Origin of the sequence: Streptomyces azureus, from assembly GCF_001270025.1 — a bacterium.
Lineage (GTDB): Bacteria > Actinomycetota > Actinomycetes > Streptomycetales > Streptomycetaceae > Streptomyces > Streptomyces azureus.
Genome location: NZ_DF968292.1, coordinates 1 through 50,730, shown reverse-complemented (window position 1 = coordinate 50,730; position 50,730 = coordinate 1). Strand labels below are relative to the sequence as shown.

The 50,730-nt window shown below is 72.3% G+C and carries 48 protein-coding genes; 23 read left to right on the top strand and 25 right to left on the bottom strand.

Features of this window, described 5'->3' with window-relative positions; all coding sequences use genetic code 11:
- The 6 genes from AOQ53_RS19380 to xylB form a co-directional block, all read right to left on the bottom strand.
- Positions 1 to 836 (bottom strand): phosphodiester glycosidase family protein (locus tag AOQ53_RS19380; protein WP_236711730.1); only part of this gene is annotated, 836 nt, incomplete at its 3' end.
- Positions 837 to 963: 127 nt separating this feature from the next.
- Positions 964 to 2,136: a bifunctional class I SAM-dependent methyltransferase/NUDIX hydrolase gene (locus AOQ53_RS47725; RefSeq protein WP_059418981.1), complete on the bottom strand. Its 1,173-nt coding sequence runs from the start codon at positions 2,134 to 2,136 to the stop codon at positions 964 to 966.
- A gap of 3 nt (positions 2,137 to 2,139) precedes the next feature.
- Positions 2,140 to 2,535, bottom strand: coding sequence for a luciferase domain-containing protein (locus AOQ53_RS19370; protein WP_059418980.1), 396 nt, complete (start codon positions 2,533 to 2,535; stop codon positions 2,140 to 2,142).
- Between the two features lie 105 nt (positions 2,536 to 2,640).
- Complete coding sequence (locus AOQ53_RS19365) at positions 2,641 to 3,243, bottom strand: N-acetylmuramoyl-L-alanine amidase (RefSeq protein ID WP_059418979.1); 603 nt, start codon at positions 3,241 to 3,243, stop codon at positions 2,641 to 2,643.
- Between the two features lie 248 nt (positions 3,244 to 3,491).
- Positions 3,492 to 4,700 (bottom strand): ROK family transcriptional regulator, encoded by a 1,209-nt coding sequence (locus tag AOQ53_RS19360; protein ID WP_059418978.1) that lies wholly within the window; start codon positions 4,698 to 4,700, stop codon positions 3,492 to 3,494.
- Positions 4,701 to 4,715: 15 nt separating this feature from the next.
- Positions 4,716 to 6,161 carry a xylulokinase gene (gene xylB / locus AOQ53_RS19355; RefSeq protein WP_059418977.1) on the bottom strand — a complete coding sequence of 482 codons (1,446 nt, stop codon included), beginning with the start codon at positions 6,159 to 6,161 and terminating at the stop codon, positions 4,716 to 4,718.
- Positions 6,162 to 6,275: 114 nt separating this feature from the next.
- Here xylB and xylA point away from each other — a divergent pair, with 114 nt between their 5' ends.
- A complete protein-coding gene (xylA, locus tag AOQ53_RS19350) occupies positions 6,276 to 7,442 on the top strand; it encodes a xylose isomerase (protein ID WP_059418975.1) in 1,167 nt (388 codons plus the stop codon).
- Positions 7,443 to 7,648: 206 nt separating this feature from the next.
- Complete coding sequence (locus tag AOQ53_RS19345; protein WP_059418988.1) at positions 7,649 to 7,987, top strand: hypothetical protein; 339 nt, start codon at positions 7,649 to 7,651, stop codon at positions 7,985 to 7,987.
- Here AOQ53_RS19345 and AOQ53_RS19340 read toward each other — a convergent pair.
- Entirely contained in the window at positions 7,976 to 9,259 is a 1,284-nt protein-coding gene (locus AOQ53_RS19340; protein ID WP_059418974.1) for an SWIM zinc finger family protein, read from the bottom strand. The genes AOQ53_RS19345 and AOQ53_RS19340 overlap by 12 nt on opposite strands.
- A complete protein-coding gene (locus AOQ53_RS19335; protein ID WP_236711729.1) occupies positions 9,256 to 12,051 on the bottom strand; it encodes a DEAD/DEAH box helicase in 2,796 nt (931 codons plus the stop codon). The genes AOQ53_RS19340 and AOQ53_RS19335 overlap by 4 nt, the downstream gene beginning before the upstream one ends.
- Positions 12,052 to 12,341: 290 nt before the next feature.
- Between AOQ53_RS19335 and AOQ53_RS19330 the strand changes: the two genes are divergently transcribed.
- A complete protein-coding gene (locus AOQ53_RS19330) occupies positions 12,342 to 12,524 on the top strand; it encodes a hypothetical protein (protein ID WP_059418973.1) in 183 nt (60 codons plus the stop codon).
- A gap of 36 nt (positions 12,525 to 12,560) precedes the next feature.
- Here AOQ53_RS19330 and AOQ53_RS19325 read toward each other — a convergent pair whose 3' ends face one another.
- Both AOQ53_RS19325 and AOQ53_RS19320 read right to left on the bottom strand, forming a co-directional pair.
- Entirely contained in the window at positions 12,561 to 13,418 is an 858-nt protein-coding gene (locus AOQ53_RS19325) for a hypothetical protein (protein ID WP_059418972.1), read from the bottom strand.
- Positions 13,419 to 13,551: 133 nt separating this feature from the next.
- Positions 13,552 to 13,848: a hypothetical protein gene (locus AOQ53_RS19320; protein WP_059418970.1), complete on the bottom strand. Its 297-nt coding sequence runs from the start codon at positions 13,846 to 13,848 to the stop codon at positions 13,552 to 13,554.
- A gap of 98 nt (positions 13,849 to 13,946) precedes the next feature.
- Between AOQ53_RS19320 and AOQ53_RS19315 the strand changes: the two genes are divergently transcribed.
- On the top strand, positions 13,947 to 14,849 hold the full coding sequence (locus tag AOQ53_RS19315; protein ID WP_059418969.1) for an oxygenase MpaB family protein: 903 nt from the start codon (positions 13,947 to 13,949) through the stop codon (positions 14,847 to 14,849).
- Between the two features lie 48 nt (positions 14,850 to 14,897).
- On the opposite strand, the gene AOQ53_RS19310 is transcribed toward AOQ53_RS19315, so the two are convergent.
- A complete protein-coding gene (locus AOQ53_RS19310) occupies positions 14,898 to 15,497 on the bottom strand; it encodes a class I SAM-dependent methyltransferase (RefSeq protein ID WP_059418986.1) in 600 nt (199 codons plus the stop codon).
- A 152-nt stretch (positions 15,498 to 15,649) separates the two neighbouring features.
- Between AOQ53_RS19310 and AOQ53_RS19305 the strand changes: the two genes are divergently transcribed.
- From AOQ53_RS19305 to AOQ53_RS19285, 6 genes are all read left to right on the top strand, one after another.
- Positions 15,650 to 16,423 carry an MHYT domain-containing protein gene (locus AOQ53_RS19305; protein WP_059418967.1) on the top strand — a complete coding sequence of 258 codons (774 nt, stop codon included), beginning with the start codon at positions 15,650 to 15,652 and terminating at the stop codon, positions 16,421 to 16,423.
- 46 nt (positions 16,424 to 16,469) lie between these two features.
- Entirely contained in the window at positions 16,470 to 16,625 is a 156-nt protein-coding gene (locus AOQ53_RS44720; RefSeq protein WP_167745737.1) for a hypothetical protein, read from the top strand.
- A 43-nt stretch (positions 16,626 to 16,668) separates the two neighbouring features.
- Positions 16,669 to 19,215 (top strand): sensor histidine kinase, encoded by a 2,547-nt coding sequence (locus AOQ53_RS19300; RefSeq protein WP_059418965.1) that lies wholly within the window; start codon positions 16,669 to 16,671, stop codon positions 19,213 to 19,215.
- Positions 19,212 to 19,649, top strand: a complete 438-nt coding sequence (locus tag AOQ53_RS19295) for a roadblock/LC7 domain-containing protein (RefSeq protein ID WP_020277336.1) — start codon at positions 19,212 to 19,214, stop codon at positions 19,647 to 19,649. Before AOQ53_RS19300 ends, AOQ53_RS19295 begins: the two co-directional genes overlap by 4 nt.
- Positions 19,650 to 19,671: 22 nt before the next feature.
- Positions 19,672 to 20,082, top strand: coding sequence for a DUF742 domain-containing protein (locus tag AOQ53_RS19290; protein ID WP_059418964.1), 411 nt, complete (start codon positions 19,672 to 19,674; stop codon positions 20,080 to 20,082).
- Between the two features lie 63 nt (positions 20,083 to 20,145).
- Entirely contained in the window at positions 20,146 to 20,751 is a 606-nt protein-coding gene (locus AOQ53_RS19285) for a GTP-binding protein (protein WP_059418962.1), read from the top strand.
- A gap of 16 nt (positions 20,752 to 20,767) precedes the next feature.
- Here AOQ53_RS19285 and AOQ53_RS19280 read toward each other — a convergent pair whose 3' ends face one another.
- The gene (locus AOQ53_RS19280; protein WP_059418961.1) at positions 20,768 to 21,205 is read right to left on the bottom strand and encodes a PPOX class F420-dependent oxidoreductase; all 438 of its coding nucleotides are present in this window, start codon (positions 21,203 to 21,205) and stop codon (positions 20,768 to 20,770) included.
- A gap of 95 nt (positions 21,206 to 21,300) precedes the next feature.
- Between AOQ53_RS19280 and AOQ53_RS19275 the strand changes: the two genes are divergently transcribed.
- The 4 genes from AOQ53_RS19275 to AOQ53_RS19260 all read left to right on the top strand — a co-directional run bounded on the left by AOQ53_RS19275 (position 21,301) and on the right by AOQ53_RS19260 (position 24,085).
- Positions 21,301 to 21,714: a roadblock/LC7 domain-containing protein gene (locus tag AOQ53_RS19275; protein WP_059418960.1), complete on the top strand. Its 414-nt coding sequence runs from the start codon at positions 21,301 to 21,303 to the stop codon at positions 21,712 to 21,714.
- A gap of 125 nt (positions 21,715 to 21,839) precedes the next feature.
- Positions 21,840 to 22,775: a DUF6397 family protein gene (locus AOQ53_RS19270; RefSeq protein ID WP_059418959.1), complete on the top strand. Its 936-nt coding sequence runs from the start codon at positions 21,840 to 21,842 to the stop codon at positions 22,773 to 22,775.
- A gap of 142 nt (positions 22,776 to 22,917) precedes the next feature.
- The gene (locus AOQ53_RS19265) at positions 22,918 to 23,289 is read left to right on the top strand and encodes a VOC family protein (protein ID WP_059418957.1); all 372 of its coding nucleotides are present in this window, start codon (positions 22,918 to 22,920) and stop codon (positions 23,287 to 23,289) included.
- A 10-nt stretch (positions 23,290 to 23,299) separates the two neighbouring features.
- Complete coding sequence (locus tag AOQ53_RS19260) at positions 23,300 to 24,085, top strand: Fpg/Nei family DNA glycosylase (RefSeq protein ID WP_059418955.1); 786 nt, start codon at positions 23,300 to 23,302, stop codon at positions 24,083 to 24,085.
- A gap of 158 nt (positions 24,086 to 24,243) precedes the next feature.
- On the opposite strand, the gene AOQ53_RS19255 is transcribed toward AOQ53_RS19260, so the two are convergent.
- The 3 genes from AOQ53_RS19255 to AOQ53_RS19245 form a co-directional block, all read right to left on the bottom strand.
- On the bottom strand, positions 24,244 to 25,140 hold the full coding sequence (locus tag AOQ53_RS19255; protein ID WP_059418984.1) for a DMT family transporter: 897 nt from the start codon (positions 25,138 to 25,140) through the stop codon (positions 24,244 to 24,246).
- Between the two features lie 127 nt (positions 25,141 to 25,267).
- A complete protein-coding gene (locus AOQ53_RS19250; protein ID WP_059418953.1) occupies positions 25,268 to 26,140 on the bottom strand; it encodes an acyl-CoA thioesterase in 873 nt (290 codons plus the stop codon).
- Between the two features lie 37 nt (positions 26,141 to 26,177).
- Positions 26,178 to 28,691, bottom strand: coding sequence for a DEAD/DEAH box helicase (locus tag AOQ53_RS19245; RefSeq protein WP_059418951.1), 2,514 nt, complete (start codon positions 28,689 to 28,691; stop codon positions 26,178 to 26,180).
- A 144-nt stretch (positions 28,692 to 28,835) separates the two neighbouring features.
- On the opposite strand from AOQ53_RS19245, the gene AOQ53_RS19240 reads away from it, so the two are divergent.
- Positions 28,836 to 29,630 carry a metal-dependent hydrolase gene (locus AOQ53_RS19240; protein ID WP_059418949.1) on the top strand — a complete coding sequence of 265 codons (795 nt, stop codon included), beginning with the start codon at positions 28,836 to 28,838 and terminating at the stop codon, positions 29,628 to 29,630.
- A gap of 26 nt (positions 29,631 to 29,656) precedes the next feature.
- Here AOQ53_RS19240 and AOQ53_RS19235 read toward each other — a convergent pair whose 3' ends face one another.
- The 4 genes from AOQ53_RS19235 to AOQ53_RS19220 form a co-directional block, all read right to left on the bottom strand.
- Positions 29,657 to 29,902, bottom strand: a complete 246-nt coding sequence (locus tag AOQ53_RS19235) for a type B 50S ribosomal protein L31 (RefSeq protein WP_059418946.1) — start codon at positions 29,900 to 29,902, stop codon at positions 29,657 to 29,659.
- Positions 29,903 to 29,937: 35 nt separating this feature from the next.
- On the bottom strand, positions 29,938 to 30,408 hold the full coding sequence (locus tag AOQ53_RS19230) for a DUF5709 domain-containing protein (RefSeq protein ID WP_059418943.1): 471 nt from the start codon (positions 30,406 to 30,408) through the stop codon (positions 29,938 to 29,940).
- Positions 30,409 to 30,685: 277 nt separating this feature from the next.
- Positions 30,686 to 32,467 (bottom strand): ABC transporter ATP-binding protein, encoded by a 1,782-nt coding sequence (locus AOQ53_RS19225; RefSeq protein ID WP_059418941.1) that lies wholly within the window; start codon positions 32,465 to 32,467, stop codon positions 30,686 to 30,688.
- Positions 32,464 to 34,269, bottom strand: a complete 1,806-nt coding sequence (locus tag AOQ53_RS19220) for an ABC transporter transmembrane domain-containing protein (RefSeq protein WP_059418939.1) — start codon at positions 34,267 to 34,269, stop codon at positions 32,464 to 32,466. Before AOQ53_RS19220 ends, AOQ53_RS19225 begins: the two co-directional genes overlap by 4 nt.
- A gap of 199 nt (positions 34,270 to 34,468) precedes the next feature.
- On the opposite strand from AOQ53_RS19220, the gene AOQ53_RS19215 reads away from it, so the two are divergent.
- Both AOQ53_RS19215 and AOQ53_RS19210 read left to right on the top strand, forming a co-directional pair.
- A complete protein-coding gene (locus tag AOQ53_RS19215; RefSeq protein ID WP_174523316.1) occupies positions 34,469 to 36,076 on the top strand; it encodes a peptide-N4-asparagine amidase in 1,608 nt (535 codons plus the stop codon).
- A gap of 175 nt (positions 36,077 to 36,251) precedes the next feature.
- A complete protein-coding gene (locus AOQ53_RS19210; protein ID WP_059418937.1) occupies positions 36,252 to 37,631 on the top strand; it encodes a cation:dicarboxylate symporter family transporter in 1,380 nt (459 codons plus the stop codon).
- A gap of 69 nt (positions 37,632 to 37,700) precedes the next feature.
- Here the strand turns inward: AOQ53_RS19210 and AOQ53_RS19205 are convergent, their stop codons facing one another.
- Positions 37,701 to 38,078, bottom strand: a complete 378-nt coding sequence (locus tag AOQ53_RS19205; protein ID WP_059418936.1) for a VOC family protein — start codon at positions 38,076 to 38,078, stop codon at positions 37,701 to 37,703.
- A gap of 122 nt (positions 38,079 to 38,200) precedes the next feature.
- Entirely contained in the window at positions 38,201 to 38,650 is a 450-nt protein-coding gene (locus AOQ53_RS19200) for a MarR family winged helix-turn-helix transcriptional regulator (protein ID WP_059418935.1), read from the bottom strand.
- Between the two features lie 105 nt (positions 38,651 to 38,755).
- Here AOQ53_RS19200 and AOQ53_RS19195 point away from each other — a divergent pair, with 105 nt between their 5' ends.
- Both AOQ53_RS19195 and mltG read left to right on the top strand, forming a co-directional pair.
- Entirely contained in the window at positions 38,756 to 40,558 is a 1,803-nt protein-coding gene (locus AOQ53_RS19195) for an ABC transporter ATP-binding protein (protein ID WP_059418933.1), read from the top strand.
- 43 nt (positions 40,559 to 40,601) lie between these two features.
- Complete coding sequence (gene mltG / locus AOQ53_RS19190; protein ID WP_059418931.1) at positions 40,602 to 41,447, top strand: endolytic transglycosylase MltG; 846 nt, start codon at positions 40,602 to 40,604, stop codon at positions 41,445 to 41,447.
- Between the two features lie 141 nt (positions 41,448 to 41,588).
- Here the strand turns inward: mltG and AOQ53_RS19185 are convergent, their stop codons facing one another.
- On the bottom strand, positions 41,589 to 42,665 hold the full coding sequence (locus tag AOQ53_RS19185; protein ID WP_059418929.1) for an NAD(P)-binding domain-containing protein: 1,077 nt from the start codon (positions 42,663 to 42,665) through the stop codon (positions 41,589 to 41,591).
- A 274-nt stretch (positions 42,666 to 42,939) separates the two neighbouring features.
- Between AOQ53_RS19185 and AOQ53_RS19180 the strand changes: the two genes are divergently transcribed.
- Positions 42,940 to 43,254, top strand: a complete 315-nt coding sequence (locus tag AOQ53_RS19180; protein ID WP_236711728.1) for a hypothetical protein — start codon at positions 42,940 to 42,942, stop codon at positions 43,252 to 43,254.
- 74 nt (positions 43,255 to 43,328) lie between these two features.
- Here the strand turns inward: AOQ53_RS19180 and AOQ53_RS19175 are convergent, their stop codons facing one another.
- The 3 genes from AOQ53_RS19175 to AOQ53_RS19165 form a co-directional block, all read right to left on the bottom strand.
- Positions 43,329 to 44,354 (bottom strand): ABC transporter substrate-binding protein, encoded by a 1,026-nt coding sequence (locus tag AOQ53_RS19175; protein ID WP_059418924.1) that lies wholly within the window; start codon positions 44,352 to 44,354, stop codon positions 43,329 to 43,331.
- A 62-nt stretch (positions 44,355 to 44,416) separates the two neighbouring features.
- Positions 44,417 to 45,157 (bottom strand): ABC transporter ATP-binding protein, encoded by a 741-nt coding sequence (locus AOQ53_RS19170; RefSeq protein WP_059418922.1) that lies wholly within the window; start codon positions 45,155 to 45,157, stop codon positions 44,417 to 44,419.
- Positions 45,130 to 45,999: an ABC transporter permease gene (locus tag AOQ53_RS19165; RefSeq protein WP_059418920.1), complete on the bottom strand. Its 870-nt coding sequence runs from the start codon at positions 45,997 to 45,999 to the stop codon at positions 45,130 to 45,132. Before AOQ53_RS19165 ends, AOQ53_RS19170 begins: the two co-directional genes overlap by 28 nt.
- A 336-nt stretch (positions 46,000 to 46,335) precedes the next feature.
- On the opposite strand from AOQ53_RS19165, the gene AOQ53_RS19160 reads away from it, so the two are divergent.
- The 3 genes from AOQ53_RS19160 to AOQ53_RS19150 all read left to right on the top strand — a co-directional run.
- Entirely contained in the window at positions 46,336 to 46,758 is a 423-nt protein-coding gene (locus AOQ53_RS19160; protein WP_059418918.1) for a YjbQ family protein, read from the top strand.
- A 145-nt stretch (positions 46,759 to 46,903) separates the two neighbouring features.
- Positions 46,904 to 49,885, top strand: coding sequence for a SpoIIE family protein phosphatase (locus tag AOQ53_RS19155; RefSeq protein ID WP_059418917.1), 2,982 nt, complete (start codon positions 46,904 to 46,906; stop codon positions 49,883 to 49,885).
- A gap of 67 nt (positions 49,886 to 49,952) precedes the next feature.
- A partial coding sequence (locus tag AOQ53_RS19150; protein ID WP_148640353.1) for an ATP-binding cassette domain-containing protein occupies positions 49,953 to 50,730 on the top strand: 778 nt, incomplete at its 3' end.

Here is a 50,730-nt window from a genome sequence, read left to right as displayed (position 1 = left end):
TCGCCGGTGGCCAACTTCCGCAGCTGCCGGGCCCCGGCCTCCCGGCCGACCAGCACGGTCGTCCCCGCGGCGATGGGACCGCTGCCGGGCGTGTCAGCGGCCGACACGACCTTGCCGTCGCGGATCGTCACCTCGTAGGTATCCGTGCTGCAGGGCGCGGTCCGGTCCGTGTCCGTGCCGCACGTGGCGCGCACGCGGGAAACGCTGCCCCAGTCGGAGGTGAACGCACCGACCGAACCCACCGGCAACGCGTACTGGTTGAGCCCGCCCAGCGGCACCTGTGCCTCGGCCGTACGGACCGAGCCGTCCAGGGTCAGCCGGTCCAGTCGCGCCACTCCGTCGGTGCCGACGCCGAACACGTCCTCGGTGGTCGTGCCGGGCGGCAGCGCGGGCCCGAAACGCTGGCCGTTCGGGACGGCCGCCTTGAGTGTCCGCCCGGCCGCGATCGCCGGACCCACGCTCGCGCCGGTCGCCTCGACCCCCGGGTGCTGCGCCTCGGTGATGTTGAAGAAGTCGCCGTTGACACCGGCGACGGCCCCTTGGGCGTCGGCCATCCGCGAGACCTGCGCCCGCCAGGCCACCGCCCCGGGATACAGCAGATCGACCCGTACCCGCGGATGGCCCAGGTCCACCTTCAGCACGTGCGCGTGGGTCACCCCCTTGGCCGCCTTGATGTCGAACTCCTCGTACGTGACACCCGGCGCGACCCGTACGCCCTTCTGGACGGCGCCGGCCGGTGCCGCCCCCGCCAGGGCCGCACCGGCCAGCGCGCCGAACGCCGTGAGAAACGTCAGTACCGCTCTGCCTGCTCCCCGTCGCCTGCGACGACCTGTCACCGTGCCCCCTGATGCCTCGTCAACTATCTGGATCCTCAGGGGCAGTGCACCAGACCACGAGGGCCGGCAGGGTGGCTGAGCGCCAACTACGCGGGAACGGCTGAAAAAACGCACCCCTCTGGTTGCTTCAGCTGTCGCCCGTTCCGGTGTCGTACGGCGTGAAGTGAGCGGGGGCGTGGTCGATCGGCAGACCCGGCCGCCAGGCGGTGAGGGCCTGCGCGCTGCACACGAACAGCTCCTCCGGCAGCCGGTCCAGGGCGAACCAGCGCCAGCGGCCCACGCTCTCCCCGGGCTGGTCCGACGGCTCTCCCCGCCAGGCGGTGACCCGGGCGGCCACCGTCACCCGTACGACACCGCCCGCGTCGTCGAGGAGCGTCCCCAGCAGCCGGACGTCCTCCGGCCGGGCGTCGAGCCCCGTCTCCTCGCCGAGTTCGCGCACGACCGCCTCCCGCAACGACTCCCCGGGCTCCACCGTCCCGCCGGGCAGCTCCCACGTCCCGTGCCGGTGCCGGCCCAGGAGCAGTCCGCGGGGCCCGTGCAGGACGGCGCCGACCCCGAGCGTGGCGTGGGCCACCGGCGGCTTGGCGGTGCGCGGCCGGGAGGAGACACGGACGGGCCGTGTCACCCGGAAGAGCCGGTACGACGCGTGGTTGCCGTCCTGCGGCGTGTCGAGGACGTCGACCTGGTCCACGCGCAGACCGTGCTCGGCGAGCAGGGCCGTCCAGAGCTCCGGGGCGAGGACCCACATCTGCACGGTGACGTCCTCGCCGCCGGCCAGCCGCAGGGCCTCCGGCCGGGCGACGGCCTCGTCCGACGGTCCGTCACCGTGCGAGTTGGTGTGCAGCACGGTGAAGCAGAGCCTGCCGCCCGGCCTGAGCGCCGCGGCCAGGGCGGGCAGCAGCCGGTGCGGGTCGATGTACGGCACCGCGTTGACCGAGTAGATGACGTCGTACGGCTCCGCCGAGCGCAGATGCTCCACCGCGTCGGCCAGGACCAGCCGCAGCCCGGGCAGGGAGCCGTAGCGGGCGCGCGCACGTTCGTACTGCCCGGCCGATGAGTCGACCGCGTCCACCAGCGCGCCGTGAGCACGGACCAGATGGGCGGCGTGCCGGGCCGGACCGCACCCGAGGTCCAGCACGCGCCGGCCCGTCAGCTTCCCGAGCACTTCGATCCCCGGCCCCGCGCCCTCGAACCCCCAGTCGATCCGTACCGCCTCGGGCAACACCGTCCCACGCCGCAGGTGGTGTGCTCCGTACGCACGCCAGGCCTCCGCGTTGACTGCCTCCGGTCGGGTCACCAAGGGTCAGCCGCCCGCCACGGCGTCGCGCGGAAGGACCGCGACACGGTGGAAGTTGCACCCGGCGAGCTCCGGCTCCTCGCCGGTGGGCCGGGTCTGGTGGGCCTTGAGGGCGATGCTCACCAGGCTCAGCAGCAGGTCGATGTCCGCCTCGCAGTCGAGGTGGACCGTCACCCAGCACGATCCGGGAACCAGGTGGATCGCGCTCGAACCGGCGAGGTCGTAGTGGAAGCGCTGGATGGCCCGGCGGGTGAGGTGGAGGTCCACGTCCCGTGTCGAGTGGAAGTGGACGATCTCGTCACGGACGGAACGGAGCGCCCGTCCGGTACCGCAACTCGCCGGGCCCGCCATCAGGTCGGGCCAGGCCTGCAGACGCTCCAGGGCGCGCTGGGCCAGAGTCATGGTCCCATCGTTGCGTGCTTACCGTGCCGCAACCAGAGGTTGAGCGTTTTGTAACCGGGACGTGAGGTGGGGGCAGGGGGGTAAGGGCGGGGAAGTGCGCCGTTTTCAGGCGTACTTGTCGACCAGTCTCATGTAGCGCTTCCAGTCCCAGTGGCGGCCCGGATCGGTGTGGTCGCTGCCCGGTACCTCGTGGTGGCCGATGATGTGCGCCCGGTTCCTGGGGATGTCGTACCTCGCGCAGATCGCCGCGGTGAGCCGGGCCGAACGCTCGTACATGGCGTCGGTGAAGTACTTGGGCTGGTCCACCCAGCCCTCGTGCTCGATGCCGATGCTGCGGGTGTTGTAGTCCCAGTTCCCCGCGTGCCACGCGATGTCGGCCTCGCGCACGCACTGCGCCACGCGCCCGTCGGACGAGCGCACCACGTAGTGCGCGGACACCTTCTGCCCGGGGTTCCGGAAGACGGACAGGGTGCCGGAGTAGGTCGTCTGCGCGACGTGGATGACCACGTAGTGCAGCGGATGGGCGCGGGGGCGGTTCGACGGCGTGTAGTTGCTGCGGCTCGCCGGGTGCCACGCGGCTCCGGGATGGTCGACTGCCTGGGGCCGGGCGGCGGCCCGTGCGTCGGGGAACAGGACGTACGGGACGGCGGTGAGGGCGGCGCCCATGAGGAGGCCTCGCCTGCTGGGGAAGGGGGTTGTCCGTTCCATGAGTGGTGCCTTCCGGGCTCGACGGCGGGTGTCACTTGCTCAACTGCTCGGAGCGGCGGCCGTTGTGGTCGCGGCCCGCGTCGATCAAGTTACGGCGCCTGCCGGTCGGCCCGAAGGAAGCGATGCTTTCTGGTGGAGGGGCGCAAAGATGTGGACAACTCGCTCACCCGGCCGGGTGATTGACGGTCTTCGTGCGTCGGCCTTAGTCGCGTGCCGCTCATGCTCCGCCCGTAGGTCGGGGCTCGTCCTCAGGCCCGCTCGGCAACGGTGGCCGGATCGTCCAGCACCGCCCGTACGACCGAGTGCGCGGCCCCCAGCAGCGGACCCTGAGGACCCAGCCGGGACACGGACACGGGACAGGCCGGACCCGCCGTACGGCGCGCCAACTCGTCCCGCAACGACGGCAGCAGCCACGGCGCCAGCCCGGACAGCTCCCCGCCCAGCACCACGCTCTCCGGGTCGAGCAGGTTGACCGCCCCGGTCAGGGCGACTCCGAGTGCGGTGCCCGCGTCGCGCAGGGCACGGCGTACGTCCTCGTCGCCCTCGGCCGCGCGCCCCGCCAGCAGCCCGACCCGGTCCTCGTCCGGCTCCAGACCGGCCGCGCGCAGCACCGCCTCCTCGCCGGCGTACTGCTCCAGGCACCCGCGCCCGCCGCATGCGCACTCCGGCCCGTCCGGCTGGACCGGCACGTGCCCCAACTCGCCCGCGAAACCGCGGGTTCCGCGCAGCAGTCCGCCGTCCACCACGACCGCCGCACCGATGCCGATCTCCGCCGACACATGGAGGAAGTCGCGCGGCGTACCCTCGCCGAGCCAGAGTTCGGCGAGCGCGCCGAAGTTGGCCTCGTTGTCCACGGTCAGCGGGAGGTCCGCCGGAAGAAAGTCACCGAGGTCCGTGTCGTGCCAGTCGAGGTTCGGGGCGCGTACGACGGTCCGGGCGTCGCGCGCCACCAGACCGGGCACGGCCACGGCGAGACCGGCCGGCCACAGGCCCTCGCCCTCCGCCTCCGCGACGACCCGGCGAATGAGTTCGGCCAGCTCGGCGAGCACGGGCTCGGGGGAGCGGCCGCGGTTCGCGCCCTGGCGTATCGCCCGCGACCGGGTCACGCCGCGCAGGTCCACGGCACAGACCGCGAGATGGTCGACACCGACCTCCGCGCCGATCCCCGCCGGTCCGCGTCCGCTCAGCGCGAGCGCGGAGCCGGGGCGGCCCACCCGGCCGGGCCGTTCGGGCCCCAGTTCCTCCAGGAGCCCCGAGCGGATGAGTTCGTCGACCAGGGTCGACACCGCCGCCCGGGTCAGGCCGATCCGTGAGGCGACGGCGGCCCGGGACAGCGGCCCCTCGGCACGGACGGCGTGCAGGACACGGGCGAGGTTGCGGCGGCGCATGCCCTGCTGGGTGTCCGGCAGGGCACGTCCCGGCCCGGCCGGACGGGCCTCGTGCAGCGGTGCGGTCATGCCTGACGCCAGTCCTCAGTGGGTGTCCGTGGGCCGCTCCAGCAGCGGAGCCGCGTCGGAGAGTACCCCGGCGATCCTGGCCAGCGTCTCCTCGTCCCGCTCGACGGCGTCGAGCACCGGCCCGGCCGCCGTGTTCCATCGCCGGGCGACCGCCGCCGGGTCCTCCCCGGTCAGCACCCCGGCCGCCTGCGCGGCGGCGCCGAGCGCCACCAGCTCCTTGGCCTCCGGTACCTGCACGGGACGCCCCGACAGCCGCCGTACGGTCTGCTGCCAGGCCGCGCCCCGGGCACCGCCGCCGATCAGCAGCAGGGGCGCCGACGGATCCGCGTCCTGGTCCAGGACCAGGTCGAGCGCGCCGAGCAGGGAGTGGACGGCACCGTCGTAGGCGGCCTGGAGCAGCTGGCCGGGGGTCGTGTCGTGGCGCAGGCCGTGCAGCAGGCCGGAGGCGTTCGGCAGGTTCGGGGTGCGCTCGCCGTCCAGGAAGGGCAGCAGCGTCACGGCCGTGCCGGGCTCGACGGCCTCGCGGTCCAGGCCCAGCAGCGTCGCGACGCGGTCCACGGCGAGCGTGCAGTTCAGGGTGCAGGCCAGCGGCAGCCAGTCACCGCGGGCGTCGGCGAAACCGGCCACCGTGCCGCTCGGGTCGGCGGGCCGCCGCCGCGACACCGCGTACACCGTGCCCGAAGTGCCGAGGCTCATCACCGGCATCCCCGGACGCAGCCCCAGGCCCAGCGCCGCGGCGGCGTTGTCGCCGGTGCCGGGCGCGACCAGCGTGCCCTTGGAGAACGGCAGATCGTGGCTGTCGCGCACCGTGCCCGCCACCTCGCCGGGCCGGACCACACGGGGCAGCAGGGCCGGGTCGAGCCCTACGTGCGCCAGGATCTCCTCGTCGTACGCCTCCGTCCCGGACGCCCACCAGCCCGTCCCGGAGGCGTCGCCGCGGTCGGTCGTGCCCTGCCCGGTGAGCCGCTCGGTGAGGTAGTCGTGGGGGAGGCGCACGGCCTTCGTGGCGCGCGCCGCCTCCGGCTCGTGCTCGGCCAGCCAGGCCCACTTGGTGACTGTGAAGGAGGCTGCGGGGACACTGCCGGTGCGTTCGGCCCAGAACTTCGCGCCGCCCAGTTCCTCGGTCAGCCGGCGCGCCTGCGGCGCCGAGCGCACGTCGTTCCACAGGAGCGCCGGGCGCACCGGCTCGCCCCGCTCGTCCAGCGTGACCAGGCCGTGCTGTTGTCCGCCGACCGACACCGCGGCGGCCTCGTGTGCCGCCTCGCCGCACTGGCGCAGGGCCTCGCACAACGCGTCCCACCACTGGCGCGGATCGCTCTCGCGTCCGGCCCCCGAGGAGACGGTGTGCGGCGCCTGGCCGGTGGCGACGACCCGGCCGGTGGCCGCGTCGACGACCAGCGCCTTCGTGGACTGGGTGGACGAGTCCACGCCGACGACGAGCGGACCCTCGGCTGCTGACATCGGGTTTCTCCCTCATTTCGTCCCGAGACACCTTGTCTCTTCCCAGAGCGGTGCTCGCATACTAATTTGTAAATCGGCATGACGAAATAGCCTCAGCGAGCAAGGAGCCGCGGCATGAGCTACCAGCCCACCCCCGAGGACAGGTTCACCTTCGGACTGTGGACCGTCGGCTGGCAGGGACGGGATCCCTTCGGCGACGCCACGCGGCGTGCCCTCGACCCGGTCGAGACGGTGCAGCGACTGGCCGAGCTCGGCGCCCACGGCGTCACCTTCCACGATGACGACCTGATCCCGTTCGGCTCGAGCGACACCGAGCGCGAGGCCCACATCAAGCGCTTCCGGCAGGCGCTGGACGCCACGGGCATGAAGGTCCCGATGGCCACCACCAACCTCTTCACACACCCGGTCTTCAAGGACGGCGCGTTCACCGCCAACGACCGCGACGTGCGCCGTTACGCCCTGCGCAAGACCATCCGCAACATCGACCTCGCCGTCGAGCTCGGCGCCCAGGTGTACGTGGCCTGGGGCGGCCGGGAGGGTGCCGAGTCGGGCGCCGCCAAGGACGTCCGCGTGGCCCTGGACCGGATGAAGGAGGCCTTCGACCTGCTCGGCGAGTACGTCACCTCCCAGGGCTACGACCTGCGCTTCGCGATCGAGCCGAAGCCGAACGAGCCGCGCGGCGACATCCTGCTGCCGACCGTCGGCCACGCCCTGGCGTTCATCGAGCGCCTGGAGCGGCCGGAGCTGTACGGCGTCAACCCCGAGGTCGGGCACGAGCAGATGGCCGGGCTGAACTTCCCGCACGGCATCGCGCAGGCCCTGTGGGCGGGCAAGCTGTTCCACATCGACCTCAACGGCCAGTCCGGCATCAAGTACGACCAGGACCTGCGCTTCGGCGCCGGCGACCTGCGGGCCGCGTTCTGGCTGGTCGACCTGCTGGAGTCGGCCGGCTACACCGGCCCGCGGCACTTCGACTTCAAGCCGCCGCGGACCGAGGACCTCGACGGGGTGTGGGCCTCGGCCGCCGGCTGCATGCGCAACTACCTCATCCTCAAGGAGCGCGCCGCCGCCTTCCGCGCCGACCCGGAGGTCCAGGAGGCCCTGAGCGCCGCCCGCCTGGACGAACTGGCCCAGCCCACCGCCGCGGACGGTCTCCAGGCCCTGCTCGCGGACCGGTCGGCCTTCGAGGCCTTCGACGTCGAGGCGGCCGCCGCCCGCGGCATGGCCTTCGAGCGTCTGGACCAACTGGCGATGGACCACCTGCTGGGGGCGCGCGGCTGAGCGCACGCGCGCGTGCGGGACGTCGGCCGGTCACGGGGGTGTGTGACCGGCCGACGGGTCCGCAGCTCCGGAATCACGGTCCGCAACGCTCCCGAATCACGGTCACGGTCCGTAACGCTCCGGAATCATGCGATCCACGCCATGAGCCCGTATCAGCTTCCGTGCGGTTCTCCCCCCTCGAGCGGTGCGCGACGATTCTGGTCGGTATGGCCATGCCGCCCGTACCGCCTCATCCGCCCGGGCCTCCCCGGCGCCGGAATCCACTGCTCATCCTGCTCGCCGTGCTCGTGGCCGTCACGGCCGTGTCCCTGGTGGTGCTGATGGCCAGGGGAAGCGACGACTCTCCGGACGGGGAGCCGCCCGCCGGGAGCACGAGCAGCACCCCCGCTCCGTCCTTCGGCATCCCCACGGAGCTGCCCACCGAGTTGCCCAGCAAGCTGCCGACCCGGCTGCCCCCGGGCTTTCCGAGCCAGTTGCCGAGCGATCTGCCGAGTGGGCTCGAATCGCTCCTGCCGTCCCTGGACACCGGCGAGTTACTGCCCTGAACCCAGAGCGGTCTCGTCACCGGTGGCGAGCTCCGCCGACGTCAGTGCCGTCGCCGGATCCTGTGCGGCGCCTCCCGCGGGCAGCCAGCGGCCGCGCTCCCTGTGGTACGGCCACCACCGGCCGTCCCGGCCGAGACGCAGCTGGACCGGTGCGCCGACGACCGTCCAGCGGTTGCCCCGCGCCCGCAGCTCCGGCCGCTCGTCAGCGTCCCAGGCCGACTCCAGGGCGGCACGCGCGCGTGCGAGCGTCTCGCCCTCCACCTTCCACTCCTCGTCGAGCACGGACAACGCGGCCGTACCGCCGTGGCGCCATGCGCGGACCGCCGCTGCCAGCCCCTCCCGGCCGCGTCCCGACCCTTCGGCAAGACGGTCCGCCACCTCCCGCCCGGGCTCGCCCGCGGCCAGCCGTACGGCGTCTTCCGAGACGGACAAGTCCGTTCCGGCAACGTGCCCTTCGGCCGGGCCCCGGAGTGCCCCCGCGAGCAGGCGGTGGGCCTGTACGGCGGTCCGGGCGGCCAGGAACTCCAGCGCGGCCGGGTCGATGCCCGGAGCGGGCGGGGTCTCGGTGTCCAGGGACGGCGGCACGCCCGGCTCGGCCGGGAGTTCGGGCAGGGGAGGCAGCGGAGGCAGGATGTCGCCGGCCGCGTACGCCTCGGCCGCGTCCACGCCCTCCTGGCCGGAACGCTCCGCGGCGGACGCGCCGCTGCGCGACTGGAGGTCGTTCAGCAGGGTGGCTTCGTCGCGTCCCCGCATCAGGAGCAGGACGAACGGGTCCTGGTCCAGCAGTCGCGCCACCTGGTAGCAGAGCGCCGCCGTGTGCCCGCAGTGGTCCCAGGCTCCGCAACCGCACTCCGGCTCCAGATCGCCCATGCCCGGCAGCAGTTCGACGCCCGCGGCCGCCGCGTCCTCGACCAGATGCGGCGGCATCTCGCGGTCCAGCAGCGCCGCCACGTGACCGGCCCGCTCCGCGGCCATGTCCAGGAAGCGGTCCCACTGTCCGGGCGACAGCTCCTCCAGCAGGACGTCGGCCCGGTGCGCCGTGCGGTCGCGGTCCTGGACGACGGCCGTGAGCCGCCCCGGGCGCACCGACACCGCGCCGACCGCTCCTGCGCGCGCGAGCCGGCGGCCCGTCTTGAGCTGCGCCGAGTCCAGTGCCGTGTCCTCCAGGGCCTTCAGCCAGGCCTGGCCCCACCAGGTCTGTGCGAAGCCCCGCCCGCGCGCGGGCGGCAGCGCGGCGAACGTGCGCTCCGTGTCACCGTCGTACCGAGTCATCGCAGACCCCCTCGCAGTTCGACCAGATCCGCCAGTTCCGCGTCCGTCAGCTCCGTGAGGGCGGCCTCGCCGGAGCCCAGGACCGCGTCCGCCAGCTCCCGCTTGCGGGCCAGCAGCTCGGCGATGCGGTCCTCGATGGTTCCCTCGGCGATGATCCGGTGCACCTGCACGGGCCGGGTCTGGCCGATGCGGTACGCGCGGTCGGTCGCCTGGGCCTCGACGGCCGGGTTCCACCAGCGGTCGTAGTGCACGACGTGCTCGGCCCGGGTGAGGTTCAGGCCGGTGCCCGCCGCCTTCAACGACAGCAGGAACACGGGCACTTCGCCGTCCTGGAAGCGCCGCACCATGGCCTCGCGCTGGGCGACGGGCGTCCCGCCGTGCAGGAACTGCGAGGGCGTGCCGCGGGCGGCCAGGTGCCGTTCGAGGAGGCGGGCCATCTGCACGTACTGCGTGAAGACCAGCACGCCCGCCTCCTCGGCGAGAATCGTGTCGAGCAGTTCGTCCAGCAGCTCCAGCTTCCCCGAGCGCCCGGCGATCACCGGCCGCTCCTCCTTGAGGTACTGCGCCGGGTGGTTGCAGACCTGCTTCAGACCGGTCAGCAGCTTCACGATCAGTCCGCGCCGCGCCATGCTGTCGGCGCCGGAGATCTCCGCGAGTGCCTCGCGCACCACGGCCTCGTACAGGCCTGCCTGCTCCTGGGTGAGCGACACGGCGTGATCGGTCTCCGTCTTCGGCGGCAGCTCGGGCGCGATCCCCGGATCCGACTTGCGGCGGCGCAGCAGGAACGGCCGTACGAGCCGGGCCAGCCGGTCCGCGGCGCCCGGGTCCTGACCGCCCTCGACGACCTCCGCGTACCGCCTGCGGAAGGTGCCGAGCCGGCCCAGCAGCCCCGGGGTGGTCCAGTCGAGGATCGCCCACAGCTCCGACAGGTTGTTCTCCACCGGGGTGCCGGTGAGCGCCACGCGCGCGCGTGCGCCGATGGAACGCAGTTCCCGCGCGGTCGAGGAGTGCGGGTTCTTCACGTGCTGGGCCTCGTCCGTCACGAGCATGCCCCACGGCACCTCGGCGAGCCGGGGAGCGTCCAGCCGCATGGTGCCGTACGTGGTGAGCACGAACTCCCCGTCGGCCAGGCCGTCGAGGCCGCGCCGCGCGCCGTGGAAGCGCCGCACGGGTGTGCCGGGCGCGAACCGCTCGATCTCCCGCTGCCAGTTGCCCATCAGGGACGTCGGGCAGACCACCAGGGTGGGCCCGGCGGACCGGGCGTCGGTCTGACGGTGCAGGTGCAGGGCGATCAGTGTGATCGTCTTGCCGAGCCCCATGTCGTCGGCGAGGCAGCAGCCGAGGCCCAGCGAGGTCATACCGGCGAGCCAGTTCAGGCCCCGCCGCTGGTAGTCCCGCAGGGTGGCCGCGAGGGCGGCCGGCTGCTCCACCGGCTGTTGCGCCTCGGGGTCCGCGAGCCGCTCCCGCAGGGCCGCCAGCCACCCGGTGGGCCGCACCTCGACCCGGCGGCCGTCCACCTCCGCCCAGCCCGTCAGGGCCGCGCCCAGCGCGTCCACCGGTGTCACCTTGTGATCCTGCCGGGAGCGGGCCAGGCGTACCTCCTGAGGGTCGATCAGGACCCACTGGTCGCGCAGCCGCACCACAGGGCGCTTGGCCTCGGCGAGCCGGTCCAGCTCTTCGCGGCTCAGCCGCCGGTCGCCCAGCGCGAACGACCAGTCGAAGGCGAGCAGCGCGTCGGCGGACAGGAACGACGGCATGGCGGCGAAGGCCTTGCCGGAGTCCGGCTCGTCGTCGGAAGGCCCCACCTCCGCGCGCGTGGTGAACTCGCGGGTCAGTCCCTTCGGCCAGTGCACGTCGACTCCAGCCGCCGCCAGAGCCCGAGTGCCCGCGCCGAGCAGTTCTGTGACCTCCTCGTCGGCGAGCTCGACCGCGTCCGGCACGGTCGCCGACAGCAGGGGCGTGAGCGAGGTCCAGGCCCGGGCCGCGCGGCGCAGGGCGAGCAGGGCGTCCATCCGCGCGCGCGGGCCGAAGGCTTCGCCCCCGGCCCAGACGTCCGCGGCGTCCGCCACGAGAGCGGGATCGCTCACGCTGTGCACCTGGAGCACGGCCCGGAACGTCACGTCCGCGTCGTCGGCCGCCGCGTCCGCCAGTCCGTCCGCCTCGATCCGCAACGACAGCCGCACCCCCGCGTCGTGGCCCGCGGCGATGTCGGCGGCCCACGCGCGCTGCTCGGGCAACCGCACCGGCTCGGGCGACGCGTACGCGGGGCCGCCGGTGACCAGCGGCGCGGCGGGGGAGCGGGGCAGGGTGTCGGCGACCGCGTCGAGGAACGCGCGCAGGAGCTGCTCCGGGTCGGGCAGCCGCAGCGACCCGGAGCCCGCCAGTGGCACGGCGTGCGCCTCGGGCGGCATGGCGGCGGCGAGGCGGCGTACGGCCTCGACGTCCTGGGCGCGCAGCGGGCCCGCGCGCCAGGCGTCGTGGTCGCCGGGGGACAGCCCCGGCAGCAGGAGCCCGCGCGCCACGAGGTGCAGGGCGTGGGTGGCCGCCGCGCCCCAGAACACGGTGGACCGGTGCCCCTGCGCCCCGGTACGCGCGCGCATGAGGACCGGCAGGGCGGTGCCCACCGGTACCAGGACGGCGGGCACGCTCTGCGGCTCGACTCGGTCGACGGTGGGCACGACGACGGTCAGGTCCGTGACGGACGCCGTCGTCGCCGTCACCGGAGGGGTCTCGCCGTCCGGCCGCCAGAAGGCGACGCTGCCCGTCCGGGCCGGGCCGCCGGGCAGGAACACGGCGCAGCAGTGGGCCGGTTCGGAGAAGTCGGAGGAGGGTGCCGGGGGAGTCGGATGCTCGGCTATGGCTGATTCCTCAAATTTGACTAGCGGAGTACGAGTCGACGAGGGTACAGCATTTCCCGCAACCTCTGGGTATGACTTGGCTGTGAGCTGGGCCACTATAGAGGTCTCAGGGATGCGTAGGGGGCGCGCCTCAGGGATGTCTCAGGGTCGCGGTCAGGAACTGCCGCAAGCGCGGGCCCGTTTTCGAGACAGAGAGCGGCAGTGGCCGCGAAGGAGGCGACATCATGTCCAAGAACACCAAGATCGCCGCAGGTGGTGTGGCAGTCGGGCTCATCCTGTTGATCTGGCTGCCCTGGTGGGCATCGCTCCTGATCATCCTGGGAGTCCCGGCCGCCGCGTATCTCACGCTGGACCCCTCCCAGCGGCGCAGGCTGCGCCGCGCCACCCGCAAGGAGCTGGGCCGTTGACGCGCTGATGGCCGGTGCGGCCGAAGCGGCACCGGCTCAGTTCGGCCGTACGGCCATCTTGTCGAGGGCTTCGAGGAGACCCGGCAGCTCCGGCCCACGGCCCACCGGCAGGATCTCGCCGGGTTCCTCGTCCAGCAGCACGAAGGCGATGTCGTCGGTCCTGGCCACGAGCGACCAGCCGGGGCCGTCGGCCCGCAGGGTCCGCGCGTCACCCGGCGCGAACGACGACCGGACCCGGCCCAGCGGCGGCGGCGAGTCGATGTACGTGCGGGCCTCTGCGAGGACACGCCGGATGCCGCTGTGGCCCTGCTGCCCCTTCTCCCCGCCTCCACCCGGACGGCCGGCCTCAGCGCCTCCGTCGCCCGGGGCCGCCGAGGACCCCGGCGCCGGGAAGGCCGAGTCGTCGACCTGTTCCCGCCACATCGCCCACTGAAGCGCGATCTCGTCAGCGCCCAGGCGCCGCTGGGCCGGACCCCAGACGGTGGTGTCCGGCGGGGTCAGCGGGGGCCGGTCGTCGGCCTCCGGACCGGGATCGTGCGGCGCGGGCACTCCGGGCGCCGCGACGGCGACCGCGAGAGGCCAGCCGGGCAGGGCCGCGACGACCGTGCGCTCGTCGGGCGACAGCTCGTACTCCATCCCGCAGTCCCAGGACGCGATCGCGACGGCCACCAGGGAGACGTCGTCGATGACCACGGTCCACCGGGCGCCGTCGCCGTCCTGGCCGAGCACCAGCCCGTACCCGTCGGCGAGCGGCGCGAGGCCGAGCGCCGCGCACGCCTGCGGATAGTCGTCGCCCAGCACGCTCGGGAACTGCGCCGGCGTCAGCAGCACCGCCGTGAGCACGTAGAGCGCGTCATCCGCGGCGGCGACGGTGTCCTCATCCGTCCCGGCCATCCCAGCCTCCCCATCGGTTCGTCCACCGGCGCGCACCCTAGTGCGCGCGGAAGCCGCTTGTCACGGCCTCGCGTGCGCCAGGAGCTGCCCTTTTCCGGCGGACGGGGCGAATCGGCCGTCCGGGCAGGGCGCGTCACTCCGCCGGCAGCCCCAGCAGCTCACGGGCCACGGTCCGGGGCGATTCGCCGCGTTCCCGTGCGAGCGCGATGACGGCCCGGCCGGCCAGTTCGTTCACCCCGAACGACAGCGCCTCGGGCGAGACCCAGCCGGCCGCCTCGTCGGCCCGCTCCTGGTCGTCCTCAGCGCTCGCAGTGACGTAGGCCGCGGCCGCCTCGAAAAGATTGTGTGGACGTTTGCCCTCGCCGGCCTCCGTCTCCGTGCGCAACGCATGAGCGACTCTGCCTCCGGCCTTCCGGACCTTGCCCCACATCCTGACCACCTTCCCCCTGTGCGGATGTCCCGCCTGCCGGTCATCTCGCCGACTCCAACGTAAAGTTGGATCTCCGGTGACAGAAGGGGGACGGCACTGTGAAGCGCTTCGCACGGCTGGAACAGATACGGCGGATGGACCCGCACCGGGAGGCCACGGAGATCTACCGGCTGAGCGCCGCGTACGAGTTCCCCTGGGACTTCACCCGCGCCCTGGAGCTGGCCCTGTACCGCACGTACGCCGTCCCGAGCATCGGCCGGCTGCTCGCCGAGACGGCGGAGCTCACGGAGCGGACACAGAAGCGCTACGACGACACGTCGCTGCTCTTGGACGCCGTGGTCGAGCACGGCTTCGGCAGCGACCAGGGCAAGACCGCGATCCGCCGCATCAACCAGATGCACCGCAGCTACGACATCAGCAACGACGACATGCGCTACGTGCTCTGTACGTTCGTCGTGGTGCCCAAACGGTGGATCGACGCCTACGCGTGGCGCAGGATGTCGCGCCACGAGATCGTGGCCAGTGTCGTCCACTACCGCACGCTGGGCCGGCACATGGGCATCAAGGACATCCCCGAGACCTACGAGGAGTTCGAGAGCTGCCTCGACGGCTACGAGGCGGCCCACTTCGCCTGGGACGAGGAGGCCCGGCGGGTCTCGGACGCCACGCTCGACCTGATGTCCTCCTGGTACCCGCGCCCGCTCGCGCCGCTGCTGCGCACCACGACCCTCGCGCTGCTCGACGACTCGCTGCTGCGTGCCTTCCGCTACACCCCGCCGAGCGCCGCGACGCGCGCGTGGGTGCGTCGCGCGGTACGCCTGCGGGGCCGCGCCGTCCGTCTGCTGCCGCCCCGGCGCGCCCCGCACTTCGCCCGCCAGAACTGGGAGATCAAGGGCTACCCGTACGGCTACCGGCTCGACGACCTGGGCACGCGCCCGGTCCCGGGCGTCGGGGGCTGCCCCGTGCGGCACGTGGCGGCGTCGGACGCCGAGGCCGGGTGACGCGGCCGGCTGAGGGAGCCGGGTGACGCGGCGGGGTGACGAGGCAGCTCAGTCCTCGCGGACGGCGAGCGCCAGGAAGCGGGAGTCCTCGTCGACGTACGACGCCATGCGCCACCCCGAACCGGCCAGCAGCGGCCTGAGGTTGGGCTCGGCGCGCAGGTCGTCCGGGGTGAGCGGGCGGCCGTGGCGCGCGGCCAGGGCCGCCCTGCCGATCGGGTGGAACAGCGCCAGCACACCACCGGGACGCACCACGCGCGCCAGCTCCCGCAGATTCTCGGCCGGACTCGGCAGATGCGAGATCAGGCCCGCCCCGAACACGGCGTCCAGCGAGTGCGAGCGCAGCGGCAGCGCGGCAACGTCCGTGAGCAGCAACGCCCCGTCACGGTCCCGTCCGGCTCGCACGGCCTCCCGCAGCATGGCCGGGGTCAGATCGGCCCCGAGTACCACTCCCGAGGACCCCACGGCGGCACGCAGCGGCGGCAGGGCGCGTCCGGTGCCGCACCCCGCGTCGAGGACGCGGTCGCCCGGGCGCAGTCCGAGCTCGGCGACCGCGGCAGCGTAGGCCGGACCGTCATCGGGGAACCGGCTGTCCCAGTCGGCGGCGCGGGCGGTGAAGAACTCCTGGACACGCGTCTGGTCGTCGCTCATGTACGGCATGATTCCTCACCGGCACGGATGACGCCTCAGTGCACACGTTCGAGCGTGACCCGATCGATCCGGTACATCCTTGCGTCATACTCCAACACCTTTCGAAATGCGCCCCCTTCGGGCGCCCCTGCCGGGTCTAGCGTCCCGGGGTCATGGGACACCTGGACCACGCCGCCCTGGGGTGGCTGACCCCCGTGCTGTCGTACGTGATGGCCTGCATCGGCGCCGCCCTCGGGCTGCGCTGCACCGTCCGCGCGCTCGCCGCCACCGGGCGCTCGCGCCGCAACTGGCTCGTCACCGCCGCCTCGGCGATCGGCACCGGCATCTGGACCATGCACTTCGTGGCCATGCTCGGTTTCAGCGTCGCCGGCACCGATATCCGCTACGACGTGCCGCTCACTTTGCTGAGCCTGCTCGTCGCCATGGTCGTCGTCTGCGCCGGCGTCTTCGCCGTCGGCTACAGCCGGGACCGCGGCAGGGCCCTGCTGGTCGGCGGGCTCACCACCGGTCTCGGCGTGGCCAGCATGCACTACCTGGGCATGGCGGCCGTCCGCCTGCACGGCGACGTGACCTACGACCCGGTGCTCGTCGGGCTCTCCGTCCTGATCGCCGTCGTCGCCGCGACGGCGGCTCTGTGGGCGGCGCTCAACATCAAGTCGCCCGTCGCGGTCACCATCGCCTCCCTGATCATGGGCGCGGCCGTCAGCAGCATGCACTACACCGGGATGTTCGCGGTGAGCGTGCGCGTGACGCCCACCGGGGAGGCACTGCCCGGGGCCACGGCGATGCAGTTCATCTTCCCCCTCGCCGTCGGCCTCGGGTCCTACCTCTTTCTGACCTCCGCCTTCGTCGCGCTGTCGCCGACGGCAGGGGAGCGTGAGGCGTCCGCGTCGGCCCAGCGGCCGGTCGAGAGCATCGCCCGTTAGCCGCGACCGAGGCCCGGCGGGGCGGGCGACAGGCCCTCCGGACGGCATGCCCCATGGTCTGGACGACATGGCCCGCGGCCCGGACGACATGGCCCGCGGCCCGGACGGCACGCCCCGCGGTCCGAACGGCAAGCCGCACGGTCCGAACGGCAAGCCCCACGGTCTGGACGGCAGCCGTCGAAGCCCGGACGGCACGCCCTGAAGCCGGGGTGACACGCCCCGAACCACCCCCGAGCGAGGAGTCCATGCGTACACCCCGTAGGCCCCCCACAGCCGGCGCCGAGGCGCCGCCCCCGCCCGTGCGCGGTCGCCGCGCGCACGCCGGACCACCGGCCGACGAGGGCTCCGAGGCGCCCTCGGGGGCCGCACCGGACGGAGTGCCCACGCGTGCGGAGCGCTGGCACATACGCCCCCGTACCGTGCGCGCCAAGATCGTCTGCCTGCTGATGGTGCCGGTCGTCTCCCTCCTGGCCCTGTGGGCCCACGCCACTGTCACCACCGCCCAGGACGTCTCCCGGCTGCGGCAGGTCCAGCGTGTGGACGCCATGGTCCGCGCCCCCGTCTCCGCCTCGGTCGCCGCCCTCCAGGCCGAACGAGCCGCCGCCGTACGCCGCGCCACCGACCCCTCCGCCGCGGGGACCGACGAACTCGACGAACTCGCCCGGCGCACCGACCGGGCCGTCGCGAAACTGCGGCTCGGCGAGAACAGCACCGTCGCCGACAGCGAGGAACTGCCCGCCGGAGTCGCCCGCCGGCTGGAGGCGTTCGTCACCGGTGCCGGGCAACTGCGTCCGCTGCGGACCGACCTGCGGGACCGGCGCGCGGGCTGGGCCGAGACGTACGACCGCTACACCCGGACCATCTCCGAGGCTCTCGGCGTCGGTGGTGCCCTCACCGGCATCCAGGACGCCGACCTCGGCTCCGACGCGCGCGTGCTGCTCGAATTCTCCCGGGCCGGCGAGGCGTTGGCCCGGGAGGACGCGCTTCTGGCGAGTGCCCGCCTGTCCGGGACGCTGACCGGGGAGCGGCTCCGGCTCTTCACCGGCGCCGTCGACCTGCGCCGCACCCTGACCGAGTCGGCCGTCACCGACCTGCGCGGCACCGAACGCTCCGCGTGGGACGCCCTCGCCGACAGCAGTGCCTACGCCGGGCTGGGCGACGCCGAGGACGGGATCCTCGCCGGCGGACCGGGCGCCAAGGCGATCGAGGCGGTACCCGGGAGCACCTGGAACACCGCCCACGCGCGCGTGCAGAACGGCATGCGCACGATCGAGGAGGACGCCGCACGAGGCGTCGCGGAGCGAGCCGACCCGTTCACCCGGGGACTGCTCACCCCGGCCGGCGCAGCCGTCCTGCTCGGCCTCGCCGCCGTCGCCGCCTCGCTCGTCATCTCCGTGCGCATCGGCCGCGGTCTCGTGGTGGAGCTCGTGAGCCTGCGCAACAGCGCCCTGGAGATCGCCCGGCGCAAACTCCCCGAGGCCATGCAGAGACTGCGCGCGGGCGAGGAGATCGACATCCGCGCCGAGGCACCGCCGGGTCCGTCCGCCGAGGACGAGACCGGACAGGTCGCCGAGGCCCTCGGCACGGTCCACCGGGCCGCGCTGCGGGCCGCCGTCGAGCGCGCCGAACTCGCCAGCGGCATCTCCGGCGTCTTCGTCAACCTCGCCCGCCGCAGCCAGATTCTCGTCCACCGGCAACTGAGCCTCCTCGACAGCATGGAACGCCGCTCCGACGACCCGAACGAACTGAGCGACCTCTTCCGCCTCGACCACCTCACCACCCGCATGCGGCGCCACGCGGAGAGCCTGATCATCCTCTCCGGAGCGGCCCCCGGCCGTGCCTGGCGCAGGCCCGTCTCCCTGACCGACGTGGTCCGCGCGGCCGTCTCCGAAGTGGAGGACTACGCGCGCGTGGAGGTACGGCAACTCCCCGAGGCGGCCGTCGTCGGCGCGGCCGTGGCCGACCTCACGCACCTCCTCGCCGAGATCATCGAGAACGCCGCCCAGTTCTCGCCGCCCCACACGCGTGTGCGCGTCACCGGCGAACCCGTCGGCAACGGCTACGCCGTCGAGGTCGAGGACCGCGGCCTCGGCATGGGCAAGGAGACCCTCGCCGAGGCCAACCGCCGCATCGAGCAGTCCGAGGCGCTCGACCTGTTCGACAGCGACCGGCTCGGTCTGTTCGTGGTCAGCAGGCTCGCCGCCCGGCACGGCATCAAGGTCCACCTGAGGACCTCGCCGTACGGCGGCACCACCGCGGTCGTCCTGGTGCCCACCGCCCTGCTGCACACCGGGGCGGCGGAACGGTCCCGCGGTGAAGCGGAACGGTCCCGCGGTGAAGCGGTGCACGCGCGCCAGCCCGCGGAACGCGCCCACGCGCGCGTGCCCGACGACATCCCGCATCAGGACAACGTCCCCGATGCCGTCCCGGCACCGGCCGACCGGCGCGCCCTGGTGGCTCCCGTCCCGGCCGTCGCGGAGACCACGAGCCACACCCCACCCCCAGGAGTCGCGACCTTGCGACTGCACCGGCCCCAGGAGCAGCCCGAAGGCTCCGACGACCTCCCGCGTCGCGTGCGGCAGGCCAGCCTCGCACCCCAACTGCGCGAGGGGCGCCCCGAGGAGCCCCCGCTCTCGCCCGCACCCCGGGATGACGAACGCACCCCCGAGCTCGTCCGGGACCGCATGACGGCGTACCGCGACGGCTGGACGCGCGGCGGCGGCCGGCGACCCGGCCGCGGAACCACCCCCGGCCCGACGGGCAGTGACAGCTTCGAAGGAGACCTCGCATGATCCAGGACCCGAGCACGCATTCCGCCCGGAGCTCCGGCGAACTCGACTGGCTGCTGGACGATCTGGTGCTCCGCGTGAGCGAGATACGGCACGCCGTGGTGCTGTCCAACGACGGCCTGGCCGTGGGCGCCTCGACCGACCTCCGCCGCGAGGACGCCGAGCACCTCGCCGCGGTCGCCTCGGGCTTCCACAGCCTCGCCAAGGGAGCCGGACGGCACTTCGGTGCCGGCGGTGTCCGCCAGACCATGGTGGAGATGGACGAGGGCTTCCTGTTCGTGGCCGCAGCGGGCGACGGATCATGCCTCGCCCTCCTCACCGCCGTGACCGCCGACATCGGCCTCGTGGCGTACGAGATGGCGCGTCTGGTCAAACGCGTCGGAGAGCACCTCGGCACGGCGCCCCGCGTCGGCGCCCGGCCACCCGCCGCCGGATGAACCGAGAGGGCGGTCCGCGCAGATGACCGAGGACATGACGGGCACCCCGCCCGAGCAGGGCAGCCAGTGGTACGACCACGAGGCCGGCCCGCTCGTCCGCCCCTACGCCATGACGGGCGGACGCACCCGGCCCGGGCCAACCGGCGTGCGGTTCGACCTGATCGCCCTGGTCACGCTGGACCCTGCCGCACCCGGCGTGGTCGACGTCCCGCTCGGTCCGGAACACCGGGCCCTCCTCGACCTGTGCCGTACGGAGACCCAGTCGGTCGCCGAACTCGCCGCGGGCGCGGACCTGCTCGTGGGCGTCGTCAGGGTCCTCCTCAGCGACCTCCTGGAACTCGGCTGCGTCACCGTCAGCCGCCCCGTGCCGCCGGCACAGCTGCCCGACGAGCGCATCCTGCGCGAGGTGATCGCAGGACTGAGGGCGCTGTAGATGCCGACACACCGCCCACGTACTCACCTCATCCCTTGCCGGCACTCCCGAGAGAAGTGATCAATGGTTTCCGAGCACTCCGACGCCACCGGCGGCGAGGCCTCCGCACTGGCGTTGAAGATACTGGTCGCCGGCGGGTTCGGCGTGGGCAAGACCACCCTGGTCGGCGCCGTCAGCGAGATCCGGCCGCTGCGCACGGAGGAACTGCTCAGCGAAGCCGGCCAGTTGGTGGACGACACCGACGGTGTGGACCACAAGACCACCACGACCGTCGCCATGGACTTCGGACGCATCACCATCCGCTCCGGCCTCTCCCTGTACCTGTTCGGCACGCCGGGCCAGGACCGGTTCTGGTTCCTGTGGGACGAGTTGTCACAAGGGGCGCTCGGCGCGGTGGTCCTCGCGGACACCCGCCGCCTGGAGGACTGCTTCCCCGCGGTCGACTACTTCGAGCACCGGCGCATCCCGTTCGTGGTGGCCGTCAACTGCTTCGCGGGCGCACGGCGGCACGGCGCCCCGGATGTCTCACGCGCCCTCGACCTCGACCGCGGGACGCCCGTGGTGCTGTGCGACGCCCGGGACCGCGACTCGGGGAAGGAGGTGCTGATCCGGCTCGTCGAGTACGCCGGGCGGATGCACACCGCCCGGCTTCTCGACTCGGTCGGCTGAGGCGGGTTCCTCTCCGTCAGTCCGCGACGTCCCGCTCCGCCAGGACCCTGTCGATGGTGACCCGAACCAGGAGTTCGCCCGGGACGCCGTTGCGGGCGCCGAACTTCTCGGCGCGCTCCTCGCCCATGTACCGGGCCCCGATGCGGGTGGCCCAGTGCCGTATCTCGTCGAGGTCCTCCGAGACGCGGGCGCGGCCCCGCACCACCACGAAGGAGTAGGGCGGCCGGTCGTCGTCCACACACAGGGCGACCCGGCCGTCACGGATCAGATTGCGCCCCTTCACGCTGTCCTTGCCGGTGTTGAACACCAGCTCGTCGCCGTCCAGGACGAACCAGATCGGGGTCACGTGCGGGCCCCCGTCGGCCCGTACCGTGGAGAGCTTTCCGGTGCGGGTCCCGTAGGAAACGAACTGCCGCCATTGCGCGTCGGTCATCTTCTCTGCCGTGGCTCCCATCCTCCTTGCCCCGACAGCGGTCGTGGGGAAGGCTGGCGTGGAGATCCTCCGGCCAGGAGGAGAATCGCACGGGGAGAAAACGGGGAGATCGGAACATGGCGCAGAACCAGGGACTGGACTGGCTGCTGGACGACCTGACCGAGCGCGTCCACCAGGTGCGGCACGCACTGGTCCTGTCCAACGACGGTCTGGTGACAGGGGCGAGTACCGGGCTGCGCCGCGAGGATGCGGAGCACCTCGCGGCCGTGTCGTCCGGACTGCACAGCCTGGCCAAGGGCTCGGGACGGCACTTCGGCGCGGGCAGCGTACGCCAGACGATGATCGAGTTCGACGACGCGGTGCTCTTCGTCACCGCGGCCGGCACGGGCAGTTGTCTGTGCGTCCTCAGCGGCGCGGAGGCCGACATCGGCCAGATCGCCTACGAGATGACACTTCTGGTCAACCGGGTCGGCGAGCACCTCGACGTGGATGAACGCCAGCCCGAACGGAAACCGGAAACTGGCGTCTGACCTGCACATTCGTCACCCCCGCGGAGTTATCCACAGGCTCGCCACGACGTGCGCCGAAGCGGCTACGGTTTTTTCACGGCGACCGCACACGGCGTGAGCCGCCGACTCCACGGGGGAGACCGACCATGTCAGGCACCATCGCGAAAACCGACTGCCTCACCTGCGCCCCGAGCCGGGCCGCCCGCGAACTCGACCTCAGGCGGCGTGAGTTCGACCTGGCGGTGAATCTCGGACTCATCCGGACCGTCCCCGACGAAGGAGGCGGAGGCCGGCGGGTAGCCCGCGCCGAGATCGACCGGCTGCGCGCCGATGACGGCTTTCCGGACACACTGCGCGAGCGCGTCGCGACCGCAGGAACCAGCGAGGGCGCCAAGCTCATGGACGTGACTCCCGCCAGGTTCACGAGCCTCGCGCGCTTCGGCCTGCTTGTCCCCGTGCGCTTCTATCTCAACCGCTACCGCACCGTCGTATGGCTCTATCTGGCCGAGGAACTACGGCAGTTCGCGGCCGAGGAGAGCAACGCCCGGCTGCTGACCGGCCGCGCGCCCGCGCAGGTTCGGGAAGGGCTGAAGGCTGGGCTGGACCGGCGTCCCCGCAACTGGCGGGGCCGGCACATCGGGTTCCTGCTGCGGCAGGCGGGAGACGACCCGTGGGCGCACGCGGCGGCCGTCGCCTGCCTCCTCGACCCGGCCGACGTGGCGGAGGTCGTCGAGGACCCGTACGAGCGCGCCCACCTGAACCGCTGCCGCCCCCGGCTCCCGGCGCACGGCGCGTCCGCATCGCCCGCCGCCGACCGGGCCCAGGAGCTCATGACGGCGAGCGAGCCGGACGAAGTGGCCTGGTTCCGTGCGGATCTCGCCCACACGGTGGAAGCGGCCCGAAGGCGACACCCGGCACCACGCCCGGCCCCGGGACCGGCCTCAGGGCAGGTACCGGCTCCGACCTCAGCGCCGGAGCCTGTCGCAGCTCCGGCGGAAGTCCGGTCCGTGCCCCCGGACCACACGCCTTCCCACGGCCTCCTGGGCTGGCTGCGCCGCAGAGGCCGGCGGCCTGCCGGGTGACCCCGGCGCCCCCTGCCCGGCGCCTCCTGCCGGGTGCCCCCTGCCGGGGCGGAGGGCGCGCCCCGCTGTCCGCCCGATAAGCGATGAGTTTCCGGATGCGCCCCGGTCCCATCTGTGAGGAGACTATGTCCGGGAGGCGATCATGTTCGGTACGACGAAGGCGTACAGCGGGTTCTCCGTGAACGACATCGAGGCGGCCAGGAAGTTCTACGGCGACACGCTGGGACTCCGCGTCTCGGAAGAGCACGGCATGCTGATCCTGCACATCGCGGGCGGCCGGGACATCCTGGTCTACCCGAAGGAGGACCACACCCCGGCGACCTACACCATCCTCAACTTCCCCGTCGACGACATCGAGGCGGCGGTCGACGAGCTGAGCAGAAGGGGGGTGCGTTTCGAGCGCTACGACCACCTCAAGGCGGACGACAAGGGCATCTTCCGCGGGGGCGGCCCGCTGATCGCGTGGTTCACCGACCCGGCGGGGAACGTGCTGTCCGTCCTCCAGGAATCCTGACCCCTCCATCATGCCCGAGCTGCCTGATGTCGAGGGCTTCCGGCAGGTGCTCGAGTCCTGTGCGAGGGGACGGGTCGTGCGGCATGTCGAGGTGCGGGACGCGGGCGTCCTGCACGGAGTCGGGGTTCGGGGCCTGCGTGACGCGCTGGAGGGCCGGCGGTTCGGAACCCCGGACCGGCACGGCAAGTGGCTGCTCGCCCGCACCGGCGGCCCCACCCTGGTGCTGCACTTCGGCATGACCGGCCGGCTGGTCTGCGGTCGTCCAGACGATGCCGTCGAGGCCCCCGACCGGGTGCTGTTCACCCTGAGCGGGAACCGTCAGCTGCGCTTCCGGGACCAGCGCAAGCTCCAGGGCCTGTGGCTGGCCCACGACGACTCCGACCTCGACCGGCTGCTCGGTCGGCAGGGCCCCGACGCGATGGCGGTGGACCGCGCGGAGTTCGAGGCCGTGCTCTCGTCGCGCCGAGGTCACCTGAAGACCGCGCTCACCGACCAGTCCGTCCTGGCCGGCCTCGGCAATCTGCTCGCCGACGAGATCCTGTGGCGTGCCCGGCTGCCCCCCGGCCGCCCGGCGCGTGAGCTCACCCAGGACGACCGCCGTCGCCTGTACACCGAGATGCGCAGAACCCTGCGGTCCGCCGTCAGCGCCGGCTGCGTGCCGCCGCGGGACTCCTGGCTCACCGGACATCGTGACGACCCCGATCCCAGGTGCCCGCGCTGCGGCAGCGGTCTGCGCCGGTCCCGGATGGCGGGCCGTGGCACGGTGTGGTGCCCGCGATGCCAGCCGGAAGGGTGATCCGTCCGCCCAGGGCCGGTCGGTCGCCGGGCGTCAGGGCTCAGCCAGGGCTGGCCTGGACCGGACAGTCGCCGGGGGCCAGTCAGTCGGCGACCTCCTGCGACCTCAGGGCGGTCCCGGCACTCAGGGCACTCCCGGATCGCAGGGCACCCCGGCTCTCATGGCACTCCCGCCGTCCGGCGTTCCTCGTCCGGCGCCATGAGCGACTGCGTGAACGGAATCCGCGACAGGGCGAGCACCCCTGCGGCGATCAGCGCGACACCGGACAGCTGGGGCAGCAGCCACCACCCGGTGCGGACCGTCTCCTCGTAGAGGGTGATACCGAGGGCGAGGCTCACCATCGCGTCGCCGAGGGTGAGCGCGGGCTGTGAGGCGACCAGGGGACCGGCCTGCATCGCGTTCTCCAGCAGGAACAGCGCGCACACGCCGGTCGCGGCGAACGCGTAGGTCTGCCAGGCGGTGAGGAATGACACGAGTCCTTGCCCGTCGAGGATGTGGATGGCGGCCTTCATCAACGCCGCGGTGACCGCGTAGCTGATCGCAGTCGCGGCACCCAGACACGCCGCCCGGGCCCGGCCCTCCGGGCGCCGCAGGGCGGCGACGGCGAGGCCGGCGACCGCCCCGGCGCACACGGCGAGCGCGGGGATCCAGCGGTTCAGCTCCACATGGGTGCGATTGCCGGTCGGGGACGCGGCGGCGAGCGCGACCGCCAGCCCGGCCACCACCACCGTCACGGCCAGCCAGCCCGTGCGCGGCAGATGCCGGTGCATCAGCAGCGACGCGACGACGAGGGTCAGCGGCAGCTCCAGCACGAACAGCGGCTGCACGATCGTCAGCGGACCGGTCGCCAGCGCCAGCGCCTGGCACACGGCGGCGCCGATCACCGCGAGGATGCCGGCCAGCCAGACGGGCCGGCGCAGCAGGTCGGCGATCAGCCCGGCCCTGAACCCCTGGGAGCGCGGCACGGTGAGCGCCGCCTTGCGCTGCAACACCGTCGCGACGGCGTTGCTGAGGGCCGCGCAGACCGCGAAGACGACGGGGAGCACGGTGTGCAGCGTGGCCACCTCCCGGATCAGCGGGCATGTGACGCCGGCAGAGTGCCTCCTCCTGCCATGGTCGCCGGAACGGGGCATGGGCGCGATCGGAGCCCCGAACAGCGGCCCCGACCTGCATATGACCAGGTCAGTCCAGCTTGCGGAAGAGCCCCTCCTGCACGACCGACACGACCAGCCGGCCCTCACGGTCGTAGATCCGGCCCCGGGCCAGACCGCGGCCGCCGACCGCGATGGGCGACTCCTGGTCGTACAGCAGCCAGTCGTCGGCCCGGAACGGGCGGTGGAACCACATGGCGTGGTCCAGTGACGCCATGTCGAAGCCCCGCGGGCCCCACAGCGGCTCGACCGGGATACGGACGGCGTCCAGGAGGGTCATGTCGCTGGCGTAGGTGAGGGCGCAGGTGTGCACGAGCGGGTCGTCACCGAGCGGCCCGACCGCGCGCATCCACACGGCGCTGCGCGGCTCGGCGTCCGCGACCTCCTCGGTGGTCCACCGCAGCCGGTCCACGTAGCGGATGTCGAAGGGCTGGCGGCGGGCCATCCGCTCCAACTGCTCGGGCAGTGCGCCAAGATGCTCCCGGATCTCGTCCGTGACCGTGGGCAGTGACTCCGGGTCCGGGACCTTGCGGGCCGGCGGCAGCTGGTGCTCGAAGCTGCCCTCCTCCGGCTTGTGGAAGGAGGCGGTGAGATTGAAGATCGTACGGCCCTGCTGCACGGCCGTGACCCGGCGGGTCGTGAACGACCGCCCGTCGCGCACCCGCTCGACCTGGTAGACGATCGGCACGCCCGGGATGCCCGGGCGCAGGAAGTAAGCGTGCAGCGAGTGCACGGGCCGGTCGCCGTCCGTGGTGCGGCCGGCGGCGACCAGGGCCTGGCCCGCCACCTGGCCGCCGAAGACTCGCTGGAGGGACTCCTGCGGGCTGCGGCCACGGAAGATGTTGACCTCGATCTGCTCCAGATCGAGCAGGTCGACCAGTCTCTCGGCCGGGTTCGTCGTCATGGGTGGGATTCTCCTGTGCTCGCTGCTGCCGGGCCGTTCACAGCTGGCCGACGTCGGTGACCCGGACGACCGCTCGGCCCTCCGCGTCCGAGGCGGTCAGGTCGACCTCCGCGCTGATGCCCCAGTCGTGGTCGCCGTTCGGGTCGTGGAAGATCTGCCGGACCCGCCACAGGGCGTTCTCCGGCTCCTCCTCGATGAGCAGCAGCTTGGGGCCGCGGGCGTCGGGGCCGGTGCCGAGGTCGTCGTACTCGTCCCAGTACTTGTCCATCGCCTCGCCCCACGCGTCGGCGTCCCAGCCGGACTCCGCGTCCATCTCGCCCAGTTCCCCGACCTGGTCGAGGGCGGCCAGCTCGACCCGGCGGAACATGGCGTTGCGGACCAGGACGCGGAAGGCACGCGCGTTGGCCGTGACCGGCTTGACCTCGTCGGCCTTCTCCTGGGCCTCCTCGGCGGTCATCTCCTCCGGGTTGGCGAGCTGCTCCCACTCGTCCAACAGGCTGGAGTCGACCTGGCGCACCATCTCGCCCAGCCACTCGATCAGATCCTGGAGGTCCTCGGATTTGAGGTCGTCCGGGACGGTGTGGTCGAGGGCCTTGTAGGCGCTGGCGAGGTAGCGCAGCACGATGCCCTCGGTGCGCGCCAGCTCGTAGTGGGACACCAACTCCGTGAAGGACAGCGCCCGTTCGTACATGTCACGGATGACCGACTTCGGCGACAGCGGATGGTCGCCGACCCAGGGGTGGCTCTTGCGGTAGGTGTCGTACGCGTGGAAGAGCAGCTCCTCCAGGGGCTTCGGGTACGTGATGTCCTGGAGGCGCTCCATGCGCTCCTCGTACTCGACGCCGTCCGCCTTCATCGCGGCCACGGCCTCGCCGCGCGCCTTGTTCTGCTGGGCGGCGAGGATCTGCCGCGGGTCGTCCAGGGTGGACTCGACCACGGACACCATGTCGAGCGCGTACGACGGCGATTCGGGGTCCAGCAGCTCGAACGCGGCCAGCGCGAACGTGGACAGCGGCTGGTTGAGCGCGAAGTCCTGCTGGAGGTCGACGGTGAGGCGGACGATGCGGCCGCTCGCGTCCGGCTCGTCGAGCTTCTCGACGATGCCGCCGTCCAGCAGCGAGCGGTAGATCGCGATGGCCCGGCGGATGTGCCGCAACTGCTGCTTGCGCGGCTCGTGGTTGTCCTCCAGCAGGTGGCGCATCGCCTCGAAGGCGTTGCCGGGGCGGGCGATCACCGACAGCAGCATCGTGTGCGTCACCCGGAACCGGGAGCTCAGTGGCTCCGGTTCGGACGTGATGAGCTTCTCGAAGGTCTGCTCCGACCACGCGACGAAGCCCTCCGGGGCCTTCTTGCGGACGACCTTGCGGCGCTTCTTCGGATCGTCACCTGCCTTGGCGAGGGCCTTCTCGTTCTCGACGACGTGCTCGGGCGCCTGCGCGACGACGAAGCCCTCCGTGTCGTAACCGGCCCGGCCGGCACGCCCCGCGATCTGGTGGAACTCCCGGGCGCGCAGCGTGCGGACGCGCGTGCCGTCGTACTTGGTGAGGGCCGTGAACAGCACCGTGCGGATGGGGACGTTGACGCCCACGCCGAGGGTGTCCGTGCCGCAGATGACCTTCAGCAGGCCGGCCTGGGCGAGCTTCTCCACCAGGCGGCGGTACTTGGGCAGCATGCCGGCGTGATGGACGCCGATGCCGTGCCGGACGTAACGGGAGAGGTTACGACCGAACTTGGTGGTGAAGCGGAAGTTGCCGATCAGGTCGGCGATCTGCTCCTTCTCCTCGCGCGAGCACATGTTGATGCTCATCAGCGCCTGCGCCCGCTCCACGGCCTGCGCCTGCGTGAAGTGCACGATGTAGACGGGAGCCTGCCGGGCTGCCAGCAGGTCGGTGAGCGTCTCCGTGAGAGGCGTGTACCGGTACTCGTACGACAGGGGCACCGGACGGGTCGCCGAGCGGACCACCGCCGTCGGGCGGCCGGTGCGGCGGTTGAGGTCCTTCTCGAAGAAGGAGACGTCGCCGAGCGTCGCCGACATCAGCACGAACTGTGCCTGCGGCAGCTCCAGGATCGGGATCTGCCAGGCCCAGCCGCGGTCGCCCTCCGCGTAGAAGTGGAACTCGTCCATCACGACCTGGCCGACGTCCGCGTCCTTGCCGTCGCGCAGCGCGATCGACGCGAGCACCTCGGCGGTGCAGCAGATCACGGGGGCGTCGGCGTTGACGGACGCGTCGCCGGTCAGCATGCCGACGTTCTCCGTGCCGAAGATCTTGCACAGTTCGAAGAACTTCTCCGACACCAGCGCCTTGATCGGGGCGGTGTAGAAGGTGACCTCGTCCCGGGCCAGCGCGGCGAAGTGCGCACCCGCCGCGATCATGCTCTTGCCGGAACCGGTGGGCGTCGACACGATCACGTTCGCGCCGGAGACCACCTCGATCAGCGCCTCCTCCTGGTGGGGATAGAGCGTGAGCCCCCGCTCACCGGCCCACGACTCGAAGGCTTCGTACAGGGCGTCGGGGTCGGCGGTCGGCGGCAGCTGATCGATGAGGGTCACGCCCCCATCTTGCCTGGCCTCCTGCCCGATGCGGGAATCGGCTGCGGGCACGAAGATCGCGAACGCTACGCTGTGTCGCCGACGGGATGTCAGGGCGCCGGTCAACTGGACAGCGGTACACGAGGAATGGGGCGGGCAACGCCGATGATGGGACCAGCACACTCACTGTCGGGCGCCGCCGCCTGGCTCGGCGTCGGTGCGGCCGCCGCTGCGGCTGGGCACCCGATGCCCTGGCCGGTCCTCCTCGTCGGCGCTCTGATCTGTGCCGGTGCCGCGCTCGCCCCGGACCTCGACCACAAGGCGGCCACCATCTCGCGGTCCTTCGGACCGGTGTCGCGCTGGCTGTGCGAGATCGTCGACAAGCTGTCGTACGCCGTCTACAAGGCCACCAAGAAGCAGGGCGATCCGCGCCGCTCCGGCGGGCACCGGACGCTCACGCACACCTGGCTGTGGGCGGTGCTCATCGGTGTGGGCACCTCGGTCGTTGCGATCACCAGCGACCGCTGGGGGGTGCTGGCGATCCTCTTCGTGCACATGGTCCTGGCCATCGAGGGTCTGCTGTGGCGGGCGACGCGCGGCTCCAGCAGCGAGGTCCTGGTGTGGCTGCTGGCCGCGGCCACCGCGTGGATCCTCGCGGGTGTGCTGGACAAGCCGGGCAACGGCGCGGACTGGCTGTTCACGGCGCCGGGCCAGGAGTACCTGTGGCTGGGGCTGCCGGTCGTGCTCGGCGCGATCGTGCACGACATCGGGGACGCGCTGACCGTCTCCGGCTGCCCGATCCTGTGGCCGATTCCCGTCGGGCGCAAGCGCTGGTACCCGGTCGGGCCGCCGAAGTTCATGCGGTTCCGGGCGGGCAGCTGGGTCGAGCTCAAGGTGCTGATGCCGGTGTTCATGCTGCTCGGCGGGGTGGGCTGCGCGGCGGCGCTCAACGTCATCTGAGCGCCTGCCGAGCCGGAGGAGGGGGCTCAGCGGCCGCCGTACCGGCGCTCGAACGCGGCGACCCGGCCCTCCGAGTCCACCGTGCGGGCCTTGCCCGTGTAGAAGGGGTGGCTCTCCGAGGAGATCTCCACGTCCACGACCGGATAGGTCTCGCCGTCGTCCCACTCGATGGTCTGGTCGCTGGTCGCGGTGGACCGGGTCAGGAACGCGTAACCGGCGGCCCGGTCGCGGAAGACGACGGCGTGGTAGTCGGGGTGCTTGTCCTGCTGCATGGCTGCTCCTCGTGCGGCTCGGGTCGGTTCCGCGATCAGCCGGGCAGGACGTCCTCGTCGACGATGTGCACGGCTGCCTCCTCGGCCGACGCCGCCGCGCCGTCGATGCCCACGTCCATGGCGACCAGCGCGCTCTCCTCGTCCTCGTGCGCGCCCTCGTCGGGGGCCACGAGCCGGCCGGAGCGGGCGGCGCCGACCTCGTTGTCCAGGAGTTCCCCGTCGGTGCCCTGGCAGTCCCCGAGACCGTCACCGTCCGGGGCGACGGGCTCCGGCAGCTCCTCGGCGAGCCGCTGGTCCAGCGTCTCGCCCCGCAGCCGCTCCGCCGCCGTGACGCCGGTGTGCTCCACGGCCCAGGGCCGCTCGGGAGGGGACCAGCCCCGGTCGAGGGGATCGTCGACGCCGTCGTACTCCAGGGTGTCCTCGGCGTCGAGCAGCCCCGTGTCCTCTCTCTGCTCGGATGGTTCCGGCTGGTAGACGTCGTCTCCCCAGCCGTCGGAGCTCTTCACGGGTACCTCCAGGGGGTGGGGCGGGCCCGTTCACACCGGGGCCCGCGCCGGGCCGCCGCCACACGGAGCACTGACGCCGCCCGCCGCCGGACCGCTGCCGCGGTTCCCGGGCGATCCCCCGAGCCGGTGCCTGATTCCAGCCTTCCACCCCGCTTCGGGACCGCGCAACGCCACGGAACGCCTCCGGCGGCTACCGACCGGGAGGCGGGGCCGACCGGGGCCGGACGAAGCGGGGCCGACCGGGCCGGACCGGTCCGGCCCCGGCCGGCCCCGCTTGTCACCCGTGCCACGACCTCCACAACGCCGCATACGCCCCGTCCGCCGCCACCAGTTCGTCATGGCTGCCCAGTTCGCTGATGCGGCCGTTCTCGACGACGGCGATGACGTCCGCGTCGTGGGCCGTGTGGAGGCGGTGGGCGATGGCGACGACGGTGCGGCCGTCGAGGACCTTGGCCAGGGATCGTTCCAGGTGGCGGGCGGCGCGCGGGTCGAGCAGGGATGTCGCCTCGTCCAGGACCAGGGTGTGCGGGTCCGCCAGCACCAGGCGGGCCAGGGCGACCTGCTGGGCCTGGGCCGGGGTGAGCGTCAGACCGCCCGAGCCGACCTCGGTGTCCAGGCCGTCGTCGAGCGCCCGGGCCCAGCCGTCCGCGTCGACCGCGCCCAGCGCCGCCCACAGCTCGGCGTCACCGGCGCCGGTCCGGGCGAGCCGGAGGTTGTCGCGCAGCGAGCCCACGAAGACGTGGTGCTCCTGGTTGACGAGGGCGACGTGGGCGCGGACGCGTTCCGCCGGCATCCGGGACAGCTCGGCGCTGCCCAGGGTGATCCGGCCGTCCCGGGGCGCGTAGATCCCGGCGAGCAGTCGGCCCAGCGTCGACTTGCCCGCACCCGAGGGGCCGACCAGGGCCAGCCGGGTGCCGGGGGAGACCTCCAGGGACACCTCGCGCAGGACGTCCACGCCCTCCACGTAGCCAAAATGCACCCGGTCTGCGTGCACATGGCGTCCGTCGGGGGACACGGAGGGGTCGCCGGCGTCCGGCTCGATGTCCCGGACCCCGACGAGCCGGGCCAGCGACACCTGGGCCACCTGGAGCTCGTCGTACCAGCGCAGGATCATGCCCACCGGGTCGACGAGCATCTGGGCGATCAGCGCGCCCGTCGTGAGCTGGCCGACGTCGATCCAGCCGTGCAGGGCGAACACGCCGCCGACCAGCAGGACCGAGGCGAGCACGGTCACGTGGGTGACGTTGACGACCGGGAAGAGCACCGACCGCAGCCACAGCGTGTAGCGCTCCCAGGCCGTCCACTCCCGGATCCGGCGCTCCGACAGCGCGACGCGCCGGTCGCCGAGGCGGTGCGCCTCGATGGTGCGCCCGGCGTCCACGGTCTCGGCGAGCGCGGCGGCCACGGCGGCGTACCCGGCGGCCTCCGAGCGGTAGGCGGCCGGTGCCCGCCGGAAGTACCAGCGGCAGCCGACGATCAGCAGCGGCAGGGCGAGCAGCACGGCGAGCGCCAGCGGCGGCGCCGTGACGACCAGCCCGCCCATCAGCAGCACCACCCACACCACGCCGATCGACAGCTGCGGCACGGCCTCGCGCATGGCGTTGGCCAGCCGGTCGATGTCCGTGGTGATCCGCGACAGCAGGTCGCCGGTCCCGGCCCGCTCCAGCACGCCGGGCGGCAGCCCGACCGACCGTACGAGGAAGTCCTCGCGCAGGTCGGCCAGCATCCGCTCGCCGAGCATCGCGCCACGCAGCCGCACCTGGCGGACGAACACGGCCTGGACGACCAGCGCCGTCACGAACAGTCCCGCCGTGAGCTCCAGCCGCAGGTCCCGAGCCCCGTCGGACACCCGCTCCACGACTCCGCCCAGGAGCCACGGACCGGCCATCGAGGCGACGACGGCGACCGTGTTGACGGCGACGAGCAGCAGGAACGCCCGGCGGTGCCGGCGCAGCAGTTCGGCCACATAGGCGCGGACGGTCGCGGGGGCACCGACCGGCAGGGTGTTCGCCGTAGTCGGGGCCGCCGGGTCGTACGCCGGTGGCGCCACGCCGATCATGCCTTCTCCTCGATCTCTTCCAGTTCTTCCAGTACGTCCGTCAGGACGACCGCGCCGTTCAGTGCGGCCTCGTCTTCCGTCTCGCGCGTGACGACCGCCCGGTAGCGGGGCTCGGTGTGCACCAGGTCGCGGTGGGTGCCGGTCGCCGCGACCGCGCCGTCGTGCAGGAACACGACCCGGTCGGCGCGGTCCAGCAGCAGCGGCGAGGAGGTGAACACCACGGTCGTGCGCCCCGCGCGCAGCTCCCGCACGCCCTGCGCGATCCGTGCCTCGGTGTGCGAGTCGACGGCCGAGGTCGGCTCGTCCAGGACGAGCACCTCCGGGTCCGTGATCAGCGACCGGGCGAGCGCGAGCCGCTGGCGCTGGCCACCGGACAGGGACCGGCCCCGTTCGGTGATCCGGGCGTCCATGGGGTCGGCGGCGTCCACCGAGCCCTGGACCAGCGCCGCCAGCACGTCGTCGCACTGCGCGGCGGCCAGCGCCGCCCGCGGTGCGACGGCGCCCGACGCGGGTACGTCGAACAGTTCGCGCAGCGAGCCGGACAGCAGCACCGGGTCCTTGTCCTGGACGAGGACGGCCGTACGGGCGCAGTCGAGTGGGAGTTCGTCGAGCGGCACGCCGCCCAGCAGCGCCGAGGGGCCCTCCTGCGCCGGGTGTCCGCCCAGCCGTTCCGCCAGCCGGCCCGCCGCGTCCGGGTCGCCGCACACCACGGCGGTGAGCAGGCCGCCGTTCGCGAGCAGCCCGGTGTCCGGGTCGTACAGATCTCCGGAGGGGAGGTCGGCCCCGAGCGTCCCGGCGGTGTCCGTGGCCCGCTCCAGCGCCAGCACGCCCGCGGCCCGTTCGGCGGACGGCCGGGAGAAGGAGTACGCCATGGCGATCTCCTCGAAGTGCCGCAGCGGATAGGTGAGGACCATCACCGAGCTGTAGACGGTGACCAGTTCGCCGACGGTGATCCGGCCCTGGCGCGCCAGGTGCACGCCGTACCAGACCACGGCGATGAGCAGCAGTCCCGGCAGCAGGACCTGGATCGCGGAGATCAGGGACCACATCCGGGCGCTGCGCACCGCGGCGTGCCGGACCTCCTGGGAGGCGCGGCGGTAGCGGTCGAGGAACAGTTCCTCACCGCCGATGCCGCGCAGCACGCGCAGACCGGCGACGGTGTCCGAGGCGAGTTCGGTGGCGCGTCCGGCCTTCTCGCGCTGCACGTCGGCACGCCGGGTGGCGCGGGGCAGCAGGGGCAGCACGGCGAGCGCCAGCACGGGCAGGCCCACGGCGACGACGACGCCGAGCGCGGGCTGGTAGACGAGCAGGGCGGCGCAGACCAGCACGATGGTGACCAGAGCCGCGGTGAACCGCGACCAGGCCTCCACGAACCAGCCGATCTTCTCGACGTCACCCGTGGAGACCGCCACGACCTCACCGGCGGCGACGCGCCGGGTCAGCGCCGAGCCCAACTGGGCGGCTTTGCGGGCGAGCAGCTGCTGGACGCGGGCGGCCGCCGTGATCCAGTTGGTGACGGCGCTGCGGTGCAGGAAGGTGCCGCCGACCGCGTTGCCGGCGCAGGCCAGCGCCAGCAGGCCGCCCCCCAGGGCGAGTTGCCCGCCGGAGCGGTCGACGACGGCCTGTACGGCGACACCGACGCAGAACGGCAGCGCGGCGACGGAGGCGAAGTGCAGCAGCCCCCAGGCCAGCGACTTGAGCTGCCCGTCCAGCTGATTCCGGAAGAGCCACCACAGGAATCGGGGACCCGAACGCGCGTCCGGCACGCCGGGGTCGGGATACGGAAGGTCTTGAATCTGCATGACGTCCCAGTGGCTCGTGTCAGGGGGGATGGGGGTTCGGCCGACGGCAACAAACCGTGACAGGTTCGCGTCGCCACGTGGTCGGAGGCAACCGGTTTTCGACCCACCGAACGGAACCGGCCGACAGGGGTGGGAAGTGGGTGTCCTGGCGGGCCGGTGCTCATTGCGGAGGCGGCGGACTCCCCGTAGAACACCGCCCATGAAGAGACGGATCGTCATGTCCATGCTTGCGGGAGCGACCCTCCTGGCGAGCACCCTCCTGGGGGCCGGTCCCGCCCGTGCGGCCGACGTCCCCGCCGAGTTCGGCACCGACTGGCACGACCCGGTCACGGCCGCCCCGTCCGTCACGAAGCCCGGCGGCAGGTCCTGCCAAATCACCGTCGCCCAGGCGCAGTTCCGCGACTTCACCCCGTACCGGGGCACGTACACGCCGCCCGGCGACTGCGGCGACCGCTGGAGCAAGGTGGTGCTGCGGCTCGACGGCAAGGTCAAGGGGCGCCAGTATGACCGGCTCGGCTACCTGCACGTCGGCGGGGTCGAGGTCTTCCGTACGTCGACACCGCAGCCCTCGCCCGACGGCATCGAGTGGTCGGTGGAGAAGGACGTCACCCGCTACAGCGACACCTTCCGCAGCCGCCAGGACGTCGAGATGCTCATCGGGAACGTCGTCGACGACACCTACACGGGTGTCCTCGACGTCAAGGTCACACTGACGTTCCACCAGGGCCGCCCCGACGGGAAGAGCCCCGACCGGGTCCTCACCCTCGGCCAGAGGGCCGATGGCGCGAGCACCCTCACGACCCCGCGCAACAGCGAACGCGTCGTCGCCGAGGTGTACGCCACCGGCTCCGGCGGCGGCTGCGAGGAGTACTGGTACCTGACGGTGCCCGACCCGGCGCCGTACTCCTGCAAGGCGGGCCAGGGCCCCTACCGCGAGGTGCAGATCCGTGTGGACGGCCGGCTCGCGGGCATCGCCGCACCGTTCCCCACCGTGTGGACCGGCGGTTGGTCCAACCCGTTCCTCTGGTACGTGATCCCGGGCCCGCGTGCCTTCGACATCAAGCCGATCACCTACGACCTCACCCCCTTCGCCGGGCTCCTCAACGACGGCCGCCCGCACCGCGTCGAGGTCTCGGTCGTCGGCGTGCCCGAGGGGCAGACCGGCTGGAGCACCCCCGTGAACGTCCTCGTCTGGCAGGACGAGCAGCGCGCCCACGTTCCCGGGAAGCTCACCGTGCACAAGGCGGGCGACCTCGCCAACTCCTCGTCATATACAGCCGGTTCGGAGCACCGGGTCGACACCGAGGGCGCCCACCGGCTGACCGCCGCCGGATACGTCGACACCTCGCACGGCCGCGTCACGACCACAGTCAGCCGTTCGCTCGTCAACGCCTCCGAGCACCGCTGGGTGGACGGCGAGACGACCGACGCCCTCGATGCCACCTGGACCGACGGCGAGTCGGTGACCGTCGACGGACGCGGACCGGCCCGCACCACGCGTACGCACCGGACCTACACGATGGACGGCACGACCACCCTCGGCGCGGGCGACCGGCTGCGCACCGTGCTGACCCTCGGCGACCGCGCCACGACCGTCGAGACGCGCGGCGGCCGCCGTACGGCGTGGTCACGGCTCGACGACTCCTACACGGGCGACGCCACCTACACGGCGAACGTGCCCCGCGACCAGCGGCACGCGGTCGGCACGACGAGCGAGCGCTATCGGCTCCACGGCGCGCACGGCTGCTACGACCGCACGCTGACCGCGATGCAGGGGGTTCTCACGGAGGACCGCCGTCGTTGCTGAGGGGGCCGGTGTGGCCTGTGTGACATGCCTCACTTAGGGCACTTTTACATGGCTGAAACGTTGCGGTCTTGTGCGCGATCAAGACAGCCTCCAGAGTGTACGGCTACGGAAACCGCTTTCCGTATTACAGAAGTCCCCTCCGGCCTCTGTGTGCCCCGTCCCCCTAGGAGGCCCCGTGCCACCGTCCGTACCGTCCCTACCGCGGCGCGTCGCACGCACCCTGCGTACCTCACTGTTCACGCAGGTCCTCTGCGCGCTCGTCCTGGGAATCGTCGTCGGGAAGCTGTGGCCGGATACGGCCACGGCTTTCCAGCCGCTCGGCGACGGTTTCACCCGGCTCATCAAGACGGTGATCTCGCCTCTGGTGTTCTGTGTGGTCGTCGTCGGCATCGCCAAGGCCGGTGACCTGAAGGCGTTCGGCCGGATCGGGGTCAAGGCCCTCGTCTGGTTCGAGGTCGCCTCCACCGCCGCCCTGGTCATCGGCCTCGTCGCGGCCAACGTCGTCGGACCCGGCAAGGGTATGAACGTCGACCCCTCCTCGCTGGACGCCGCTGCGGTGAACCAGACGACGGGCGGTGGTCAGCTGCCCTCGACGACCGAGTTCGTCCTCAACGCGCTGCCCGAGAGCTTCGTCGGCGCCTTCGCCGAGAACGAACTGCTCCAAGTCCTCATCCTGGCCTGCCTGGTGGGCGCCGCCCTGCTGCACCTCGGGCACACCAAGGTGCCGAAGATCCTGCCCGCCATCGACCAGGCCCAGGAAGTGATCTTCACGGTCGTCGGCTTCGTCATGCGGCTGGCCCCGATCGCGGTGTTCGGCGCGATGGCCCACCTGGTCGGCAACTACGGGCTGGGCGTGATGAAGACGTACGCCAAGCTCATCGTGCTCTGCTACGTGGCGGCCGCGCTGTTCGTCGTGCTGCTCGCCGTCGCCCTGCGGATGGTGACCGGGCTCAGTCTCTGGAAGTTCCTGCGCTACATCCGCGAGGAGATGCTGCTCGCGCTCGGCACCGCGTCCACCGAGTCGGTCATGCCGCGCGTGATGCAGAAGCTGCGCCGGGCCGGTGCCCGCGACGACGCGGTGGGTCTGGTGCTGCCCACGGGCTACTCCTTCAACCTCGACGGAGCCTCGCTCTACCTGTCCATCGGCACGCTGTTCATCGCCCAGGCCGTGGGCGTGGACCTGAGCCTGGGCCAGCAGGTCACCGTGGTCCTGGTGCTGATGCTGACCAGCAAGGGCATGGCGGGCATCCCCGGTTCGGCGTTCCTCGCCCTGTCCGCGACGGCCTCGTCCCTGGGTGCCATTCCGGCCGGAGCCGTCGCCCTGCTGCTCGGCGTGGACCGCATCATGGACTCGATGCGCGTCGTCACCAACCTGCTCGGCAACTGCGTCGCCGTGTTCGCGGTGTCCCGTTGGGAGGGTGCGCTGGACATCGAGCGGGCCAAGAAGGTGCTGGACGGCGAAACCGTGGCCGAGGACCTGGAGGGCGGCGACGAGCCCGTGCCGGCGGAGGTTCCGGCCCAGAAGACCAAGGAGACCGTCGCCGACGTCAGTTGACGACGGCAGGCGAGTGAGCCGCGGTCACCGCTCGGGAAATGCGAGCGGTGGCCGCGGCTCTTCGTGTGCTCAGTGACGCACCAGGCAGAAGGGATGCCCCGCCGGGTCCGCGTACACCCGCCAACTCCGCCCGTCCGTACCGGCGTCCAGCACCTCGGCGCCCCCGGCCAGCACCTGGTCCTGCGCGCGATCCAGGTCCGCGACGCCGAAGTCCAGGTGGAACTGCTGCGGCCGGGCGGGATCCGGCCACCGCGGCGGCCGGTAGTCCGCCACCCGCTGGAAGGCCAGCACGAAGCCGGACGGCGTGTGCAGCGTCGCCCAGTCCTCGTCCAGGGACCACCGCCGGTCCGGCTGGTTGACGGCACCGCCGAGGAGCGACCGGTAGAAGCCGGCGAGTTCTGAGGGGGCGGGGCAGTCCAGCACCACGCACTGCAGGTCGGCGATCATGGCGGGAGTCTAGGGTCTGTCCGGCGGATCATCGGCGGCACCTCGTCGCCGCAGATCGGCGCACCGGGCCCCGCCTCTGCGGCATGATCCGCCGGACAGACCCCAGGCCGACCTCCCGGGCGTCAGCAGGACCGCGCCGGCGTCCCGTCGATCAGCGTGTCCAGCAGCTCTCCCAGCGCCGCACGCTGGTGCTCCGTCAGGGGAGCCAGGATCTCCTCCGCGGCCGACCGGCGCGCCGCCCGCAGCTCGCGCAGCGCACCCCGGCCGTCGTCCGTGAGCTCGATGCGGATCACCCGCCGGTTCGCCGGATCCGGCACCCGGCGTACCTTGCCGCTCGCCTCCAGCCCGTCGACCAGCGTGGTCACGGCCCGGGGCACCACCTCCAGGCGCTCGGCCAGGTCGGCCATGCGCGGCGGCGACCCCCAGTGCGCGAGGGTGCGCAGCAGCCGGGACTGGGCCGGTGTGATGCCGAGGTCGCGATGCTCCAGATGGCGCTTCTGGATGCGGTGCACCCGGCGGGTGAGCCGCAGCAACTGCTCGGCGAGCAGGCCGTCGGAGTCGGGGGAGGTCATGCGGGAACAATATCAGGATGATGTTCATTGTGAGTATAGGTAACAATGAGCTACGATCCGATCCGCCGCCCTCGCCCCGGCCGTATCGCTCTCTCGAAGGAGCCCATGCACCCCGACCACGAAGCCCCCTGGACCGCACCCGCCGACTCGAAGGAAGAGCCCCGGCAGGTCCGCCGCATCCTCAGGCTCTTCCGCCCCTACCGGGGCCGCCTCGCGATCGTCGGCCTGCTGGTCGGCGCCGCGTCGCTGGTGTCGGTCGCCACGCCCTTCCTGCTGAAGGAGATCCTCGACGTCGCGATCCCGCAGGGGCGTACGGGCCTGCTCAGCCTGCTCGCCCTCGGCATGATCCTCAGCGCCGTCCTCACCAGCGTCTTCGGCGTCCTCCAGACGCTGATCTCCACGACGGTCGGCCAGCGCGTCATGCACGACCTGCGCACCGCCGTCTACGGCCGCCTCCAGCGCATGTCCCTCGCCTTCTTCACGCGCACGCGCACGGGCGAGGTGCAGTCCCGCATCGCCAACGACATCGGCGGCATGCAGGCCACCGTCACCTCCACCGCGACCTCCCTGGTCTCCAACCTCACCAGCGTCGTCGCCACGATCGTCGCGATGGTCGTCCTCGACTGGCGCCTGACCGTCGTCTCGCTGCTGTTGCTGCCGGTGTTCGTCTGGATCAGCCGCCGCGTCGGCAACGAACGCCGGAAGATCACCACCCAGCGCCAGAAGCAGATGGCCGCCATGGCCGCCACGGTCACCGAGTCGCTCTCCGTCAGCGGCATCCTGCTCGGCCGCACGATGGGCCGCTCCGACTCGCTGACGAAGTCCTTCGCCGAGGAGTCCGAGGAACTCGTCGACCTGGAGGTGCGGTCGAACATGGCGGGCCGGTGGCGCATGGCCGTCATCACGATCGTCATGGCCGCCCTGCCCGCCGTCATCTACTGGACCGCCGGCATGGCCCTCCAGCTGGGCGGCCCCCAGGTCTCCATCGGCACCATCGTCGCCTTCGTCTCGCTCCAGCAGGGCCTGTTCCGCCCGGCCGTGAGCCTCCTGTCGACCGGAGTGCAGATCCAGACCTCGCTCGCCCTCTTCCAGCGCATCTTCGAGTACCTCGACCTGCCGATCGACATCACCGAACGCGCGGACCCGGTCCGCCTCGACCGGGTCAAGGGCGAGGTCCGCTTCGAGAACGTCTCCTTCGGCTACGACGACAAGGGCGGCCCGGTCCTCGACCGCATCGACCTCACCGTCCCGGCCGGCGGCAGCCTCGCGATCGTCGGCCCCACCGGCGCCGGCAAGTCCACGCTCGGCTACCTGGTGCCCCGCCTCTACGACGTGACGGGCGGCCGCGTCACCCTCGACGGGGTCGACGTCCGCGACCTCGACTTCGACACCCTGGCGCGCGCGGTCGGCGTCGTCTCGCAGGAGACGTACCTCTTCCACGCCTCGGTCGCCGACAACCTGCGCTTCGCCAAGCCCGACGCCACCGACGAGGAGCTGCACCAGGCGGCGAAGGCTGCGCAGATCCACGACCACATCGCCGCCCTGCCCGACGGCTACGACACCGTCGTCGGCGAGCGCGGTCACCGTTTCTCCGGTGGCGAGAAGCAGCGCCTGGCCATTGCCCGGACGATCCTGCGCGACCCGCCGGTCCTCATCCTCGACGAGGCCACCAGCGCGCTGGACACCCGGACCGAGGCCGCCGTCCAGGACGCCATCGACGCGCTGTCGGCGAACCGCACCACACTGACCATCGCCCACCGGCTCTCCACCGTGCGGGGCGCCGACCAGATCGTGGTCCTCGACTCGGGGCGCGCGGTCGAACGCGGCACCCACGAGGAACTCCTGGGGCGGGACGGACGGTACGCGGCGCTCGTACGCCGGGACGCCCAACTGGAACCGACAAGATGAAAATATGCCAGGTTTATGCCGATATGCGGGTTACCGTGCCCGCATGCAGAAGAACACTCCGCCACGGAGCACGATTCGACTGACGCGCCGGGGCCGGATCGCCCTCGTCGTGACCGGAGCCGTCGTGGTCGGTACCGCCGTGGCGGTGCCGCTGCTGACCCTGGTGCCCGAGGAGGACGTCAGGCCCATGACCCTGGTGATCCCGGAGGGCTGGCGGGCGAGCCAGGTCTACGCCGCCGTCGACAAGGCCCTCGCCCTGCCCGCGGGCAGCACGAAGAAGTCACTGGCCAAGGCCGCCCTCAAACTGCCGAACGACGCAGAGGGCAATCCGGAGGGCTACCTCTTCCCGGCGACCTATCCGCTCCAGGAGAAGACGACTCCGGAGAAGCTCCTGGCGCTGATGGTCGACACCGCGAACGAGAAGTTCAACGGCGCGCCCATCGCCGCCGGGGCGCAGCGCAACGCCATGAACGTCTATCAGGCCGTCACCATCGCGAGCATCGTCCAGGCGGAGGCGGACACCAGGGCCGACATGGGCAAGGTGGCCCGGGTGATCTTCAACCGGCTCGAACGCGGCATGCCGCTGCAGATGGACTCCACCATCAACTACGCGCTGAACCGCTCCACACTCCGCACGACGGCGGACGACGCCCGCATCGACAGCCCCTACAACTCGTACCAGCGCATGGGCCTGCCGCCCACGCCGATCGACAACCCCGGCGAGGAGGCCGTGCGCGCCGCCATCAACCCACCCCCCGGCGACTGGCTGTACTTCGTCACGGTCCGCCCGGGCGACACCCGCTTCACCGCCGACTACGGCGAACACCAGCGCAACGTCGCCGAGTTCAACGCCCAGAGGAAGACCGCCGGGGGGCAGGCGGCCGGGTGATCCGGAGGGTGGCGTGCGGAGCGGCAGGGTGACCGGGTCGACGGCGCGTGGGTCGGGCGATTGGATCGGCCGTACGCTTCGCCTGGGGCGGGGCGTGGCAACCGGTGCCCGTTCCGGCCGGCCGGGTGACCCGGTCGGGCGTCACGCGGCGGCCGGTTCCCGTTCCAGCAGTCGCCTGAGGTCACGTACGGCCGCGCGGCCGGCGCGGTTGGCGCCGATGGTGCTGGCCGACGGGCCGTAGCCGACGAGGTGGATGCGCGGGTCGGCGGCCGCGCGTGTGCCCTCCAGGCGGATGCCGCCGCCCGGCTCGCGCAGGCGCAGTGGGGTGAGGTGGTCGACGGCGGCGCGGAAACCGGTGGCCCAGAGGATGACGTCGGCGTCGACGTGACGGCCGTCGTTCCACTCCACACCGTCCGCGGTGATGCGGTCGAACATCGGCTGCCGGTCGAGCACCCCGTCCTCGATGCCCTGCCGGATCGCGTCGTTGAGCGGCAGCCCGGTGACGGAGACGACGCTGCTGGGCGGCAGCCCCTGCCGTACCCGTTCCTCGACGAGCGCGACCGCCGCCCGGCCCGCGTTCTCGTCGAAGGGCCCCTCACGGAAGACGGGCGGACGCCGGGTCACCCAGGTGGTGGCGGCCGCGTACGAGGCGATCTCCAGCAGATGCTGGGTGCCCGAGGCGCCACCCCCCACCACGACGACCCGCTGCCCGGCGAACTCCTCCGGCCCGGGGTACTGCGCGGTGTGCAACTGCCGCCCCCGGAAGGTCTCCTGGCCCGGATAGCGCGGCCAGAACGGCCGGTCCCAGGTGCCGGTCGCGTTGATCAGCGCCCGCGTGGACCACACGCCCTGTGAGGTCTCCACGAGCAGCCGCCCGCCGGGCTCCTCGCGCACGGCCCGCACGTCGACGGGGCGCCGCACCCGCAGGTCGAACGCCCGCTCGTACCGGTCGAAGTAGTCGCTGATCACCTCGGCGGACGGGCGGGCCGGATCCGCGTCCGTGAGTTCCATCCCCGGCAGCGCGTGCATCCCGTGCACCTTGCCGTACGTCAGCGACGGCCAGCGGAACTGCCAGGCACCGCCAGGACCGGGGGAGCGGTCCAGCACGACGAAGTCGCGGTCCGGCTCGAAACCGGATCGCCGCAGGTGATAGGCGCCGGCCAGACCGGCCTGGCCGGCGCCTATGACGACTACGTCGACCTCGCGTGTGTTGTTCACGCTTCTACCAACCGTGCCGGGGCCGTGGATCTTCCCGGGCTGAACGAGGTGGCGGGTTCTGGTGCCGCATCAGGCAACGTTTGCCCTGTCCTGTGGTGAAGCACCACGCACCGTTCGGACGTTGCGCCAGATCGCAGCCATGGCCCCGGCAAAACGGCGGCAGACGTCCCGCCACTGCCTTGACCGCTCCGAAACACCAGCATTCCATCGGACGGCGTAGAGACGTCCGCCACTGCTCGCTGCCGTACGCACGCGGACGTAGCGTCATCCACAGGTGGCCGACTTCGAACGTGAATCGAGGAAAACCGAGATGGCAGTGTTGGTACACAATCAGGGCGCGGACTGGAACCAAGAGCTTTACCAGGCGACCTTCGACCGGACGACCGACCGCACAAATCCGCCTGCCGGGCTCATTGCCCACTTCGGAGCGCCTGGCGAGGCGGGCGGTTGGCAGGTCATCGACGTATGGGAGTCGGAAGACGCGTGGCGACGCTTCATGGAAGAGGCGGTTTACCCTGCCGCACAGGAGCTCGGAGCGCCGCCGTTCGACACGAAGATGGTCGAGATCTACAACTCCTTGATCCCGTAGCGGGGCCAGTGCCGTTCGAGCGGTCGGACCCTGTCCGCCTGTCGTTGGCAGGGCAAACGCTGCCTGATACGGCACTAGCCTTCCGAGGGCCGGGCCGCCGCGGTCGACGGCGGCAGGTCGCCGTTGAACCGGGTGTCGGTGAAGCCGGCGAAGTCGACCTTGCGCGGGATGAGCTTCAACGCCGTGAACGTGTCGGCGATCTCCTGCTCGGAGGCGATCAGCGGCTTGTCGACGGCGACCGCGATCCGGGTCGTGTAGGTGCGCTTCACCGCGGCCAGCGCCACGTCCTCGGGGAGCCCGGTGTCCTTCGCCCAGACCTTCGCCCACTCCTCCTCGTGGTCGTACACCCACCTGTAGGCGCGCCGCAGCCGCTCCAGATAATCCTTGACGGCGGCGGCCTTCTTCTTGTCCTTCAGCGCGTCCGGTGCCGCGACCTGGAAGGTGAGCCCGTTGGTCACACCGTCGCCGGCGGTCAGGACCCGGCCCTGCCTGGCCTTCAGCACCTGCGAGGTGTACGGGTCCCACACCGCCCAGGCATCGACCTTGCCGGCGGTGAACGCGGCGAGCGCGTCGGCCGGCTGAAGGTACTTGACCTTGATGTCGCTCAGCTTGAGCCCGGCCTTCCTCAGGGACGCGACCAGCTGGTAGTGCGCGGACGAACCCTGCGCGACGGCCACGGACCTGCCCTTGAGCTGCTCGGGACTCTTCAGGGGCGAGTCGTTCGGGACGAGGATGGTGTCGCCCTTGGACGTGCCGTGCCAGGCGGCCACGACCTTGATCTTCGAGCCCGCTCCGGCCGCGAAGACCGGCGGGGTGTTGCCCACGCCGCCGACGTCGACGGCCCCCGCGTTGATGGCCTCCAGCAGGGGTGGTCCGGAGGTGAATGTGGACCACTTGATCTTGTAGTCGAGGTTCTTCAGTTCCCCGGCGGCCCGCAGGATGGCCTCCGAACCACCCTTCTGGTCACCGACGTCGATCGTGACGGAGCCATGGCCGTCGGTGCCGCCGTCCGACGTACTGGCGGCCGAGTGGCCGCCGCAGGCGGTGAGCAGCAGGGCGAGGGGGAGGAGCAGGGCGGCGGGGGCGAGACGTCGTCGCATGGCGGTTCCGTTCGTGTGGGTCGTACGTGTGGGTCGCGTACGTGGGGTCGTCCGTGGAAGGGTCAGGCGGCTTCGGCGGCCGTCGCCTCGACGCCGAGGCGTTCGAGAAGGCCGGCGCGCAGTGCGGCGAAGCGCGGGTCGGTGATGTCACGGGGGCGGTCGAGGTCGATGCGCTGCTCGTGGGCGATGACGCCGCCGTCCATCACCAGGACGCGGTCGGCGAGCAGCACGGCCTCCTCCACGTCGTGGGTGACGAGGAGCACCGCGCAGCCCCGGCGCTGCCACAACTGGCCCACGAGCCGCTGGGCCTTGATGCGGGTGAGGGCGTCGAGCGCGCCGAACGGCTCGTCGAGCAGCAGCAGATCGGGCTCGCGCACCAACGCGCGTGCGAGCGAGGCGCGTTGGGCCTCGCCGCCGGAGAGAGTCTTGGGCCAGGCGTTCGAGCGGTGGCCGAGGCCGACCTCGTCGAGGGCCTGCTCGGCGACGGCGCGTTCGGGCTTGCCGGGCAGGCCGAGCAGGACGTTGCGCCAGACCTTCTTCCATGGCATCAGCCGGGGCGCCTGGAAGGCGACGGCCTTGCGGCGCGGCACCAGCACGGTGCCCTCGATGTCGCGGTCGAGCCCGGCGAGGATGCGCAGCAGGGTCGACTTGCCGCAGCCGCTGCGGCCCAGCAGGGCCACGAACTCGCCCGGCCGGACGTCCAGTCGCAGATCGTCGATGACGGCACGGCCGTCGAAGGACCGCGTGAGCCCCTCGACATGGACGGCCTGGGGGGTCACCGGCCGGTGAACGTGGGTCGCCATTGCAGCAGCAGCCTTTCGAGGGAGCGGACGATGAAGTCGGCGAGCAGGCCGAGGAAGGCGTAGACGACCAGGCAGACCACGATCACGTCGGTCCGCAGGAAGTCCCGCGCCTGCACCATCAGGAACCCGATGCCGGAGTCGGCGTTGACCTGTTCGGCGAAGACCAGCGCGAGCCAGGCGATGCCGAGCGAGTAGCGCAGACCGGTCATGGCGTTCGGCAGCGCGCCCGGGAGTACGACGTGCCGCACGAGCCCCCACCGCGACAGCCCGAGGGACTCCCCGGCCTCGATCAACTGGGCGTCCACGCCCCGGATCCCGGCGTAGACGTTGAGGTAGAGCGGGAAGGTCACGCCGAGCGTGATGATGGCGACCTTGGGGGCCTCGCCGATGCCGAACCAGATGATGAACAGCGGGATGAGACCCACGAACGGCACGGTCCGCAGCATCTGCACGGGCGCGTCCACCAGGTCCTCGCCGATCCGGAACAGTCCCGAGACCAGGGCGAGTCCGGTGCCGACGACCAGACCGAGCAGCAGCCCGGCCGCGACCCGCTGGAGCGAGGTGCCCATGGCCGCGGGCAGCGAGCCGTCGGCCACCATGTCCCCGGCGACCTGGGCGATACGGCCGGGCGAGGCGAGCACGTCCGGCTGCAACGCGCCCGTGCTGCTGAGGACTTGCCACAACGCCAGCAGCAGGACCGGGCCGGTGGTACGGCGCAGCCAGCGCGGGAGGCGAGTGCGGCGGGACGAGGTGGGGACGAGTGGCTGGAGATCGAGGTCGGGAGCCGATATAGGTGAAATATCGGGTTCCGATGACGTGGGCGGGGCATGACTGATGCTCATGAGGGCTCCACGGGGGAGAGCGAGGGCGGGAGGAGGTACGCCTCGCCGCCGCCGCACCGGCGAGAGCAGGGGCGCTCAGCGGGCAGGCGGAACCAGGGCGAGGGAACCGGAAAGTGAGGAGAGGAAGGGCGTCAGCAGCCGCGGCGACACGCGGCGGAGACCACCCGCAGCAGGTCGATGTGACCGCGCGTGGTGAGCAGGGCTGAACGCAACATGCCGCTGAACCTAGCCAGGTGGCATGCGCACGGTCAACGGGCGTCTCGCCCAGTGGACGCCTGTACCACCACCCGGGCGGGGTGACCGGGTGCAGCCCGGCTCGTGCGTCAGGATGGGGGCATGTCAGATGTCTTCACCACCCGAGTTCTGAACGTCAGTACCGGTTCCACGGAGAGGGTCGCCGACATCACCGGTGACTGTGAGTCCTTCCTGCGGGAGGCGGCGGCCGGGCGTGACGGCCTCCTCAATGTCTTCGTCCCGCACGCGACGGCCGGCATCGCCGTTCTCGAGACCGGCGCCGGCAGCGACGACGACCTTCTGGCCGCACTGCACACGCTGCTGCCCGCCGACGACCGCTGGCAGCACCGGCACGGCAGTCCCGGCCACGGCCGCGACCACGTCCTGCCGGCCCTTGTCCCGCCGCACGCGACCTTGCCGGTGCTGGGTGGCCGACTGGAGCTCGGGACGTGGCAGTCCGTGTGCCTCGTGGACACGAACAAGGACAACCCGGAACGGAAGGTGCGGTTGAGTTTCCTGGGGTGAGCGCGGTCCGCCCGGCCGGAGCCGCCCGGCATGGCGCCCGAACGGCTCCGGCGCACAGTGACGCCCGCCCGTAATGCCCGTATCCTCGTCAATGCCAGATTCTCTTCCGAGCAGCGGATGATCGCGGGCGCAAGCGAGGCGAAGCGTGGTTCGGTCCGGCGAGGAACCCAAGCCGGCGGGGCGTGCGACTGACGGCACGGGGCCCGCCCGGCTTCGCGAGCGGTTTCTCCAGGGCGAGCAGGTCGACGCGGGTGTCCGGACGTCCATCCTGAACTCGTGGCAGCGCTGCCGGTCCCTGGGGCTGTCGCCGGACCAGTCCGACCTGCCGTACCGGGAGGACTTCGATCCGGGGGGCCGTATCGTCCGCGCGGCCGTGCCGGTGCTCGACCGGCTCCAGGACGCGTTCTCCGGCAGTCAGGTCAACATCTCGGTCGCCGACGCGAACGGGACGGTCCTGCTGCGCCGGTTCGGGGACCCGGCGATGGCCAGGAGCCTCCCGGCGATCCAGCGGGTCCCGGGATTCGTCTTCGCCGAGCAGGTCGCCGGCACCAACGGCATCGGCCTCGCCCTGGCGGAGCGGCAGCTCATCCGCGTCTACGGCGCCGAGCACTTCGCGGAACGGTCCCAGGGCAGCGCCTGCGTCGCGATGCCCGTCCGTGACCCGCTCAGCGGACGCATCGAGGGTGTCCTGTGCTTCGGTTATCCGCGTGGTTTCGAACAGCCCGCGCTGAGCGCGGCGATCCGCCGGGCGGCCGAGAACATCGAGCGGCGGCTGCTGGGGCAGAGCTCCGCGCACGAGCGCGCCCTGCTGCGGACGTACCTGGCCGCCGGGGGCGGGGCCGGCCTGCGCAGCGGCATTGCCCTGGACGTACTGGCCGACGAGTTCCCCCCGCCTGACCAGGCGATCCTGAGGGAGAAGGCCGCCGAGCTGATCTCCCGCGGGCAGCGGGCCGCCGTCGACGTGACCCTGCCCGACGGCCGGCGGGTGACGCTCGTGAGCCGCCCGATGGCGAGTGCCTCCGGGATCCGGGGCTTCGCCATCGAGGCCGTGCTGCCGGGCGCCTCGGCGGGGAAGTCCCTGGTCCTCCCGCGCCAGGCGGACGAGTTGCCGGACCTCGCCGCCCTCCCGGCCGCCTCAGGGGCCGTACGGCCGTCGATCATCCTGCCGTCCGGGCACCTCGCGACCGCGTTCGGCCCGACCGCGGCGTCCGGCGGTGACCGGGGATCCGCGGAGGACGGCGGTCGGCCCACGGTGGACGGTGGCAGGGACGCGGCGGACGGCGGCAGAGTCATGGTGGACGGCGGCAGGGACGCTACGGACGGCGGTAAGGGCGCGACCGACGGCGGCAGGAGCGCTATGGACGACGGCGGGGGCCCGGCCGGCGGCGGGGGCGCGGCGGACGACCGCCCCGGCTCACCGTTCCCGGCCCGGGGGCTCGTGATGGTGGGGGAGCCGCACGTCGGGGCCTACGCCCTGGCCGCGCGCCGGCGCCTGGAGCTGCTGTCCGAGGCCAGCGCCCGCATCGGCACCACCCTGGACGTGCGCCGCACCGCCGAGGAACTGGCCGAGACGGCGGTCCCGCGCCTGGCCGACTTCGTCACCATCGACCTGCCCGATGCCGTCCTGCGCGGCGAGGAGTCCGCCGACCCCCTCGCCGACCTGCGCCGCACGGTGCTGCACGGCGTCCGCGAGGGCCTGCCCTTCACGCCGCCCGGCAAGCGCATCGACTTCGGCCCGACCGCGCCCCAGCTGCGCTGCCTGACCAGGGGCGAGGCGGTACTGGAACCGGACCTGAAGGCCGCCGCGGGCTGGCTCGCCCAGGACCCCGAGCACACCGCACGGCTGCTCGACCACGTCCACTCCCTCATCGCGGTGCCCCTGCTCGCGCGCGGTGTCGTCCTGGGCATCGCCAGCTTCTACCGCACCGGGAGTTCCTTCGGGGACGACGACCGCTCACTGGCCCAGGAACTCGCCACCCGCGCCGCCCTGTCCATCGACAACGCCCGGCGCTACACCCACGAACGCACCATGGTCCTGGCCCTCCAGCGCAGGCTCCTGCCGCACGGTCTGCCCGACCAGGACGCCGTCGAGGTGGCCCACCGCTATCTGCCCGCCGAGTCCGACGTGGGCGGGGACTGGTACGACGTCATCCCGCTCTCGGGCGCCCGTGTCGGGCTCCTCGTCGGCGACGTCGTCGGCCACGGCATGCTCTCCGCGGCCACCATGGGCAGGCTGCGCACCGCGGCACGCAGCTTCGCCGAGCTCGACTTCTCCCCGGACGAGGTCCTCACCCACCTCGACAACCTCGTGGGGCGCCTGGACCGGGAGGACCCCGACGGCAAGGGCGCCGGCGTCATCGGCGCGACCTGTCTGTACGCCGTCTACGACCCGACCGTGCAGCGGTGCCTCATGGCGCGCGCCGGTCACCCGCCGCCCGCACTCGTCCACCCCGACGGCACCGTGTCCTATCCCGACCTCCCGGCCGGGCCCCCGCTCGGTCTCGGGGGCCTGCCCTTCGACGCCGTCGAGATCGACGTCCCCGAGGGCAGCCAGCTGGTGCTCTACACCGACGGACTCATCGAGGACCGGCACCGCGACGTGGACGTGGTCCTGGAGCAGTTGCGCGTAGCCCTGGCCCATCCGGAGCGCGCGCCCGAGGAGACCTGCCAGGCCGTCCTGGACACCGTGGCGCCCGCGCACCCGCACGACGACATCGCCCTGCTCGTCGCGCGCGTCCACGCCCTGGACCCCGGCCGGATCGCCGCCTGGGAGCTGCCCGCCGACCCGGCGCTCGTCGGTGAGGTCCGGGCCTCCGCCATGCGCCGCCTGTCCGACTGGGGACTCGACGAGACCGCGTTCGCCGCGGAGCTGATCCTCAGCGAGCTGATCACCAACGCCATCCGGCACGGCACCGGGCCCATCCGGGTCCGGCTGCTGTACGGGCGCACCCTGATCTGTGAGGTCTCCGACGCCAGCAACACCGCCCCCCATCTGCGCCGGGCGGCCAGCACCGACGAGGGCGGACGCGGTCTGTTCCTCGTCGCGCAGCTCTCGCAGAGCTGGGGCACGCGCTACCTGTCGGAGGGCAAGGTCATCTGGGCCGAATGCGGGCTCGACGCCGCGTGAGACGTCCGCCGACCCGCGTGGGAGACACAGCGACCGAAAGATGTCCGAAATGCTGTAATTTGATCGGGTGCGCGACGCTCCTGACACGCCGGTGAAGGCGGCTTCACCCTTCGGGCCGGAGCCCTTGGTCCGTATCCGCGGGCTCGGCAAGCGGTTCGGCGGGACCGTCGCGCTGGCCGGGGTCGACCTCGACGTCCACGCCGGCAGCGTGCTCGCCCTCCTCGGGCCCAACGGCGCCGGCAAGTCCACGCTCATCAAGGTCCTCGCCGGGGTCCACCCCGCCGACGCGGGCCAGATCACCGTGGACGGCGAGCCCCTCGGCAGCCCTGCCGCGTCCCGGAGCATGTCCTTCATCCACCAGGACCTCGGTCTCGTGGAGTGGATGACAGCCGCCGAGAACATCGCCCTGACCAACGGATACGCCCGCCGAACCGGGCTGATCTCCTGGCGGCGCACCCGCGAGCGCTGTGTCGAGGCGCTGCGGATCGTCGCCGGGCACCTCGACCCCGACGCGCCGGTCTCCGGACTCGCACCGGCCGAGCGCTCGCTCGTCGCGATCGCCAGGGCCCTGGCGGCCCGCGCGAGGCTCATCGTCCTCGACGAGCCGACCGCCCGCCTGCCCGCCGCGGACAGCGCGCGGCTCTTCGGCGTCCTGCACGACCTGCGCGACCGCGGCCACGCCATCCTCTACGTCACTCACCGCCTGGACGAGGTGTACCAGGTCGCCGACACCTTCGCCGTACTGCGGGACGGCCGCCTCGTCAGCCACGGCCGCCTCGCCGGCCACAGCCCCGCCCGCCTGGTCCACGACATCGTCGGCGAGGAGGACGAACCACCGGCCACCC

Coding starts and splice junctions, on each gene's coding strand:
- AOQ53_RS19370 (WP_059418980.1), bottom strand. CDS start 2,535: ATGACTCTGGCCCAGCGCGCCCTGGAGCGTCTGCAGGCCTGGCCCGAC.
- AOQ53_RS19365 (WP_059418979.1), bottom strand. CDS start 3,243: ATGGAACGGACAACCCCCTTCCCCAGCAGGCGAGGCCTCCTCATGGGC.
- AOQ53_RS19360 (WP_059418978.1), bottom strand. CDS start 4,700: ATGACCGCACCGCTGCACGAGGCCCGTCCGGCCGGGCCGGGACGTGCC.
- xylB (WP_059418977.1), bottom strand. CDS start 6,161: ATGTCAGCAGCCGAGGGTCCGCTCGTCGTCGGCGTGGACTCGTCCACC.
- xylA (WP_059418975.1), top strand. CDS start 6,276: ATGAGCTACCAGCCCACCCCCGAGGACAGGTTCACCTTCGGACTGTGG.
- AOQ53_RS19345 (WP_059418988.1), top strand. CDS start 7,649: ATGGCCATGCCGCCCGTACCGCCTCATCCGCCCGGGCCTCCCCGGCGC.
- AOQ53_RS19340 (WP_059418974.1), bottom strand. CDS start 9,259: ATGACTCGGTACGACGGTGACACGGAGCGCACGTTCGCCGCGCTGCCG.
- AOQ53_RS19330 (WP_059418973.1), top strand. CDS start 12,342: ATGTCCAAGAACACCAAGATCGCCGCAGGTGGTGTGGCAGTCGGGCTC.
- AOQ53_RS19325 (WP_059418972.1), bottom strand. CDS start 13,418: ATGGCCGGGACGGATGAGGACACCGTCGCCGCCGCGGATGACGCGCTC.
- AOQ53_RS19320 (WP_059418970.1), bottom strand. CDS start 13,848: ATGTGGGGCAAGGTCCGGAAGGCCGGAGGCAGAGTCGCTCATGCGTTG.
- AOQ53_RS19310 (WP_059418986.1), bottom strand. CDS start 15,497: ATGAGCGACGACCAGACGCGTGTCCAGGAGTTCTTCACCGCCCGCGCC.
- AOQ53_RS19305 (WP_059418967.1), top strand. CDS start 15,650: ATGGGACACCTGGACCACGCCGCCCTGGGGTGGCTGACCCCCGTGCTG.
- AOQ53_RS44720 (WP_167745737.1), top strand. CDS start 16,470: ATGCCCCATGGTCTGGACGACATGGCCCGCGGCCCGGACGACATGGCC.
- AOQ53_RS19300 (WP_059418965.1), top strand. CDS start 16,669: ATGCGTACACCCCGTAGGCCCCCCACAGCCGGCGCCGAGGCGCCGCCC.
- AOQ53_RS19295 (WP_020277336.1), top strand. CDS start 19,212: ATGATCCAGGACCCGAGCACGCATTCCGCCCGGAGCTCCGGCGAACTC.
- AOQ53_RS19290 (WP_059418964.1), top strand. CDS start 19,672: ATGACCGAGGACATGACGGGCACCCCGCCCGAGCAGGGCAGCCAGTGG.
- AOQ53_RS19285 (WP_059418962.1), top strand. CDS start 20,146: ATGGTTTCCGAGCACTCCGACGCCACCGGCGGCGAGGCCTCCGCACTG.
- AOQ53_RS19280 (WP_059418961.1), bottom strand. CDS start 21,205: ATGGGAGCCACGGCAGAGAAGATGACCGACGCGCAATGGCGGCAGTTC.
- AOQ53_RS19275 (WP_059418960.1), top strand. CDS start 21,301: ATGGCGCAGAACCAGGGACTGGACTGGCTGCTGGACGACCTGACCGAG.
- AOQ53_RS19270 (WP_059418959.1), top strand. CDS start 21,840: ATGTCAGGCACCATCGCGAAAACCGACTGCCTCACCTGCGCCCCGAGC.
- AOQ53_RS19265 (WP_059418957.1), top strand. CDS start 22,918: ATGTTCGGTACGACGAAGGCGTACAGCGGGTTCTCCGTGAACGACATC.
- AOQ53_RS19260 (WP_059418955.1), top strand. CDS start 23,300: ATGCCCGAGCTGCCTGATGTCGAGGGCTTCCGGCAGGTGCTCGAGTCC.
- AOQ53_RS19250 (WP_059418953.1), bottom strand. CDS start 26,140: ATGACGACGAACCCGGCCGAGAGACTGGTCGACCTGCTCGATCTGGAG.
- AOQ53_RS19240 (WP_059418949.1), top strand. CDS start 28,836: ATGATGGGACCAGCACACTCACTGTCGGGCGCCGCCGCCTGGCTCGGC.
- AOQ53_RS19235 (WP_059418946.1), bottom strand. CDS start 29,902: ATGCAGCAGGACAAGCACCCCGACTACCACGCCGTCGTCTTCCGCGAC.
- AOQ53_RS19225 (WP_059418941.1), bottom strand. CDS start 32,467: ATGATCGGCGTGGCGCCACCGGCGTACGACCCGGCGGCCCCGACTACG.
- AOQ53_RS19220 (WP_059418939.1), bottom strand. CDS start 34,269: ATGCAGATTCAAGACCTTCCGTATCCCGACCCCGGCGTGCCGGACGCG.
- AOQ53_RS19215 (WP_174523316.1), top strand. CDS start 34,469: ATGAAGAGACGGATCGTCATGTCCATGCTTGCGGGAGCGACCCTCCTG.
- AOQ53_RS19205 (WP_059418936.1), bottom strand. CDS start 38,078: ATGATCGCCGACCTGCAGTGCGTGGTGCTGGACTGCCCCGCCCCCTCA.
- AOQ53_RS19200 (WP_059418935.1), bottom strand. CDS start 38,650: ATGACCTCCCCCGACTCCGACGGCCTGCTCGCCGAGCAGTTGCTGCGG.
- AOQ53_RS19195 (WP_059418933.1), top strand. CDS start 38,756: ATGCACCCCGACCACGAAGCCCCCTGGACCGCACCCGCCGACTCGAAG.
- mltG (WP_059418931.1), top strand. CDS start 40,602: ATGCAGAAGAACACTCCGCCACGGAGCACGATTCGACTGACGCGCCGG.
- AOQ53_RS19175 (WP_059418924.1), bottom strand. CDS start 44,354: ATGCGACGACGTCTCGCCCCCGCCGCCCTGCTCCTCCCCCTCGCCCTG.
- AOQ53_RS19170 (WP_059418922.1), bottom strand. CDS start 45,157: ATGGCGACCCACGTTCACCGGCCGGTGACCCCCCAGGCCGTCCATGTC.
- AOQ53_RS19165 (WP_059418920.1), bottom strand. CDS start 45,999: ATGAGCATCAGTCATGCCCCGCCCACGTCATCGGAACCCGATATTTCA.
- AOQ53_RS19160 (WP_059418918.1), top strand. CDS start 46,336: ATGTCAGATGTCTTCACCACCCGAGTTCTGAACGTCAGTACCGGTTCC.